This is a genomic window from Anaerobacillus arseniciselenatis (genome assembly GCF_001865995.1).
GTDB classification, from domain to species: Bacteria; Bacillota; Bacilli; order Bacillales; family Anaerobacillaceae; genus Anaerobacillus; species Anaerobacillus arseniciselenatis.
This window is the reverse complement of sequence record NZ_MLQQ01000018.1, coordinates 1-57,671: the sequence shown is the minus strand read 5'-3', so window position 1 is coordinate 57,671 and position 57,671 is coordinate 1. Positions and strand designations below refer to the sequence as shown.

Genomic DNA, 57,671 nt, shown 5'->3' with positions numbered 1-57,671 from the left:
CTACCATAAATTTCTGTTGTAAGTTATGTAACTGTTTAAAACTTTCTTCCCATTTTTCTGAAACAACTACTTCAAGTAACCAATTTTTATGTACTTCCTCTTTATTAATAATTAAACCATCGATAAGGGGAATTTCTTTTGGTTCGGTTTCATTGTCTAATAAAATTATTAATGAACACAATTTAAACGTTTTCATTGATTAACACCCCACCCCTAAATTAATTTGCTTATATCATAACATACTTAAAGTGGGTGTCCCATAGCAAAATAAAAGTAGAGAATAGCTTCCTAAAGAAAATCCACAGCGACGACCATTTCATCAGCACTTTCAAGTAGATGATGGTGTTAAGAAGCTCGCCTAGCACTGTGTGACGTATGGGGGGGAGTGCGCAGTAAAACAGGGGTTGATGTGCAAAATAGTGTAAGTGCGCTAATCGTGCGCTACATCAGCTAAAGGGAACGTAAGAATCTCTCGCGCGCCCGAACGAAGCGTCGCATTCGCCAAAAGGTAACGCACAACCTTCTCCCGTGCCCGAACGAAGCGTCACTTCACACAAAAGGTAACGCGAGACCTCCTCCCGTGCCCGAACGAAGCGTCACTTCACACAAAAGGTAACGCGAGACCTTCTCCCGTGCCCGAACAAAGCGTCACTTCACACAAAAGGTAACGCAAGATCTTCTCGCATGCCCGAACGAAGCGTCGCACTCGCCAAAAGGTAACGCAAGATCTTCTCGCATGCCCGTCCGACCTAAGGAACCCAACTACTGCACACTCCCCCATACTATGAACTAACTCAAAACTGAGCACCCCCACATTCTGTGTCGTCAAACAAACATAAGAATAGTGTTCAATATCGTCGTGCAATAATTCAAAACAAATAAACGCAAAAAACGCACAGATAACTAACTAACTGCGCGTTTTGCCACTATAAAATGTACGCATTCTCTCCCAAAAACTAACCTATTTTGAGGGAGTCCCCTTTTTTCAAGCCACCACTTAAATATTTATCGAACATTTCTTTCAAGAACATCTTCATTCACTTCATCAACAAATTCTCTAAGTTGCACATCGTAATCTTCATTTCGGCGTCCACTCCGAAACCCATCGTTTAAATATCGTACACGGTCAACGGCACGTCTATCTGTAATGACAATTGGTTCTTTATGAGGAAACTTATTCTGAACATACTGCTCAACCTCTTGTTTTAATGCGTGAGTATCTTGAGCTTCACTATCTACGGCAATCAACAGTTGATTTTGATAGTGAATCACTCTCGCGTCTCTTACCGTATCGATTGACAATAATTGTTGAGTAATCTGTTCAGTCATATTTTTATCATAGACCGCGCCTTGTTGGGTTAGCCCTTTCAAGTTAGGGTTAGTGGATCGATCTCTAATTTCAGCTTCAAACCTTGAAATTCGCCGGTTCATTTCATTTGGCGTACGATCAACAATTCCATTCATTCCTCGTCCTGGCCTCTCATCACGCGTAACCATGTTTGCAATCGGGTTTTGCCGATCACGTTGTTGATTCCATAAGCCAAACCCTTCGCCTCGATTGTCATGGGCGCGAAAATGTGCACCTGCATCATTTTCTAAACCAGGGTCGGTAGCGCGATAATTCATAATGCCACATCCATTTATATAAAAAATAATGATAAGTAATCCTATGCTTAAAAGAACTCCTCTTTTCACTGTTGTCACTCCTCATTTTATCATAGGCTAAGCTAATTTAACAATTTAATGAATTTCATAATTTAAAATGATCGCCATTAAGTATCTAAATGTAGTTGCGTAAAGTCGCTCACAACTACATTTATTTGATATGAGTAGGTTTAGGTCATTATGAAATTCACTCATTTGCTGTTATGATTAGAGTGAGTATTTTCAGTTATATTTACACAGTTAATATTTTCAAAAAGATGGTGGCGAAAATGAAGCAAACAATGAATGCATCACTGAACGAATATGCGGAAAAGTATGACCATTACCGTGTTCTCACAAAAGATAACCGTTTTTATGCAATCAACGACAAAGTAAAAACATATTGTTCGATCCAAATAATTAAATGCAGTACCCCAACCCCAACGTTCGAAATTGCGCAAAGCTACTTTGAATGGTTAAATCGCGTCTCAAAGTCGATCATTAAAACGACGTTTGAAAAAAATACGTACAAGCTTTATTTTCGCTTTTTTAAGAAACCACTACTTTCGCTGACAATCATTAAAAACAGTGAAACAGAAACGACCTTTGCTGTTTCAGGTGGAATGTTAGCAAAACAAAACCAAAAAGGTACCTTCACATTTAAAAAAGTGACCGAAAGTGACAAACATTACGTCATTGCCTTAGAGAAGTTTGAACCTAGTTTACCGTGGCTATTATACCGCCTAACACAAGCTCCCATTCATGAATTTGTGATGGAAAAATTCCAACAAGAAAAAAGGGTTGACCGAGTGAGGTCCCCCTATTAGCCTTATGAGAATTTAAAAACAGCGTAAGGTAAATTAAGGCTAACAAGACAAAGCATTAGACCACCCTTTCTAGCTTCATTTAAAGCACAAAAAAGAGAGTGGACAGTCACTCTCTTCCTAACTATAACATTTAGGGCTACATTACAAATTCGTAAATCGAATTTCTCCTCCGAGTACTTTACAATTTAAATTTCTTAATTTCCTCTTGTAAGCCTTGGGCTAATTTACTCAAATTATTAGCTGACGATTGAATTTCCTCCATTGATGAAAGCTGCTGCTCTGCTCCTGTTGCTACTGTATGGAAGCGATCAGACGTTTCTGTTGCGACATGGGACATGTCATCGACAGATGCACTTACTTGTTGTGAGCTTGCAGACATTTCTTCAGAAATTGCCGATACTTCTTGAATTTGAGTTGAAACATTTTGAATCGCTGTTAAGATTTTTTCAAAAGCATGACCGGTTTCTTCAACGACTACAATTCCTGCTTCTACTTCTTTCGTTCCATTATCCATTGTTTTCACGGCGACCGACGTATCTTCTTGAATTTCATGGATGACTGAAGATATTTTCGCTGCGGAACTACGGGATTCTTCGGCTAACTTTCGAACTTCATCTGCTACAACTGCAAACCCCTTACCATGTTCACCAGCACGAGCTGCCTCGATCGCCGCATTTAAAGCGAGTAAATTTGTTTGTTCAGAGATATCAGTAATCACTCCTAAAATATTCCCAATTTCATTAGAGCGTTCACCTAATCGACCTATTATCTTTGTCGCATCTTTCACAGCCACGCTAATTGAATTCATCTGTTCAATTACTCGTTGTAATGACTTGTTACCTTCTTCCGCTTCTTGGGTCGCATCTAAAGAACTTGAAGATACGATTGACGACGATTCAGCAATTTTTTGAATACCAGTTGTCATCTCTTCCATTGCACGAGCACTTTCTTTCGTTCCATTCACTGTTACTTCGGCACCTTTAGCAACCTCTTGAATAGTTGTTACAATTTGATTCGTCGCTACTGTCGTTTGTTCTGAGTTAGCGGTTAATTCTTCTGATGAAGCCGCTACTTGATCAGAAGTTTGGGACGTTTTACTAAGTAAACTTCTTAAGTTATCTGCCATTTCATTCGTCGAAGCTGTTAAACGACCAAGTTCATCATTTGTTTGAACATTAATCTTTTCACCCGTTAAATCACCTTTCGCCACTTGCTCAACACGATTCACAACAGCCACAATTGGTTGAATAATTTTTCTAGCAGTAAAAATAGCAACTCCAAGTGATAAACCGACTCCAACTACCGTTAAAATAATATTCATGAGTACGATCGTCTGCCCGTGTTGGCTCATTTCTCGCCCTTGTGCAATAATCTCTTCTTGACCAGAGCTTGCCAACCCTCGATAGCCAGACATTACATCTTCTGCTAACGGATCTACTTGGTGTCGAATACTAGCTACCGCTGTATCCCGACCGTTTGCTTCAAACATCGGAAAAATTCTTCCCGTAACTAATCGATCCCAAAGCTGACTGTTCTCAACTAATTCCTGTACCTCTTCACTGCCATTTAGTTGAACAAGTTGTTCTTCTAAGTTAATACTAATTTCGGTTAATTGAAGATAACGATCTTTGTAATCTGTATCCCCAATCAATATGTACCCTCTTACTAAAGCAAGTCTCTCTGCCATATTATGAGCAAGTTGATTGCTAATCGTTAAACTTTGTAAATCTTCTTGCACAATGCGTTCAACGTTACTATTAATTCGATTAACGTTAAATAAGCTGTAAGCTGACATAATGACCAATAATAATAGAATAATAGTAAAACCACTAAGTATCTTTCCTCTTAAGCTCCTCATAAATGACCCCTTATTAAATATTTTTGTGACGAATTATGTTGTTATGTGACTAATATATCATAAATATTACAAACAGTTCACTGTTTTGTCATAACTTTTCCTGATTTTATGAAATCATTGTTTAATTTCTATACAAGAAAAGCGCAAGCGCCTTGGTCAGCTTCGACAAGCGTTGGAGGGCCAGCAACGTTTTGCCTCCTCTTCGATTCTCCCTCGTGAATAGGCAAATCTTGATGGATCGAAACGCTCGAGAAGCTAGGCGCTGCTCCTGCGATTACTCGTCGCAAAACTTGCACCGTAGCAAATTCAGTGAAGTGTCTTGGAGCTAGACACCTTTCGTGTTAAAATGTTATCCACAAATAGTTTGTCTTTTTAGTTTCCTAAATAATAAAAAAAGCAGGCGATTTTTCCTTCTCATTGCAATAAAAGTCCATCGACTTTTAGAGACTAGTTCAGGAAAATCACCTACCTTTATACACCACACCATTTATGAATGCCTTCTCTCTATATTCTCACCGTTTCGTAAACGGTAGTAAAATAGCTTATAACCACTAAGGAAAACAACTCCAGCTAGGGAAATCATCGCTAAAAATAAATATAAGTGTTGTGCGCTTGATTGCTCGATAATTTGACCACCTAAACTTGAACCTATGATCCCTGATAATCCAAAGAAAAATGAATAAAAAAGAAGATGGCCTGTTGATTGTAATTGTTCAGGAACAATTTTCGTAACATAATGAAAAGCGCTTAAATAAAAAATCCCGAAAGTCAACCCGTGCATTACTTGTAAAGGTAAGACTAACATTGGATCAGCGATGACTGCCATTAAAAACCAACGAATACTATATAAAATAGCAGCAATAATAATGAACGTTAAGGCATGAAAGCGGCGAAACCATAGTGTGGAAGTGGCGAAAACTAAAGCTTCAGCCGAGACCCCAATAAACCAAGCCCAACCTATAAAAGATTCAACGCCTCCTCTTTCAACAATATATATACCTAAGAAGCTATCACTAGAGCGATGAGTAACTGTTATAAACATCATAATCACAAAAAACATCATTAGCTTTTTATTTTGGACTAATTTTAAAGCTTCTTTAAAATTTACCGGTTTTTGTGATGTTTTTATATCTTTTATTCTAATGCCGATAACTAGAGTAATGATTAGAAATAATATAAAAGGTAAATATATATATTGAATACCTATAGCCGTAAATAGAAAGCCACCGACAAGTGACATAACAGCAAACCCAATTGAACCCCACATTCTAATTGAGCCGAACGTAATAGAAAGTTGATTCGCTGTTTTCTGAGCAAGACTATCCCCAAGACCACCTACGGGAGCCATAAAAATAAAGAACACGAAAATAACTAAAGTGAGTAAACTAAAGTCAAGGTTTTGAAACAAAAAAACAGAAGAAAATATCGCACCTGAAAGGCAAACAATAATAACCTTTTTGGACGTTTTATATTTATCAGTCATATAACCCCAAAAAGGTTGGGCAATCATTGCAGCTAAAGGGCCAACTGCTAGCAAGAAACCAATTTGACTTCCCGTTAAGCCGCTCTCCTGGAAGTATACAGGTAAATAACTAATAATAATCGTCATTGCTGAAAAATAGAAAAATAAAAGTGCTTTAATATTAAGTGTCGAATACATATAGTTCTCCAATCATTAGTAGAGTTCTCAGTAGCGTTGTTGTTATTTTAATATAACAACCCTTCATGTTCAAAAAGAAATTCATAAGAGATGTCCAGAAATAAGTATAACTCGCTATTAATCGGATATGAAAAAGTACGGATAAACTCATTGGATTCTATATCACTATATAAATCAGACAAAATACCTCTTCGGTCATATTGCATTCTGACGATCGTTTCTAAAAAATAGGGGCGCCAACTCCAGTTTTTCCCTAAATATTCAGATTGACTATGCCAATCTTCATCTTTTTTTATGTAGTTAGCTGAATTCTGAAAACCATATTGGTCACAAATATAAAAACGAAAGCAAACATCATTTAAGTTAGTAGAAATTGCCGTAGCAACATCTTCTGATAAATATTTCTTATCCTTTTTAATTACTTGTTCGAGACGATTGTTTAGTTGTTCGGTAAAAACATACTGTTGAGTTAGCTTCTTTCTTTCATGATTAATAAATTGCTCAAACTCGTTGATGAGTTGCTGCTTACAACATTCAGGATCAACAAACTCGCCGCAAGGTTTTGCTAAATAAAAACCTTGATAATATCTACCGCCATTTTTCCAAGCAGCGTTTAATTTCGTTAAATCACCTATACCTTGGAACAATAAAGTAGCTCCGATTTTTCTCGCGAACATCGATAATGAATATAAAACATCGCGATGGTTCGGGGATAACAACCCACCCTTAATAAACTTTAAATCAACTTTTAAAATATCGGGTTCTAAAAGTGCAATACGATCTAAATTGCTCCCCCCCCGGCCTACATCATCAATAGCAACCTTTATCCCAAAGCTTTTAAGATATAAGATTAAATGATTTAACTGAGATAAGTCACCTTCATAGTCATGCTCTCTTATTTCTAAAACGATATTTTCAAATTTTAACCCTTTATCATTGTATAACTTGATTCTATTAATTAACTGCTCTCGATAATCATCTACATTTAAAAGAATATTTGCATTGCAATTAATAAATAAATCGGCTTCGACATTCATTTGACAATAGTAGTCAAAAGCCAACTGTTGTATATGTTCATCGACTTCAATGACATACTCTTCTGGAATATTATCATTGTGGAAAAAGTCACCTAATGTTTTCACTTCATTATTTATATTGATTCTCCCAAGCACTTCATAACCGATCACCGTCTGTTCTTCAGCACTTAAAATTGGTTGAAAGTGTGGGACAATATCATCTTTATTCATTAAAATCTCTAGTGCATCCATATCTCGATACCCCTATCTAAACTCTTCATTCTAGAAAACATTAATGATTATAACATTTAATTGGTACAAATGGTACGTACTTCCTTTTAACCTCTAAATACTAAAGAAGAAATTGCCATTAGAGGTCAATTTCTTCTTTTTTTGCTTGATAAAAACCAATTTTCAGCTCTTGTTTTTTTCGGACGGTCTGGGGATGTCGGATCATAAAACCAGTTATTTTTCACAGTTAAATAAACGAGAACAACGATGATTAATATAAGTAACCAATTCATCTGTCTCCCTCCATACGTATATTGTTACCAAAAACACCGTAATAAAGGGAGTTAAATTATTCATTTTTCACCAGTTAATCCTTAAATGGTATAAGGGTTATAGCCCCCCACCTCAACGCGTAGCGTAGGTGGGAACTTTTTAGAGGGGGGGACAAAAGTGTCTGACACCACGCGGATCCTACTAAATATAGACGTAAAAATTTATGAAATGTCTATATTCGGTGTCTAGCGGTGTCTGACACTTTGTTTTGTCCCACCCTTTCTCGATGTTTCAGCTTGCTGAAACGAGTTCGCTTAGTGGTCATAAATGACATTGGCAGCTGAACACGCAACAACATGTTTAAAGTTATGTTTTGTAGCAGTTTGTTCATTTAGATCATACTGCTCTTTCTTGTTTGCTACAATCGCTTCTTCATATTCCTTTTGCGCCGCTTGCTTTGCCTTAAATAACATCATTTGAACACGACTATAAATGTTTACCGCGCCATCACCTGTCGTTTCGATCGGTAAAAAAATCGCTTCTGGAAATTTTTCGGTAATATACGATTGAACCCCATCTGATACGCCAGACGAGGGCATGCAGCCAAATGGCTTTACCGAAATTGTCATATTGGCTTTCTTTTTCACTACATTCAATAAAAGTTTTCCTACTTCCATGTGACCTTCTCCGCCACGTATATGGTTATCATAATACTTATGGGCATACTTTGCTAACTCATCCATATTAGGCAACTCATAATAATGGAGACCTAACAACTTCGCGTAAAGTTGAAACAATACTCTTACGGAACGGTCTGCTAACGATAATTGAAATATCTTCTGCCGTGGTTTCTTTCCTTCTAATCCAAATTTGCCACGGTCGTATTGTTTTAAGTTGATCCGCCTATTGGTATCAAAACGACCTTCCCAGATTAAAAATAAAATCCAAGCGGTGACAGGTTGAACTTCAACTTCTGCACCTTCAGATTCTAAAAACTGTTGAAGTTTATAATTCCCGTCCCCTTCTGTCGTCATTGCCCAAAATTCACCGATGACACTTACTTTCGGTTTGATTTTCGTCCAATCAACTTTTATGTTTTGGAATTCTTTTTTACAGCTAAGTAATACCGGAATGAGTGACTTTTTATTTAGAAAAGCATCATAAAGCTTGTCTTTACAGCGCTTTAACGCTTGATTCGTTGCCCCTCGCTCGATTTCATACGGCCTTATACGATAACCAATAATATTCAAAATATCACTTATAAATACTGACTTTAAAACGGTCACGAAAAAAGTCGTGTTTAGTTCAAGAGCATTGTCTGCTCCCGTTGCTTGCTTTAAGCCACCTTGCTGTTGAAATAATAATACACGAAAACCTTCAAAACCAGCATCTCGAAGTGCCTTTCTGTATTCCGTAACATATGTGCCGAAGCGACAAGGGCCACAAGAGCCAGTCGTTACAAACACATAATTTTTAATGATTTCTTCCTTCGTTTTACCTTCGGTTTGTAACTGCTTTAAATATTTTATTAAATTTCCAACCGTAAAATAAGTAGGATTACATTGTCCGCGGTTCCCGAATTCTCTCCCCAGTTGTAGTGATGTAAGGTCTGGACAATTTAACGCCTTAATTTTGTACCCTAACCCACGAAGCGCTGCTTCAATAAGAGTATCGTGGGTCATCGTAAGTCCACCAAACAAAATCGTTGTTGTCTGCTTTTCTTTTTTTGAAAAATGCCGATACACTCGGTCATACCAATGTTTTTTTTCTTTTAATTGATCATCGTTTTGCTCAGGTGTTTTAGTTTGATTACTCATCGCATTTACCCCCTCCAAATCTAACTTGTTTCTTCGATAGAAGAGTAATCGAGCATCTCTTTTCGTTTCTCTTTTCTTTTTAATTCGTCCTCTATCTGTTCTTCTTTTAATTTTAAAGAATGGTGATACGTCTTGACCCGAATTTTTATTGACCCTGTAGGTTTATTGGCATCAATGTCATGAAGTGCTGAATACGGAACATTGGCAACACCTGTAATCGAATCAATAATCCCATACGTTGGAGCATCGTGACCACACTTAAAGCTAGATAAGTCTAAAAGAGCAACATTAGGGTGCCTAGCTGCAAACTTAGTCGCCCACACCTTTTGCGCACTATTGGAACTAAAGTTTTCAGGCCAAACATCGTTAATATCAAATGGACTAGCAATTTGATACGTTTTTAAATCTTCCTCAAAATATTTGGCAATCCATTTTTCATCTTTCGGGATGGAGCGCATCGATAAAATCGGATACCCTTTCACTTGGTATTCCTCAAGAACTCGATGGTTTAACCCTGGATCAGAGTGATATGGACGACCGATCATAAGTAATGCAAGACGGCCATCTTTTTCAACATTTTCAAGAATTTCTTTTCCTTTTTGCTCCATTTCTAAATCAAACTTTTTCATTGCTTGTAAACCTTGTTCAACGGCAAAACTATTCTCATCTTCCGTTATATTTAAATGTTCCCTAAGCGCCTCAAGTAGTTGTAGTTTCATAAAGTTTTTTTCTACAAACGTAACCGCTGGATCTAAGTACGTAATATTTTTCGTCTTAAAAAAATCTGTTTCTTTCGTGAACGCCGCTTTAATCACATTAGGTGAACCACTCACGATCGGGCAACTAGCCGTATCCATGACATTATCTAAATACGTAGGCAAATGAGTCACGCACGGAAAAAATATATAATCTAATTCGTGTTTTTCATGATGTTTCGTTAATAAATTATGAACGTGTGCTTGCGTTACTTTTGACGGATAACAAGGATCTACGGAACCGTATTTACCACCCTTCATCCATAAATCTTCACTAGTATAATCACTAAAAATAATATTTTTTGATTCTATACCGAGAGTCTCAAAGTATGTACGCCAAAATGGAGCTGTAGACCATATGCTCAATACTCTAGGTATACCGATTTTAATGTTACGTCTTTGTTCAGCAGATGCCTCGGAAGAACGTTGAAAACGCCGTTTAATCGGTACTTTTTTCGGCTCTAAAAATGGTAAAACTCTTCTTCTTTCTATCTTCACGTCTTCTATTAAATCGTCTTCTTCTGGCATTGGACTAGGTTCATAAAAACGCTCAAACATTTTCTTTGCTTCATATTCTACTAAATTTGGATATTGTTTTTTCAGCTCATTACGTTTTTTCGTAAGGGCAATCACTGCGTCTTTATCTTCGACGGTTCCTTTTTCACAGCTAAATCCTGATATATACCTTGCCGTCTCCCCTTCAGGAGTCACTGTATCGATGAATGTGCGGCTGCAGTGGTTTGGACAAAAATGACAAACCGTCGATTGATCATTTGTTGTTGTATACTCAATATTTAATGCCGTATTTAACCCGATAAATGACGTGTCACCTTTCCGTTTCACGACACGCAGGGCTTCCATCGCAGCACCAATTGCGCCGGCTTCACCAGTATGTGGATGAACAAAAACTTCTGCCTCAGGTACACGTTCTTTTATATAATCTACTTGTGCTTTGACAGCGGCCAAGTTATGCTGTGTTCCCCCTTGAAGAACAAATCGTTTCCCTAGCTCTGACATTCGTGGAATTTGCACCACGTATTGCCATATGTTTTTCGGTAAAACTTGTGCAAGACCAGCAAGAAGTTCTTCTTTTGAATAGCCTTCTTTTTGAAAATTAACTCGGTCCGTATCTAAAAATACTGCACATCCGTAAGAAAATTTCGGTGATAATTCAGCTTGAAAAGCACTATCTGCATAGTCATTGATCGGGATTCCGAATTGATCAGCCATTGCTTGTAAGAGCATCCCATTACCTGCCGAGCATTGATTAGATAATCGGAAATTGCGAATATCACCATTTTTTAAAAATAGTACTTTAATATCTTGTCCACCAACATCACAAATAACATCTATATCTCCACAAAAGTGGACTGCACTTTGCATGTGTGCCACGGTTTCCACGATATTAACGTCAGCGTATAATGTGCGTTCTAGCACGTCTGCCGCATAACCTGTAGCCCCGAAACCGACAACCTTTAACGTAGCTCCATCTACTTCTGCCTGTTTTTTCAAATCTTTTAACAGTTCTCTCGTATCTTGAATCGGGTTTCCTTTCGACAGTTGATATGCCTTAAATAAAACTTGACCATTTTCATCAATGAGAACAGCTTTTGAAGAAGTTGAACCTCCGTCTACTCCTAAAACGGCGCGAACGACTTCTCCTTTTTGAAATTGAGCTCGTTTAAATTCCGGTATTTGATACCGCTTTTTAAATTGTTCAAGTTCATCACTACTTTTAACCAGAGGCGGACCTGCTGTTTCACCAAGTTTTGCTTTTCGACCGTATAAAATATAGTCTTTAAGCGACTGTATGCCTTTAAAAACACCGACGTTTTTAGGTTCGTATAAGCCATATACCGCAGAGCCAAAAGCTGCATAATATTGTGAGTTGTTTGGCACATAGATTAGATCATCAATATCACAGTTAGGATATGGATAATTTCGTTCGTCCCAAACATCTTTAATTCGCTTCTTCCAACAATCTTGTAAAAAAGGTAAATACGTATTCGGGCCACCAAGAAGAATCACTTCATGTCTCAACGTATTCCCTCTACTTAAAACTGATAAGTTTTGCATGACAATGGCGTCCGCTAGCGAACACATAATTTCTTTCGATGGTATCCCTGTTTTCGTTAAGTTTACGATATCAGTTTCAGCGAATACACCACACTTTGCAGCGACGTTATGAAGCTTTGTATCATCAAAACGAAGTTCTGCTACTTCCTCTTCTTTCATTCCTACTTTAATCATGCATTTATCAATCGTTGCCCCTGTTCCAGAAGCGCATTTATCGTTCATTGATGTAATGGCGTGTTTTCCACCTGTTTTTTCATTTTCTTTAAAGATGATAATTTTTGCGTCTTGTCCACCTAATTCAACGACGCTACCTGCATTAGGATGAAGCTCTTCGACCGCCATCGTCACGGCATTCACTTCTTGGACAAACTTCGCCCCTAGAACTTCTGCTAACGGAAGCCCACCAGAACCCGTAATAAAAATGCGAACATCATCATTCATTTTAATATGAAACTCGTTAATGATTTCTTCTAAAAAAGTAAGGACGAATTCCGCCTGCTTCGTATGGTGTCTTTTATACTTTGACCATAAAATCTCCTTTGTTTGAGGGTCAATTACTGTTGCTTTAACAGTCGTCGATCCTACATCAACCCCGATCACGAATTGTTTTTGTGTCATTACTAATCTCCTCTATGTATGTAAAAATAATTTTGACTAAGTTCAAGAATTGATCATGAAAATATCATTTTCAACTCATAGTTTCCAAAATAGACGTATCCACAAACAGCTTTTCCATGCTCGTTATAAACTATTCATTGAAATCAGCAGAAAACAGAGCAGACCTACCTCTCCTCAAAAAAATGTAAAGTGTCATGACGATTGTCCATAACCAGTGTTTTCCAACTTTCAGTTTACCAAATAAACAACAAACTAACTAGCCAACTACATACAAAACTCGCATGACAGTACCACCGTCACCATCTAATATGGAAAAGGCGGTGGCCCTAACCAACTAACAACTAACCAACAAACCAACTTTCATACAAAAAGGCAAGGAGAACTGTCAGCATTCTCACCTGCCCTTTTCACTTAGTTTGTTATTGCTGAAACAATTTCTTTCCCTTTTTGGTTAAGGAGATCGCTATCAACTGCTTCTTCGTAATATTGTTCTAGTTTATTTTTGGCTTCTAATGCTTTTTGTAAAAGCTCTGTTCCTTCTTTCATCTGTTGTTTATATTGAACTTGTAATTCATCAAATTGTTGATCGTACTTAGCTTCAACCGATTGGTCCATACAAAGTTCGAACATGTCGATAACTTCATCAGATTTTCGCGTAGGATCAATGACATGCGGAGCTGTTCCGTCTAGTATGGCGACACTTAATGAAGGAATAATAATCATATCTAAACTATGAGGGTCAAGCCCACAAGGAAAATATTGTACCGTTAAGCCTAAGTTTTCACCATACTTAGCAATTTTTCTCATTACTGTACTTTTCCCACTACCGGAACGGCCTTTAATAATATACCTTTTATTTATATCACTCGTAATATTGTCAATATAATTAATCGCTCCTTTTGGCGTTGCTGCACCAAAAAACAGTTGCTCAACTATCGGCTTTTCACCGTCTATACTTACGTCATGAAATAGGTTAGCGGCCAATTGAGCTGTTACTTTATTTGCTTTATCAAAGTCCATTGCTGAAATATATAGTTCTTCCTTTTTTTTATGAATTTCAACGCCGTTTGCAAACCGAGCATAAGCCTCTTGGTGAAGTTTCTCAACTTCACTTTGTAACTGAATGATTAAATTTTTATTTTTTACGACAGTTGCTTTATTTAAAGACTCATCAAGGTCAAAAACTTGTTCGATAAAGTTAGCGTATTTGGCTTCGATACCATTTCTTGCTGTCCCATCAATAACAGCAATACCCTTTTCGGGAATAATCACCCCATCAAGGTTTTCTTCATCTGATGGATTATGAAGCCACTGAACTAAATGACCTTTTTGTTCGAAGTGTTTACTTATCTTTTTAAACAACTTCGTTTTTTCAGAACTCAAACTCCCTTTAACGACATATATTTTGTTAATACCATCTATCACATATTGAATAAGAGAAACATATCCCTTACTTGTGTTTCCATCTAAAAAATAATGCTTTGTAGTCACTTGAAACCCTCCTATGGCTAAAACATTGGTAACCAAATAGATTAGACAGTTACCTAGTTTTTATCATATGCAGCTACCTAACGAGAAGTGCTAAGCAATGCACGAAAAGCACTTAAGGCTCGTCTACGGTGCTTTCATTTACTCAAATCATAAGGGGTTTCTTGGTACACATAATAGTTAAGCCAATTAGAAAAAATTAAATTAGCATGAGCCCGCCATCGTAACCTAGGGCTTGAGGCAGGATCATCATTCTTAAAGTAGTTGATTGGATAACAAATATCTAACCCTTTTTCCAAGTCTCTTTCATATTCTGTTTTTAGCGTTGTTGCATCGTACTCAAAATGACCGGTAATAAAAATTTGTTTACCGTTTCTTGAGGCAACGATATTTACACCTGTTTCTGATGATTCTGATAAAATTTCTAAATCTGGTATTCTCTCAATATCTTCTCTTCTCACTTCTGTATATCTAGATTGCGGAACGATATATTCATCATCAAACCCACGTAATAAATTTACATTTCTAGTCGTAATTGTGTGCGGAAAAACCCCAAATATCTTTTCTTTTAAAACATATTTCGGCACTTCGTAATGGTGGTATAAACCAGCTTGAGCACCCCAACATATATGTAGTGTTGAAGTAACATTGGAAACGGACCAATCCATAATTTGTTTTAATTCGTTCCAATAATCTACATTTTCAAACGGGAGCTGTTCAATCGGTGCTCCAGTAATGATCATCCCATCAAACTTTCGCTCTTTGATCTCATCAATTGTTTGATAAAATGTGGTTAAATGATGCTGTGATGTATTTTTAGATTGATGCGTATCAGGGTGAATAAAGGCCACTTCTACTTGTAATGGTGTATTACCGAGCAAACGAAGTAATTGTGTTTCCGTTACTTCTTTTACTGGCATTAAATTTAAAATGACAATTTGTAACGGACGAATATCTTGACTAAAAGCTCTACTTTCATCCATGACGAAAATATTTTCATTAAGTAAAATTTCTTTTGCGGGTAATGCATCTGGAATTTTTATCGGCATTAAACGTCACTCCTCAACTCAGCTAACTCATTTTATATAATATGGATATGAAACATCGCCTAAAGGAAAAATAAAATTACTAACAGTTATGATGTAAAAATACAATAAACCCTTTTAAGTATTTAAGTTATCATGTTTTTATAAAATTCGCAATTATTTCTTTAGCGATATGACGAGGTAAAGGAGAGAAATATGAAAATTCGATTAGAAATTGTTTACCAACTGAAACAAGGGAAAAAACAATATGAATTAACGACAGATTTTCTTTCAATTCAAGAAGCATTATATTTAAGTGAAGACATTGAAAAGACAGGAAGAGTCACAAAAATTGATTATATTGATGAAACAGGGGCGACTTGGCTTCCTAAACAACTAAGAAAATATTTAGAAAGCTTAAAAGAAGAACCACACAATATCGTTGTTTACTTTGACGGTGGTTATAACGAAGAGCAACGTATGTCAGGTGTCGGAATTGTTATTTATTACGAACAAAATGAAAAATATTATCGATTACGTAAAAATCAACTTTTAGAACAACTCTCCTCGAATAATGAAGCCGAATTTGCTGCTTTATGGACGGCAATCGTCGAGTTAGAAACATTAGGAGTGCACCATTTGCCAATAACAATTAAAGGCGACTCTCTTGTTGTCATTAACCAAGCAAAAGGAGAATGGCCTTGCTATGAGGAAGAACATAACCGCTGGCTAGACCGTATTGAAGAAAAAACTGGCGAGCTAGGTTTGAACGTTAGTTACGAATCAATCAGCCGTGACAAAAATAAAGAAGCCGATCAGCTTGCTTCACAAGCTCTTTCTGAAACATTTATTGACGCAACGAGTGAAGTGAAGGGGTATAAATAATGAGGGGAAAAGCAATTTACTATTTCCATCTAATAGATGTTTGAAGAAATACCACCTCAATGAATTTCATAATTCATTATTCTCGCCACTAAGAGCAATATATAGTTGCGTCAAAACCATTCGCAAACTATATATTGCGTGATGTTGCTCATTTTTGGTAATTATTAAATTCACTCAAGTAATGTTTCAGTCTTAATGTGACCTTTCTTTCGGAATTCCACTTACAAAGGCACATTGAAGCTCTCAACGTAATCTTCAGAAATTCCATTGACGAAGGGTACATTGACAGCTTCAATGTGACGTTATCACAACGAATTTATTCGATCAATTAACCGAAGTGCTAACTGATTATCAACACGGGTTTCACCTAACGGCTGCGGAACTCTTCCGTAGTCTTCGTGGTGAAAATCAGAACCGCCAGTCCTTAATAAAGATAAGTCGAGTTTTGTTTCGATTTTCGTAGTTAATTTTTCATAATGTCTTTGCACTTCAAGATCGTGATCACGATGATATACTTCAACTCCGTGTAAAAGCCCCGTTTCAACCCATTCACTTATTTTTTCATCTAAGTTGTAATAAACAGGGTGAGCTAAAATCGCTACTCCTTTCGTTGCTTTAATCCAATTTAGCGCTTCTCGTGGAGTCATTTCTCGTTGTTTTTTTACATAACAAGGTTTCCCTTCACCTAAATATAGATCAAAAGCTTCCGCGACATCTTTAACGACTCCCATTCGAACTAATACTTTAGCAACGTGGGGTCTGCCTATACTACCACCTTCAGCTTCTTTAAGAATTTCTTGTTCATTTAATTGAATATTAAGCTCAGAAAACTTACTAACCATTTCTTGCATCCGCTTTTCTCTCATAATTTGTTGCTCTTTAAGCATTTCTAGAAGCGGTTTATCATCAATATCAATTCCATAACCTAAAATATGGACACCAACACCACTTTCCTTTGTAGAAAATTCAATACCAGGAATTACGGTTATTTGATGCTTTTTAGCTTCACTCGTCGCTTCCTTTACACCTGCTACTGTATCATGATCGGTAATCGCAATATATTGTAAGCCTACTTCCTTACATTTCAACACTAACTCTTTCGGTGAATAGCCACCATCAGACGCTGTCGTATGTAAATGCAAATCAGCATTTCGTGAAGTATTATTCATTCAACTCACCCCTCGTTTCACAAAAAATTAAGTTGTTACCCCACCACCGATGAAAACTTTTAAAATATAAACCCACTCCAAAACTATCTCAATATAGTAAGTTGATTTACAACTCAAAACTCAAAACTGAAAACTGAAAACTGAAAACTGAAAACTACCTCCACCAATCATCATAAATAGTAACAGCACCTTGACGCTTATGCTCTGTCACCCTATACTTTGCTTCAATTTTATCTTTTATAGCACTGGCAACTTGTTTTCCTTCTAAGTAATCATCAATATCATCATATGTAAAACCTAAAGCTACCTCATCAGGCAATCCGGGTTTATCATCTTCTAAATCGGCCGTTGGAACTTTTAAGTATAAATGTTCTGGGCAACCTAATTGTTTTAAGAGTTGCTTTCCTTGCCGTTTATTTAAACCGAATATCGGTAATATGTCACATGCACCATCGCCATGTTTGGTGAAAAAGCCAGTGATCGCTTCTGCAGCATGGTCTGTTCCAACAACTAAGCATTGATAGAAAGCCCCGATGTCATACTGTACCTTCATTCGCTCCCTTGCTTTCGAATTCCCTTTCATGAAGTCGCTCAACACATTCCCGCCAGTTGCCTCTGTAAAAGCATTCACTGATGCATCCACTGCATTTTTTATATTTACGGTCATTTGCTTTGTTGGGTTAATAAATGTTAAGGCATCTTGGGCGTCTTTTTCATCTTGTTGCGTTCCGTACGGAAGACGAACAGCAATAAAAAAGTACGGCTCTTCTCCTTTATTTTCTTTATTAAGTTCATCTACGGCCCTTTGACATAGCTTTCCAGCCAATGTCGAGTCCTGACCACCCGAAATTCCTAAAACATAACCACGCATCCCTGTTTTTATTAAATAGTCTTTAAGTAAATTTACACGATTTTTAATTTCTTCATCATTATTGATTTCTGGCTTTACTTTTAAAGTTGAGATGATCGTTTTTTGAATACTATCCACTTGTTAGAACCCCCAAAATTTTCATTAATAGCATTAGTTTAACATTTATTATAGCATCCCTCACTTTTTTAGCAAAAACAAACAAAAAAGAGGCTGTTCTCCCACAACTGTCAGAGATCATTAGCCCCGAAATGTAGACTAGTTTCATGTCTACATTTCGTAGTTTGGTCTTGGTGATCTGACACTTTTGGGACAGCCTCTTAAACTAGCTTAAACTTCGCCATTTTCACGTGCTTGCATTTCATCTTTAATTTCGGCTTGGAAATTATCAATACTTTGCTCACGGCGCTCATTTTTGGCTTCAATTGCTTCGCGTTCTTCTTTTTTCATATCTTCGTTTTGTAACGTTTTATGAGCTTCTTCTAAATTTTCAATCGTATTATTGACCATTTGTTCTAAACGCTCTACATTGTTATTTCGATTATCTGGTTTTGCCATTAAAAATCCTCCCTTGTCATAAGTTCTCGGTTATTTTTTTACGGGAGGAAAAGATTTATTCAGAAATTAATTGTTGTTTTTTTACTTTTTCATACGCTTCGTGCCATTCAGGTAATTTTCGTTTAATTGAAATCGGGCGGAAAGATTTTTTATCTACACATACGTGTTCACTCGTTCCCGTCACACATACCTTCCCAGCTTCATTGACGATCTCATAGCCATAAACTACTTTTACGCCCGTGTATTCCTCAACCCATGTCTTTACTTCGACAGTCTCCCCATAACGTGCTGGAAACTTATAATTAAGCTGAATATTTACAACCGGAGACATAATACCGTCTTTTTCCATCTCTGCATATTTAAAACCGATATCTTCAATGATTTTCGTTCGTCCAATTTCACACCATACGAGGTAGTTAGCATGATAAACAACCCCCATTTGATCTGTTTCTGCATAGCGAACATCTATTTTGGTACTAGAAATAAACATCGATCGTCCCCCTAATGATTTAACGACTTTTTAAAATCGTCTAGTGATAATTGTGTTAGTTGAGTCGTCGTTAACTCGTCAACGTCATTCATGATTCGAAACGAATGATGCTGTATTGCCTTATCTACGAGATCTTTTGCATAACGACCATTTCCTTGTGGATCCGTTTTCGCTATTTCTGTTAGTAAAAAGGTCTGAACTTCATCCCCCATCGAATAGCCGTAATTTTTCGCATTAAGATCAATCATCTCAACAAGTTCATTAATTTTATAGTTCTCAAAATGAAAATATTTTTTAAAGCGTGTTTCAAGTCCAGGATTACTTTGAATAAGTAAATCAATTTCCTTCGGATAACCTGCCAAAATAACGACTAAATGTTCATTATGTTTCGTCATTTCGTCAACGAGTGTATCAATCACTTCTTTGCCGAAGTCTCCTTGTTTTCCGATCAAAGAATAGGCTTCATCGATAAACAACACACCACCTAACGCTTCTCTTATCTTTTTTTTCGTTTTTAAAGCGGTTTGCCCAGTATAGCCTGCAACGAGGTCTCCTCTTCCAACAACAACGAGATGGCCCCGTTTCAATAAACCTAGTTCTTTTAATATATTTGCATAAATCTTTGCCACCGTCGTTTTACCTGTTCCAGGATTTCCAGTAAAAACCGAATGTAGCTGCAATGGAACTGCCGGTAAGTTTTTCTCGCGACGGATTTGTTGTACTTTTACAAAAGAAACGAGCGACATCACTTCTTTTTTAATTTCATCTAGACCAACTAATGAATTTAATTGCTCGACTCCATTCGTATTTTCTTCGTCTTGCTTATCCACTTGAACATCTTCCCGCTTAATCATCGTAAAGTCTTCATTGTGTAAAGGCTCATTTAACTGAATAAGAGACCCTTTTTGAAAAATCGCATCAAGAACAATGTTTTTCACTGTACGAGCATTTCCGAACGATGCATCGACTTGTTCTTTTTCAATCCGTTTCTGTAATTCAACGAGTGCCTCTTCAGAAAAAGTAAAATCATTATCAAGAGCGACATGTTCTGCTATTTGCATGAGCTCATCAACTGCATAGTCACGTAAATGAATATGGTTACTCTCAGGAAAACGACTTCTAAGACCCGGGTTTGCCAATAAAAACTGGCGCATCTCTTCAGGATAGCCTGCTAAAATGACCGCAAACTTCCCAGCATACTCACTATTTGTCATCGCTGAAACAAGCGTATCTATCGCAGTTTGACCGTAATCACTGCCGCTACTGTCTTCCCTTTTTAAACTGTACGCCTCATCAATAAATAGAACACCGCCAACGGCTTGCTTAATAATGTTCATCGTATTTTCTTCTGTTTGACCAACATAACCACCGACTAAGTGAGATCGGTCGACCTCAATCACTTCTTCACGAGGTAAAATCCCTAGTTCAAAATAAATTTTCGCAAGTAGTCTCGCTAACGTCGTTTTACCCGTTCCCGGATTTCCGGTTAAGATCATATTAAGGCTTAGCTCATCCTTTAATTGGTAGCCTTTTTCTTTACGAATTTTTTGGTAATTTAAATAATGATACAGCTTTTCTACACGGTCTTTTACTTCATTTAAGCCAATCATTTTGCTTAATTCGGTTAAAGCTTCTTTTTCATTTTCTTCTGCTTCAACTTGAGCTTGTCCAATCGTTTCTTGCCATTGTTTATGTAACTGTTCCATTTCAGCGATCGATTTTTTCACTTCAACGAGCTGCGCTTGTGAATAATAGATCCCTTTGACAGAGTCTGAATAAGCTTCGGTCGATTTGACAATTTTTCGAAGCACTTTCTTCAACCCATCTAGAGACTCTTTTAAAGTCTCAAATTTGATCATCATTTCGTCATCATATAAGCGTCTTGAAGCATTCACTAACGAGTCTACAATTTCTTCATACTTGGAGGCTCGCTCAAAAAAATCATTGGCAATTTTCAAATAATCAGCGGCGAGCTTTTTCTTCGCATTTCCGTGATCTGTTTCACGAATTTGCGGAAACTGCGTCGGAAGTAAAGGACCTTCTAACAGTTTAATATAAATTTTAATATAAGCTTCATTAATGATTCGGTCATGAGCATCTACTTCCATCGCTTTATCTAACCAGTCTAATGTAATTTGATCTAGTTTTTTTAGACGCATAAAACGAGCGTAAGCGATAAACGCATAAAGCTTTGCCTTTATTTTATTTGTTTTCGTAGTTGGCTCTTGTACTCCTTCAACAAATTGCAAATACCTAAGGAGCTGTCCTTCATTAAGCGTATCAATTTTTTCACTCCAAGAAGCAATTGTAGTTTCAATTTCTTCTATGCTCAAAGTTTTATTACCCATTTGACCACGTCCTAATTAAAAATCTTATATTATACAAAACGATCATGGCGGCATGCCAGCCGCTACCATCTAACATGTAAAATTCATGCTGGAACGGCCTAACCAACAAACCAACAATTTCACACAAAACACGCATGACGATTATACAACATCAACTTCTATGTACAATCAAGTTTTTTCCTTTCCAACTAACCAACAAACCAACTGGCCAACTACTTACAAAATAGTTTATCATTTTCACTGTGGATTTTAAACAAATTAAAAACTAGGCTGTTAGCCCACAAAGGGCTAAGCATAAGGCCTAGTTTTTAATGGCGGATCGTTTCTAAATATTTTTCAATTTCTTGTACATATTGATGTAATTCTGGTTCATTCATCTCGACACTTTTTACTTTAAAAGTGTTTGAAATTAAAAATAATTCATCTCTTAACCCTTCAACACGGAAGCCTTGATCAATATAATCCCTGACTCGCTTATAGTAAGCAATGATCTCTCCTGTTGACATATGTTCGTAATTCATATCCATTCTTATCAACTCCTTAAAACATGTTGTTAAAAATCTTAGCAAGTGTCATCCCTGTTCCCCTCTTGTACTATCAATCCAATCAATTTTATTTATATATGATAGTGGTAAAAAAGGATTATAATACTATTTATTCTATACTGTTTGAAAATGTGCTTCAATCTAATTCGTTCATCAAATTCTTCCACTTTTCGACTTTTTAGAAAATAAAGACAATTTACCAGTGTGCAAAAGAGACTGCCCCAAAATGATCAGATCACCAGAAAATGCACAAAATACAGACGTTTTTACATCCGTCTGTATTTAAGGTCTCATAGGTACTGACACTTTGTTACGGGACAGTCTCTTTCTATATGTCGAATTTTCTTTATACTAACTTCTTTTTTGGTTTCAAATTTTGGTTTTTCACTGACTTTTTATAATTACTTAGTGTAATTCCGAACAATACAAACACTGCACCGATAAGATGTGGGAGTGTGAATGCTTCTCCTAAAAACAAACTAGCCATCACAACTGCCGAAATCGGCATAAAATTGATAAAGATCGATGCTTTTGCTGCTCCTACTTGTTGAATTCCGTAATAATACATGATAAAAGAAACGACGGTAACAAAAACACTCATATGCCCAATAGCAAGCCATGTGTTCATTGAGCTTGAAGCGATATCAGTAAGGGAAGTTTCTCGTACGGCAAACGGTAGCAAAAAAAGTGTGCCAAACCCGACTGCATACGTTGTCGAGACAATCGAACTATATTTTTGCAAAACGACCCTACCGATGACACTATATAGCGCCCAGCAAATAACGGCTCCTAGTAAAATGAGGTCAATAGGTTCAAACGCCATCGCCACAAAAATGCCGAGATCACCGTTCGTAACAATAATTGATGCTCCTACTAAAGCAAGAATTAATCCAATGACTTGATTTTTAGTAATCTTCTCTTTTAAAAATAAAACCGATAAAATAATAATTAAAACCGGATTAGCAGCAATAAATAGTGAGCTCTTGATTACTGGCGCGTGCTTACTCGCTAGAAAAAAGAAGATATTGTATAAAGCAATTCCGGTTAAACCTAACATCGCAAATAAAAACCAATCTTTCTTTGTCGGTTTCGGAATGTTTCGCTCTTTATACCACATGAGTGGGAAAAGTAGCATTGCAGCACCAAAAAAGCGGAAGAAAGCGACCGTCGCTGGTTCAAAGCTCTCAACGGCAATTTTTCCAGCTATAAATGCACTTCCCCATGTACTTGTCGCAACTGCAAGCATGATATATATAAGCCATAATTTTTTTCGATCCACATTCATCGCCTACCTTACGTTGTATTTCACACAAAAATCATGATGATAAGCATCGTCACCACCTAATATGGAAAAGGCGATCGATCTCTTTCGCTGCGCTGTATATCCGTTCCGACTTTAGAGACTTGCTCAAGAGAGTAGATCGCCTTTTGTTATACGAAAATCTTCGTTAACCGAAATATACATGATTTTTGCGTGAAATACCAGAATTTTTTTAAAAGTAAGCTTAATGGCAAAATGCTTCAGTTTCCATAAACTGTCTCATGTATCCACCAATTTCTTCTCCATCTTGATTATAAAAAATAATTGGGTGTAATGCCTCCCACTGTTCATCTGAAGACGACAAATTGAAAAACGTGCGATTTTGAACATTAACATTACGACGCTCTCCTTCATATTGAATCTCTACAGAAAACACGTCGTCCGGCTCTTGAATGTGACCAAAAGTAACATACGTATATTGCTCATTTTGCTGCTTCCATGGGCCATCAGTAATTAAAAAGGTGCGTATCTTATGTTTAGAGTCTTTGATCGGAACCCCACCAATTGTTAGACGACTTTCACGAATTCTTTCATAACCTAAGTCGTTTTCATATAGAAGTTCTCCAATTAACTGCGAGTCATTAATTGTATAAATGACGTAAATAATCTCAGCGTAACGATTCCCTGTTTGGAAAATCGTAAGTTGATCATCTGTTGCATGCCCGACCATAATTGCTTCTTCAATTGAACTATAAACTCGACTTTCTGTTTCAAACACATTCTCAACTGTCACTAAAGACATAATCAACGAATAACTAGCTAGAAGAAAGATTAAACTAGTGAAGAAAGCTATTAAAATACGTTTACTTTTTAATACAACGTAAAAAATGAAAATAATAGTTAATAAAACAATAAAAACGAGGAACATAGTGAATGGTTGACTACTTATTAATACATTTGAATACGTCCCGACACTTCCATAAATCCATTCGAATAATGTAGAAGGCTCAACACGTTCGAGTGTAACAGAAACATTATGCGGCGGGGCCTCTTCCGTCATAAAGGCTGTAATCATAAATGTAAAAATTAAAAAAACACTTTCAAGTCTTAACCACTTTTTCGGTGTAAAACTCGGATTATTTTTCAATTTTCTTCTAATTAAAAAGCCATTAATAAATCCATAAATAATTACTAGTAGAAATAAAATGTGTTTTAGTAGTAATAATTGTCCGTATGATAACATTAAAGAATTTGCATAATCAGGAACAATCCCTTTCATTAAAAACATTCCTGAAACAGATAAAATCACCACACAAAAAACAGCTGTAGGTGTATACCATTTTAAAAATGAATCCCAATTAACCTCATCTTTTGCACTTATTCCAACCACTAAAAGAATTCCAGCCCATACACTAACACTGATAAAATGAATGCTGTGGCCTACAAGACCTAACGACGGTTGTAATGATGCAGAGTGACTAGCCTGTGAAACTATAACAACTATGACTATTGATAATAGTAGAGCAAAGTATCGAAACTTTCGTCCTTTGTCCCAAAAAAGGAGAATTACAATTAACAAAGCCCCTGAAATCAACGTCTGTATCCATACTTGACCTATATTAAACGTAAATAACACTTGTTTAACCGCATTTAATAAACTTAAATTTAAAATTCCAGAAAGATTAATTGCTAATGAAAAAACCGGAACACTTGTTAAGAATATGATCGCCAACACTACAGTAATAAAAGTGGTTTTATTTACGTATAGTGTTGGACGATATTTTTCCGGAACAACCATTAAAATTAAGCCACCAACAAGAAAAGCAAAAGCCGGATATAATAATGCATTACTAATTACAACCAACATTAGCGCTTCCTTTTAGAAACAACGAATAAAACAACAATGATCGCTATAAACAAAATTCCAATTAGGAGTATGTTTAAACTTTGGTCCTGATTGTTTTCGATTATTGATTGTTCTTCGGCAATTTCGTCGTTACGATCCTCATTTGTTTCTCGTTCTTCAACAACGTCCTCCCTTGTTTCATTGGCTTCTTCTTGTTCCGTAACTTTTTCTTTGGCTCCTTCTTCTACTTGAGGTAATATGATGGAAAATTCAATCGTTCCCTCTGTCGGATGACCATCGTCACCAATCACAAGCCAATTTAGTTTATAATCATCGGTCGCGAGTGGATCAACTAAAGTTGCTTCAATATATGGACTATCTACGATAAGTTCTTGAAGCGGTACTTCCTCGCCATTTGATCGAAAAATTTCAATGACACTACTCGATTCAATTCCAGCATCAAATGTTAAGCTAATGTCTTGAATGCTGTTTTCTATAACCTCACCATGACTCGGGTAAGATTGTTGCAAATAGGAATGAGCCTCCCCATAAGTACTTATTAAAAAAAAGAACATTAATATTCCCCAAAAACTAATAATAGATTTTTTCAACGAAAACACCTTCCTTAATACCGAGTTAACCACTTAGTTTTATTGTATTTATATCATAACAAAGTTGTTAATATAGTTAAAGCTAAAACTTCCAAAAAAATATATACCGCATTTGTTTATTATGCTTGCAGTAAAAACAATAATTTATTCGAAAATTAGCGCGAGCGCGACAAAGTAATAGGTATGTTTAATGAGGAATTGTGCAAAATGATCGGCGTGAGCAGTAGACTATGATGCGGAGTATGGGAAGAATGTGCAGTATTAATAAAGCTAAATGGTGTAAAACAAACAGCGAACTCTTTAGGGAGAAATATCATCCTTGGCCTATAAATTCCCCTCCAAAACATGGATTGAAACAAAACTGATTACTCTTCCTACATCAAATCCAGAGAAGAGTAATCGAAACGCCGGAATGATTTCTCTTCTCGAATCAAAACTAGAGAAGAGTAATCAAAACGCCGGAATGATTTCTCTTCTCGACTCAAATCCAGAGAAGAGTAATCAAAACGCCGGAATGATTTCTCTTCTCGACTCAAATCTAAAGATGAGTAATCAAAACACCAGAATGATTTCTCTTCTCGACTCAAATCCAGAGAAGAGTAATCAAAACGCCGGAATGATTCCTCTTCTCGAATCAAATCTAAAGATGAGTAATCAAAACACCAGAATGATTTCTCTTCTCGACTCAAATCCAGAGAAGAGTAATCAAAACGCCGGAATGATTTCTCTTCTCGACTCAAATCCAGAGAAGAGAAATCCAGTGTTAGAAAAGGCGCATTTCTACTGCACAGTCTCCCGTGCCCGAACAAGCGTCACATCACACAAAAGATAACGCGAGACCTTCTCGCGCGCCCGAACAAAGCGTCACATCAACTAAAAGGGAACGCGAGACCTTCTCCCGTGCCCGAACAAAGCGTCACATCAACCAAAAGGAAACGCGAGACCTTCTCCCGTGCCCGAACAAAGCGCTACTTCACACAAAAGGAAACGCGAGACCTTCTCGCGCGCCCGAACAAAGCGTCACATCAACCAAAAGGGAACGCGAGACCTTCTCCCGTGCCCGAGCAAAGCGTCACATCAACTAAAAGGGAACGCGAGACCTTCTCCCGTGCCCGAACGAAGCGTCACATCAACCAAAAGGGAACGCGAGACCTTCTCCCGTGCCCGAGCAAAGCGTCACATCAACTAAAAGGGAACGCGAGACCTTCTCCCGTGCCCGAACGAAGCGTCACACTCACCAAAAGGTAACGCTAGATCCTCTCGCATGCTTGACCCGATAAGGAACCCAACTACAGCACACTCTCCCCATAATGCATACTATCGAGCGAGTGCGAATTACTACGCGTCACCCCCATACTACGAAACAAAACAAAAAAACAGAGTACAAATCTTCCTCATTTGTACTCCAAATCATTTATATTATTTCAAATTTCTCCTACCATAAACGCTACCACTCTATAACCCATCATATTTTCCGAACTTCAAAATTACCTTCAATTAATAACCAGTTTTGTGGGAAAGGTAAACCAAGTTTCCAATAACTAATCCCACGTAAATCTAGCTCTTTTAATAAGTCAAACTTCGCTTGGATACTTCTAGCATCTTCAAACCATACTTTATGTTCATTTCCCTCATCGTCAAAATAATTAAAATGAGGCGCTTGATCTTCGTAATCGTACTCAATGGCTACATTTCTTTCCTTTGCTAACTCAATGGCCGCTTGGGGACTTAATGCGCGGGCATATTCGCCACCTGGTACAAATGGTAACGTCCAGTCATACCCATATAAGTTTTGCCCCATCATGATCTTATTACTTGGCATTTCTGTTAAAGCATACTCAAGCACTTCCCTTACAGGTCCAATCGGTGAAACGGCCATCGGTGGCCCTGCACTATAGCCCCATTCATACGTCATAATGACGACAAAGTCGACAATTTCACCATGTGCCCGGTAATCGTGAGCCTCGTACCAAGGACCAGGTTGATCAGCTCTCGTTTTCGGCGCTAATGCTGTTGAAATTAACAAACCTTCAGCATGAATTCGCTCTGCCGCCTTCCGTAAAAACTGATTGTAAGCTTCACGATCTTCTGGTCGTAAAAACTCTAAATCAAAATGAATATCACTATAACCGACTCGGCGCGCCTCTTCAATCACAGTATTTAGCAATACATCTTGCAGCGCTTCATCGTTTAATATAATTGCACCTACTTCATCACTAAATGCCCCTTCTTCTAAATTAGTGACGGTCATCATTAATGCCGCTTGACCTTCTCTAGCAATTTGCGGAAATTGTTCTAATGGCGGATTTCGCAATGTTCCATCTCTGGCAATTTCATAGCTAAACGGCGCTAAGTACGTTAAGTGGGGAACTGCTCGTCTTGCTGAAGCATGTAGGTCCTCACCCACTTCATCCCCTATTGGTTCTACATATGCATTTACTTCTTTTACAGGTTTTGGTGGCTCAGGAATGTACAACCTAAGTCCTACTGGTAAGGCCGCATCTGGTTGAATTTGATTTACTTGTGCTAACGTCATGTAGTTAATCCCAAACCGTTGTGCAATCGACCAAAGACTATCTCCCGGTTGAACCCAATAAAAACGTCCAATAATTGGTATAACAATAGTTTGCCCCTCAACAAGACGAGTTGGCTCTGGAATTTCATTAGCGTCTACAATGTCTTCTACTGTCGTTCCGTAAGCTTGTGCAATTCCGAAAAGATTTTCTCCCGGCTGTATTGTATGAATTTGCAACTGAAGACCTCCCTTAATTAAAATCTTATTTTTTTCACACAGCAACTATAAAGCTCTCACTTAACATACATATGAAGGAAAGTTTTAGTTATGTCTTTTTAAGCAAAACTCCACCGTTTTTACATCACTTTATGTTAAAATCATATAGGCCTTATTTTTTTATTTTAATTACAGGAGTTGTGACTATGAATAAAGGATTATTGTTCGTTTTTTACTTATTCATTGCAATTGCTATATATATTTATCAAGAACCACTTCTTACTTGGTTCCAGCAAACACAAGATATTTCTATTTATTTAACGATGGGGATCGGAACGCTTTTCGCTTTATTCCCGATCATTCCATTCCCAATTATTGGTGGGATCATCGGCGCAATGTACGGAACCTTTTTAGGAGGTTTTGTTACGTGGGTTGCTTCAACAGCAGCATCACTGATCATGTTTTTATTTATTCGCTTTGTGTTTCAAAACTGGGGATTAAAAATCATTCAGCGTTATAAAAAACTTGAGATGGTAACTGAAATGTTCGAGCGCAATGCTTTTATTACCATTTTAGTCACTAGATTAATACCTTTTATCCCATCGATTATCGTTAATGCTTATAGTGCTGTAAGTCGTGTATCATTTGTTAGTTACGCAGTCGCTTCAAGCCTAGGAAAAATTCCGGCGATGCTTTTATTTGCGGTATTAGGTCACTCACTCGTATCAACAAACCGAGAAGTTTTCTTTGTCGTTGCCATTTATGCAGCCATCATCTTAATGACGATTTATTTTTATAGTCGTTGGAAAAAATCATTTGCACTAAAGAACAATGAAAAGGCTGCACCATTAACGAAAAAAGCATAAACATCACTACACAAAAATGAGGCTATCCTAAAGTAAATTTTAGGACAGCCTCATTTTTTCACTTCAAAAAAATAAATTTTAGAGTTAATAAAGAAGCAAATTTTTACTAAAATGACTCCAATTAACGCACCGAACGTATTTAAAATAACGTCATCAATATTAGCGACTCGATACGTGAATAAAAATTGACTCGTTTCAATCGCAACGGAGATAAGCATGCCCAATATGGTCGTCACAATGATTGATTTTCTTAAAAATCTGACCGCAATTGGTGCTAAAAATCCGAACGGAATAAACAGAACGATATTACCTATCAAAATCTTTATCGGGTCAACAATCGTCGGGCTATAAACAGCAATTCGATAAATACTACGAAACGGAATTAAATTATAATTTCTGCCACCTGGTCCAACCGGCCCTAACGATGCACCGTAATTCCAAGCAAATAAGGTTACATAAATTAAAGCTAGTAAATAAGCGAAAAAAAGAAAAAGGAGTATCTTTTTATACTTTCGTTTTCTCGTATATTGTTGGTGATCTTTTAAATTGTTTTTCATTTCATATTGAGGTTGAATTTAGAACACTTCCTTAAAAACCATGTTTTACGGCTTGGCTCTCTAGTTCTCTTACGTAAAAGACAAACTACTTCTTATTCATTATTAACTGTAAATAATGAAATGACAAGTGTTTTTTCACAGGAATTTTTAGACAAACTTCGCTATACCCTCACCATCCCGTTTCGTAAAAGCCTAGTACTTCCTTTCCAACTTTCGACTAACCAACAAACCAACTCCACAAACTAACGAGCCACTAACCAACAAACTAACCAGCACAACTAACAACAGGTAAAAGCTGACAGACTGTGATAGCACCATTCGAACATACTATTAGTAACCATGTATTTTTAAAAGGAGTGACAGATTATGCATACAATGTGGAAGGGTTCGATTAGTTTTGGACTAGTACACATACCGATCAAACTATTTTCTGCAACAGAAAGTAAAGATGTCAAACTTAGAATGATTCATAAAGAATGTAACAGCCCGATTAAATATGAACGAACATGCCCTGTATGTGAAAAAGAAGTTGAAAACAACGAAATCGTTAAAGGGTACGAATACGAGCCAGGAAAATTTGTACTTTTAGATGGAGACGAACTAGATGCCATTGCCCAAGAGCAAAACAAAAGCGTCGAAATTATTGACTTTGTAAAATTAGAAGAAATTGACCCGATCTATTTTAACCGTTCTTATTTTATCGGTCCAAATGAAAATGGAGAAAAAGCGTATACGTTACTAAAACAAGCGATGGAAAAGTCCGGGAAAATCGGTATCGCCAAAATTACGATACGTTCAAAACAACATTTAGCCGTCGTTAGAGTATTTAAAAATGCATTAGTATTAGAAACGATTTATTTTCCAGATGAAGTTAGAAACGTTGATCAAGTCCCTGGTGTCCCGGAAAATGTTGAATTAAATAAAAAAGAAATGGAAACTGCGGTTCAATTGATCGAACAACTAACAACTACTTTTGAGCCTGAAAAATATACGGACGATTATCGTACAGCACTTATGGATTTAATCCAAGCTAAAATCTCAGGAAATGAAGTACAAACTGCAAAAGAAGCTCCAGAAACCAATATCGTGGACTTAATGGATGCACTTCAAGCAAGTATTGATCAAACGAAACCGAAAAAGCGTAAAACAACGAGAAAAAAGAAAGCGACTGGTTAACAAGTGAAATGGTTTAAACCTATGCTACCAACTTTAGTGACAGATTTACCTACAGGAAACGATTGGTGTTATGAAGTCAAATATGATGGCTTTCGGGCAACGATTTATATCGAGAAAAACGAAACTAAAATTATTAGTAGAAATTTGAATGAATTAAATCCACAGTTTCCAGAGATTGTACGGTACTTTCAAGAAAATACAGAAGTACAACGATTAACCCCAATTATTTTTGATGGAGAACTATGTATATTAGAAACAGAGAATAAAGCGAGCTTTGATAAAATTCAAAAAAGAGGTCGTCTAAAAAATAGTGATAAAATTAATCAAGCTAAAAACACACTTCCAGTGACGTTTTTAGCTTTCGATCTCTTAATGGTCAATGGAGAATCATTTACGAACAAACCGTTACAAGAACGACAAAAGCATTTAAATGAACTTTTTAACAAACTGAATATCGATTCAGCTCATTTTAACAAAGTAAAAACTTACACAGACGCTTCACTAACTTGGCAATTAGTTAAAAATGAAGATGGAGAAGGAATTGTCGCTAAGGAAATAAATAGTAAGTGGTTAGCTGGGAAGCGGTCTAAGCAGTGGTTAAAAATAAAAAATATGTTGATCGGCACTTTTTTCATCCTAGGCTACGATGAAAGCAACTCCTTTTTCCATATTGGTTGTATTGATGAAGATGAAGTTAAAATGATCGGCAAAGTTGGACAAGGATTTTCTAAGGAAGAAAAAGAATCGCTAATCTCGATTATTAAAAAAAATAGTACCGGAAAAAAACAAAGCATTTACGAAGTAGGTCCTAGTATATGTATCGAAGTAGAATTTTTAGAACTAAGCAAAAATGAACTTAGACATCCGAAATTTCGACGCTTTCGCTTAGACAAGCATTGGGAGGAATGTACGTGGGCACAAATACGAAGAGCCACACACAATTAAATATTGATGGTGAAAAAGTCGCAGTCAGTAATTTGGACAAAGTAATTTGGCCCCAAAAATCAATCACCAAATATGAATATTTAAAATTTCTAACGACTGTGGCTCCTTACATGGTCCCTTTTTTAAAAGATCGCTTACTTACCGTCATCCGGTTTCCAGACGGGGTAGAACAGGAATCTTTTTATCAAAAAAACTGTCCAGAATACGCACCCGAATATATTGAGACAAAATTACAAGGTGATATTAATTATATTATTTGTTCTAAACTCTCCTCGTTAATCTGGTTAGGAAACCAAGCAGCTGTTGAATTTCATATTCCATTTCAAACCGTTAATAACCATAACCCAAGTGAAATCGTCCTTGATTTAGACCCACCATCACAAAGTGAATTTTCGTTAGCTGTTGAAGCTTCATTAATATTAAAAGAAATATTCGATAAGTTACAGTTACATTCTTTTATTAAAACATCGGGGAATAAAGGGTTACAAATTTACCTTCCTTTAAACGAACAATTTTCGTATGATGAAACACGCATTTTTACAAGTTTTATCGCCCATTATTTAGAAACGAAATACCCGAAATCTTTTACGACAGAGCGTTTAAAGAAAAACCGTCATAAACGACTTTATGTTGATTTCTTACAACATGGTGAGGGAAAAACGATTATTGCTCCTTATTCATTACGTGGAAATGGGGAAGCATTAATGGCTACACCACTCCATTGGTCAGAAGTAAACGAGCGCCTTCATCCAAGTCAATTTCCGCTGGAGGAAGGCATCGCAAGAATTAACAACGGAATTTTACCGTTTGACAATTATTTTGAAGCAAAGAAAAAACAACCGTTTAAAAAAGTGTTAGAAATTATTATGCAATAAATATGTCGGCGGCTTTTCTTCGCTCCACTGTAAATTTCTAACGAATTATAGAGGCTCACTCAAGAAAAGCGACCGAGTATCCTAAATTATAGGTCGTTTAATTAAATAAATCATAAAAGGCTTACACGTGTATGGTTGCACGCGTAAGCCTACTTGTTTTAATTCAACTAATTCAATTATCGTCCACAAAAAAGGAATGTTACCCTTTTGGTGGAGCGTAATCTGGGGTTTCGTTTCCTTTAGTTCCCATTTTTTTCGCATTATTTTTGTCAGTTGCTCGTTGTTGTGTTCCAAGATGATTCGGTCTATATTTATCAAAAGCGTGTTTAGATTTAGCCATCAGCCTCATCCCCCTTCCATACTTTTAATATAAGCACTTTTTGCAACGGCTATGCTATGAAGCTGTTTCTCCAAGTGTAAAATATTAGAAGTTGATTATTATATATAAAAATCCCAGTGCTTCCTTTCCAACTAGTCAACTGACGACATTTTCTCAAAACCCTCATGGCAGCATGACTGCAGGTGCCATCTAACATGAAAAGTCGGGCGGGGCCCTATCCAACTAGCCACTAACCAACAAACCAACTTTCATACAAAAAAAGGCAAAGCCACCTAGGCCTCACCCATTTTCTTTTAGACGTTGATGATGTTTATCATCAATTCGCTCTTCAATTCTTTCTAATTCCTCTGCATCACTCAATAACATTTTTTTATTTTCCTTTACTAATTCTGAAAATGACATTTTCTTATATTTTCTCATCTTCATCAGTCCTCTTTAGATGTTTTTAAACAGTATTCTCTATAAGGACTCTATTTAAACATAAATTATTTGAAAATTTCTTTATTTAAATTTTCTACACGGTTGTTCATCGGACTGACATAAATTTGGCCACCCTCATCCATCGTCATTAAAAAACAGTCAGTATGATGTTTAAGACCAAAACGCTTAAGCTGTTCCTCTAACCAACCTTTCGTTCCAACCTTATCTAAGTTAGGCCATACGATCGCCCCATCTTGGACAAGAACCGTAGGATAACCTTTAGGTGGGGTTTGCTGAAGCATATCGTTCGGTGTTAACGATTGATATTGACTCTTTTTAATGACACTGATTTGTCCGTTTGATTCTAAAATTGCATAATCTACCTCAGAAATGTCGATCGCATCTTGCAATCGTAAGTCCATTAATAACGATTCGACCGTCATTTTCACTTTTTTTAACTCTTTATGTAGTATCATGCCATGCTCGATTAAGATAATCGGTTCGTCTTCAATTAAACGTCGAAATCGTGGAGTTTTTAAAGCGATAAAAGATAAAAATAAATGCAATCCAGCAATTAGTGCGGCTGCCGCTAATGGTCCACCAAGTGGAAGATCTCCACTAGATAAAGGTTCACCGACGACATCCCCGATAATAACACCGAAAAGAAAGTCAAGAGGATTAATCGCACCAATTGATCGTTGTCCAAGTACTTTTATCATTAAAAATATATAAACATACACGATCACGGCACGTATTAAATAACCGTATACGGGAAGATCCGTGGCTCCCGTCCAAAATTCAAACATTTACAACCATCCTTATAATTAAATATTTGACTCAAAAAGTGTCTATGGAGAACACTAATTGAGCCAACGTTTGTCTTTTAACATTAATTTTGGTTAAATTGCGGTTCTTGTTGAAGGATTAGTTGATACCGTCCTTCAAGTTGAACGACGATCCCTCTTTGTTGCTGTGCTAATTGACTATATAATTGTTTAGCCATTTGATTTTCAGTTTCCAAAGAAAACTGGGTTAGACTCGCTTCTACACTTTGAGCGGAGGCAATTGCTTGCTGCAATTGAGTTTGAACCGTCATCTTCTCTCCTCCATTTATTAATCATTTTTCATTTTTTCTGCTTCTATTTCTGAAAAAGTTGAAAGCTCTGAAGCATGGTTATTCTTTCCCATTTTCTTTTTATTATTATTTCTTTGTGCATTCGCATTTCCTTTTTTCTGTCTACCCAATTTGTACACCTCCTTTTTCAAATTTATCGTCACCATCTAACCAACATTCATCAATAGTATTTTCATCTCTTAATGAAAATATTTTAGTTTTAACGATTGAGTTAAAACGAGTGCATGTTAACAGGAGGTACTGCTAATCATAATATTTAGATATAAGAGGATGTTCAAAAAGTTCTATTATCATAGCTGTCGAATCTCTTCGGCTCTGATTACCCTCCTTTTTGAACACGCACTATAAGGAAGGATGGATGAGTAATGACAAAATTTACAAACTCGAAAATAAAGTTTTTATTACAGGAATTAAACGATTGGGTAGGTTCTGAAATAACGATCGAAAAAGAGGAAAGAAACGATTTAGATAAAAACACACTATCGTTAGAAAATGTAGAAATTGTAAAACAAGTAGAGAATGAGGATGACTATGTAGATCCTTATTCCATCGAGTTACAAGGAAAAGGAACCGTTATCCAAGACGGGCGAAAATCAACAAAGTTGCCATTAGACAGCTACGAATTACCACTTCATGAGCTTCACTCTGTTGAAGCATCTAGCGAACTTTTAACCGTCAAAACAGACCGAGCAACATATAAATTAAAAAAATAATACGAAAAGCATAAAGCGCTTGGAGCTAGACAGAAAAAAGCAGACACCAAGTATCTCTACTTGAATGTCTGCTTTTTAAATAGTAAGGTGTTTACGCATTTAATTAAGCGTTTTGCTTTTCTTCCGCTAATTTCGCGCGAAGTACCATTGGTAAAATACCACCATGGCGATAGTAATCAATTTCAACTTCACTATCAAAACGAGCGAGAACTTCAAAAGTCTTTTCTTCACCTGTTTCTTTATTTGTAGCAACTACTGTTACCATGTCTCTTGGCTTAATCTCATTAGTAACTTTAACGTTAATTTCTTCTTTACCAGTTAAACCTAAAGAATCTGCACTATCTCCTTCTTTAAATTGTAACGGTAATACACCCATTAACACGAGGTTACTACGGTGAATACGCTCAAAGCTTTCAGCAATTACAGTCTTAATGCCAAGTAAGTTTGTTCCTTTCGCTGCCCAGTCACGAGAACTTCCCATACCGTAATCTTTACCAGCTAAAACAACTAAACCAGTACCATCTTCTTTATACTTCATACAAGCATCGTACATCGCCATTACCTCGCCTGTTGGCCAGTAAGTTGTAAATCCACCTTCTGTACCAGGAGCGATTTGGTTTTTAATACGAATGTTTGCAAACGTTCCTCTCATCATTACTTCGTGGTTACCACGACGAGATCCGTAAGAGTTAAAGTCTACAGGCTCTAAACCTTTGGAGACTAAATACTTACCAGCCGGAGTATCTTTTCCAAACGAACCTGCAGGAGAAATATGGTCAGTTGTTACAGAATCTGCAAGCTTCGCAACTACTTTTAAGCCACTAAGTTCTTTAACCTCTTCTGGTTCAGGAGAAAGGTTCTCAAAGAATGGCGGGTTTTGAATATATGTTGATTCTGTGTCCCATGAATAAAGATTTTCTTCCGTCGTTTTAAGGTCGTTCCAGCGTTGATTTGCTTCAAATACTTGCTCGTATTCTTTCTTAAATAGCTCAGGCTCAACCGCTTCTGCCATCGCTGCTTTCACTTCCTCAGTCGTTGGCCATAAATCATTGAAGTACACATCGTTGCCGTCTTTATCTTTACCAAACGAATCATTTAAGAGGTCAAAGTTCACGTTACCAGCTAAAGCGTATGCTACTACTAATGGCGGTGAAGCTAAATAGTTCGCTTTTACTAATGCATGAATTCTTCCTTCAAAGTTACGGTTACCACTTAATACACTTGTTACCGTTAAATCGTTATCAGCAATCGCTTTTTCGATCTCTTCTGGAAGTGGTCCACTGTTACCGATACAAGTCATACAGCCATAACCAACTGTATTAAAGCCGATTTCATCTAAATAAGAATTTAATCCAGCTTTTTCTAAGTAGCCTGTAACAACCTTAGATCCAGGTGCTAAACTTGTTTTAACATACTCAGGTACTTTTAAGCCTTTTTCAACCGCTTTTTTCGCCACTAAGCCTGCGCCAAGCATAACGAATGGGTTCGAAGTATTTGTACAACTAGTGATGGCAGCGATCATCACTGCACCTGTTTTCAATGTTGAAGTTCCACCGTTCGGGTGCTCAACTGTAACTTCTTTCGCAATATCTTCGTCACTTAAATCGAAACCACTACTACCAGCTGGTGCTTTTAACGCCTTTTGCCACTCTGTTTTCATTTGTGAAAGTGGAATTAAATCTTGCGGGCGTTTAGGGCCTGATAAGTTTGGTTCAATTTCAGAAATATTAATTTCTACGACATCAGTGAAAACTGGATCTTCACTACCTGGCGTGTAGAATAAACTATTTGCTTTACAATACTCTTCGACAACTTTAATTTGCTCTTCACTTCTACCAGTTAGACGTAAGTAGTTAAGTGCTTCGTCATCGATTGGGAAGAAACCACAAGTTGCTCCATATTCAGGTGCCATATTTGAAACTGTAGCACGGTCTGCTAATGGCATTTCAGAAAGTCCCGGTCCGAAAAACTCAACAAACTTTCCTACTACCTTTTTCTCGCGAAGTACTTGCGTTACTTTTAATGCTAAGTCGGTTGCTGTAGCACCGTTCGGTAATGAACCAACTAACTTCACACCGATAACTTCTGGCACAGGGAAATATGAAGGCTGTTGAAGCATTCCTGCTTCTGCTTCGATTCCACCTACACCCCAACCTAAAATACCGAGGCCGTTAATCATCGTTGTATGTGAGTCAGTTCCCACTAATGAGTCAGGAAAAGCTTCAAATTCACCGTTATTTTCAACCGTTTGAACGACACTTGCTAAATATTCTAAGTTTACTTGGTGAACAATACCTGTTGCTGGTGGTACTGCACGAAAATTATCAAAAGATGTTTGCGCCCAGCTTAAAAACTTATAGCGCTCTTCATTTCTTGCAAATTCTAAATCCATATTTTTTGCTAGAGAATCGCTTGAACCAAACTCATCTACTTGTACGGAATGGTCAACAACAAGATCTACTGGAATTGCAGGGTTAATTTGATCTGGGTCTCCACCCATATCCGCCATTGCTTTACGTAAAGAAGCTAAGTCAACAACAGCTGGAACCCCTGTAAAGTCTTGTAAAATAACACGAGACGGCTTGAAAGGTACATCAATATCCTTTACCTCGCTCGTCCCCCATTTTGCTAGGTTTTCAACATGCTCTTCCTTAATTACCGAACCATCATATTGGCGTAAAACAGATTCTAGTAAAATTTTAATAGAGTACGGTAACTTGGAAACGTTTCCAACACCTGCATCTTGAATTGCTTGGAGCTTATAAAAGTTGTACTTTTTTCCGTTTACTTCAAAAGACGAACGTGCATTAAAAAGATTTTTTTGATTTGTCATATGTAAAACCCTCCTCTACTAATCTTATACCACATTTTCGCAATTGTCTAAATAGTTAATTCAAAAAAAGTTCAATTTTTTAAAAAATATTACCTTTTTAGAGTATAGCAAATTTTTAAAAATAAAGCATGATAAATCATTCACACATGTTGGTATTGCCAATTTACCAAAATCTTTTCTTATAGAAAAACATTATTTTAGAAAAAATACAACTAAAGAAATGGAGGTGGAGAAATTGGCAAAGCGTAAAGCAAATCATGTAAGACCAGGAATGAATGCAGCTAAAGCACAAGGTATTGGCACAGGTTATAACGAAGAGGTTTCAAACGAACCACTTACAGAAGAGCAGAAGCAATTTAACAAGAAGACAAAGAAACGCCAATAAGTGACAAGAAATGAGCAAAAAAACGAATTTTAAATTTTTCACCATAATTAATGAATTTCATAATTAATGATTCTCACCACTAAGATCAATATATAGTTGCGTCAAAACCATTCGCAAACTATATATTGCATGATGTTGCTCATTTTTGGTAATTATGAAATTCACTCTAATAAAGGGTGTCCCATAAAAGTGTAGTCACCATAAAGTCTAAATAAAGACGGCGGTTGAACCTGTACGTCTTTATTTAGTTTTAAATCGTGGTATGACACTTCCAGGACACCCTCATTGCGTTTAGCTTTCAAAAATTAAAATTGGGTTAAGTGTTCTTTTAGTTCGGCAATTTCCTCTTGATATTTTTGAAGTTCACGTCGTTGATGTTCAGATGCATTACGTAATGCTTTATCAATCACTTGTTCAGCTTCAGTAATTTCTTGTTGCGCTTTTTTTAAATGATGGCCAAAATCTTCATCATTCGGTTGTAAATCATTCATTGCTTGCTCTGCTTGAACAAACTGCTGTTGTGCTGCTTGAAATGCTTGTTGCTTGTTTTTAATGTATGGCAATACAAACTCCCCCTTTTAGGATTTATGAACGTGTTCCAAAACTGAGTCAATACACCGTTAGTCACAAAACATATACAGCTGTTTCTAAGTTTAATTTAACTGTGACGCATGGTGTAAGACTTATCGGACACCCTCATCCTTTATTAGTTTTTATAAACAGCAAAAAATCTATTCACGTTAATGAATAGATTTTCTTTCTCACTAAAATACTAACTATGCTACAAATAAATCTGAGGAGGATTCCCATGACTGAAAAAAATACGTATAAAGACCAACGTAAAAATTCCCCGAAAGGACACAACCCAGGTCAACCAGAGCCGCTAAGTGGTTCGAAAAAAGTCAAAAAGCAAAATCATGTTGGCCAAACTGACGGTGAAAGTTAAAATATTTAAAGCGCATCCTATGAAGAAACGGGCAGTTAGAGGAAATTCCTTGTGCCCGTTTTATTGATGTAGAGTGTGCCTAACAATTCTTTACATTTCAATATTTTTTAATGCTTCTACGATAATGACTAGCTCTTCATCTGTAATCGTTCGAAAGTCTAATAATACATGATCATCTTTTCTTCGCGAAATAATGGCTGGTTTATAAAGCCTTAATTTTTCAGAAAGCTGATTTACCGACAGTTTATAGGAAACGAGAGCAACCGCTTTTGTTGAGATTTCCTCTGTAGGCATCGTTCCACCTCCAATTTGAGACTGCTCATCAATTAACTTACAGGAATAGCCAATACATTCGGCTTCAACCATACCGATGAACTGTTTTGCTTTTAATTCAATATCCGTTTTTGTTGCTAATATGTCCCTTACAGTAGGTACCTCTTGTCGTGCCATTTCATCTTCATACGATTTTAACGTCCCTTCAAGAGCAGCGAGCGTCATTTTATCAACACGAAGAACTCGCGCTAATTGATGTTTCTTCAGTTTTTGGATAATTTCCTTTTTCCCAGCGATAATTCCTGCCTGCGGGCCACCGAGAAGCTTGTCTCCACTAAAAGAAACGACATCGACCCCCATGTTTAAAACTTTAGAAACAATCGGTTCATCACCCACACCGTGTTTGGTAAAATCAAATAAAGCGCCACTACCTAAGTCTTCGTAAAAAATAATATCCTCGTGTTTGTTTTTAAGTTCAACCAACTCTTCGGTTTCAACGGAAGCGGTAAACCCAACGGTTTTAAAGTTGCTCGTATGCACTTTTAAAATCATCGCCGTATCTTCCGTGATGGCGTTGTCATAGTCATATTTGTGGGTTTTATTTGTCGTACCAACCTCAACTAGCTTGGCACCACTTTCTTCCATAATCGAAGAAACGCGAAACGAACCGCCAATTTCAACAAGCTGGCCGCGAGAGACAATGACTTCCTTTTCACAAGCTAAAGCTCGTAAAATTAAATACACTGCAGCTGCATTATTGTTGACAACCATTGCTGCCTCTGCGCCAGTAATACGCTTTAATACATTTTCAATAATATCGTGTCTCGAGCCACGTTTCCCTTCCCCAATGTTAAACTCTAAGTTGGAATAGTTATGGGCGACTTGTACTACTTGTTCAATCGCTTTATCACTTAACTTTGCCCTACCTAAATTAGTATGTAAAATCGTTCCTGTCCCGTTAATGACACGCCTTAAATAATACGGCTCATAGTTATTTAATTTTTGAACAACATTGTTAAATACGATTTCAATAAACGTTTCTTTTGTTGGTACATTATTTAACTGTAAGCGATCCATCAGAATCTCGTTTCTTAGCTCATCAATTTGATTTTGAAGCATTTGTGTTAATTCGAGCTCAGACAACTCAAAATCACTACTATATTGCAAAAAACGTGGATCATTTTTTAAAATATGTATAGCCGGTAATTCACGCAAATAATGTTTCATCTTCCACTCCCCATAAGATCTACAGCTTAAACTGCTTATTATGTGTTGATTATACCTAAAATATTCCCAAAATCCTAACAGATAATGCAATGTTCAAGACAAACTTTTCCATAAATAATTTAGCGAAGAAAACACACAATAGTATTGAGAAATCGCTTAAATGCTTTTTCTCCCATCGAATTGATTTATTTAGGGTAAGGATTTGCTTTTCAATACCTCTAAGGGGTGATAACGGTTGCACAATGTAGCTGATTACTCATTGTTCTAAAATGAACAACTATGGAGGTGTCTCCGAAAAAAACAAATCGATAAGACCCCAGAAGAAAGTCATGTAGATGGTAAAAAAAGGTGGTCGGTTCGCCCGATCACCTTTTGATTGTTTTATTCACTTTAATGAATTTCATAATCCATTATTCTCGCCACTAAGATCAATATATAGTTGCGTTCAAAATCATTCGCAAACTATATATTGTGTGATGTGTCTCATTTTTGGTAATTATGAAATTCACTCACTTAAAATCAATTATTGTCCAGTTCCAAATGTTTCTCTTTCTTTCATTTCTTCGGCTTTTTCCTTGTACTCTAAATAAAGTCCAGCTAAATAGAGCGATACACCAATCCCAAAGCCAATTCCAAAGCCTTTGGCAAATTTCTTCTTCATGATTACCTCCCTCTCCAATTCATTTCTCTTTAAGAGGTTGTTCAAAAAGTCCGGTAATCATAGCTTTCGAATTTCTTCGTTGGCTCTGATTATCCTCCTCTTTGAACACGCTCTTTAATAAAGCCTGTCCACTTAATATTATACAAGAAAAAATAGGAATTTTGGTAGGATTTTTTTAATAATTTCAAAATTTAATAAACACAAAAAAGAAGTGCAGATTATATTAATTAATTCGCACTTCTCATACTTCAAATATTTTTCTGCAACTCAATAAAGTCGTACACAATGCTTTATTGTAAATTGCTTTATTTATTTAAATTGCTTTAACTTCGCAATAACCTCTTCATTATTGGGAAATTCTCCAGTTTGAAGTTTAGAATAAATCTTCTCGCCATTGACAATGACTTCAAAAGCGCCACCAGAACTTGGAACAAGATCTACATTGGCCACTTCTGTACGAAAGTTGTTAAATATTTCTTCTGCGAAACTCGCAGCTTTTGGTGCGTAGTTTCACATCATGCAAAATTGAACTTCAATATTCATAAAAAAACTCACTCCCCAGTAAAATTTGTTCCTATTTTATGATATTATTTGTCAAAAATCAAAGAATACGCTTATACTATTCGTTAGGAGGTGCTTTAACCGTGGAAAACAATCAAATAAAATTAACAACTATGACAGCAAAAGGTGGTTGAGGCTGTAAAATTGGTCCTGAAGACCTGGCACAAGTTTTGTGTCAATTACCTAAAAGAGCCTATGACCCTAATGTATTAGTAGGACATGAAACTTCAGATGACGCTGGAGTGTATCAATTAACGGATGATATTGCGATGATTCAAACAGTTGATTTTTTCACACCAATTGTTGATGATCCATATATGTTTGGTCAAATAGCTGCTGCAAATTCATTAAGTGACGTCTATGCAATGGGGGGCGTGCCAAAAACGGTTTTAAATATCGTTGGCTTTCCTATTAAAAAATTAAACCCAGATGTTTTAGCGCAAATTTTATGTGGGGCTTCAGACAAAGTCAATGAAACTGGTGCTGTTGTTATTGGTGGTCACTCGATTGATGACCAAGAACCTAAGTTTGGACTTTCAGTTACAGGAATTGTTCACCCGAAAAAAGTGTACAAAAACATCGGGGCAAAACCAGGGGATGTCCTCGTACTAACAAAGCCGATTGGTGTTGGAATCCAAACGACGGCGATCAAACGAGACAAACTAACAGAAGCGCAATTGAAGAAAGTAATGGAAACAATGGCCACTTTAAATGATAAAGCAAGCTCAGCCCTACAACACTTAAATCCTAATTCAGTCACAGATATCACCGGATTTGGTTTATTGGGCCATGCTTACGAAATGGCAAAAGGAAGCAATGTCACTTTCAAACTGAACTTTAGCGAAGTACCGGTATTAGATGGAACTACTGAGTTAGCTCAAGAAGGCATCGTTCCTGGTGGCTCTAAAGCAAACCACCGCTGGCTTGCTAACGATGTAGAATATGGAAGTGATATCGAAGAATTTGAACAGTGGATCTTATGTGATGCGATTACCTCAGGGGGACTTTTAGTTAGCTTACCGAAAGAAGAAGCTAGTGTTTATGTTGAAAACTTACATAAACTAGGAGTCGAAGAAGCAAAAGTTATCGGTGAAGTAGAAGAAAAGCAAGAAAGATTTATGTACGTAAACCGTTAGGAAAAACTATAAAACAGGCGACTCACACAATGTCAGTCGCCTCGTTTTAATAAAGTTCCTCATAAGTTAAAGAGGTGAATCTCATGAATTTAAAACGAATCAAGACCTTCATGATGGTACTGGACCATAAAAGCTTTTCAGCAGTGGCAAACACTCTAAACATTAGCCAGCCCGCTGTTAGTAAACAAATTAAGACATTAGAAACTGAGCTCGGTATTTCGTTATTAAACCGTGAAACGGTCGAACCAACAGAAGCAGGTCGACTTGTTTATCAAAAAGGAAAAAAGTTTCTCTATGACTGGGATGTATTAGTTGAAGAATGTCGTAGGCTACAAGGTGAACTTACCGGTGTCGTTCGTATCGGAGCAAGTACTGTCCCAGGAACATATATAGTTCCCACTTTATTACGAAAATTTTTAAACCTTCACCATAGTGTTGATATTCAATTGTCGATCCATGAGTCGGGTGAGATATCTGGCCTTTTAAAAGAAGGTACGATCGATATCGGATTCGTTGGAATCGAACCACTAGATCCAGATATCATCAATCATATGATTAAAAAAGAGCATTTCATTTTGATCGGCCCACCAGATAGTGAGGAAATTACCGATTTAAAAACACTAAAGGACTTGCCATTTATTTTCCGTAGTGAAAAGTCTGGGACGTGGCAAGGCGTAGAAAAAAGCTTAAAAAGTTTTGGAGTTTCCACAAACGACCTACGCTGTATGGCCAAAGTAAAAACAACTGAAGCCGTAATCAGCTTGGTCGAAGCAAATCTCGGATATTCTGTTGTATCAAGCATCGCTGCGACGCAAGCGATGAAGCAAGGGCGAATTAAAGTCGTTCATCAGTTGCCTTATGAACGAAGCTTTTATTTATCTTATTTACATTCTAAAAAGATACATCCTGCCATCGTCTCACTCGTATCACTCAGTCAAGAAGATGTTGTCGATGAATAAAAAATATGTGATCTCCTGAAGCGGTCGCTTTATTAAAGTAAAGTTACCGCTTCATTAAAAATAGAGCACGAATTACGCACACGAATTCGCACTCCATACTCCAAAGGTTTAATCCTTGTATTCTTTTCTCAAAAAATTTCTTAACAACAACAATCCCTGCTAGGCATTACTAGTCACCCAAAACTTTTTCATACAAGCTTACATAAGACTCAATCTCATGCTGCAACGAATGCGACTCTTTCACATATTTACTCGCATTTTTGCAAATGGCTACTCTTAAACTTTCGTCAGTTAACAACTGCTCGACACACTGATAAAATTCGTGAACATCATCAAATAAAAAACCTGTTTCACCGTGTTGAATAATGCTGCGGTTGCCACCGTTATTTCTGGCTATGACGGGCTTTCCGACATACATTGCTTCAAGTAATGCAGAAGATTGACCTTCCGATAAAGAGGTGTTAATAATCATATCACTGTTATTGTAAATGCTTGCCATCTCTTCAAGAGCGACTTCTTCATAGTATTGAATCCACGGGTACTTTTTCATAGCCTCACGAACCTCACGTAACACCTCGTCTTCTAATGGAGCCCCGATGATCGTAAACGTTAAATTTGGAAAGTTATCCTTTAGCTTAACTAGCGCTGGTAACACAAATAATACGTCTTTAACCGCTCTCAAACCTGCTGGCAAAACGATATTCAGACCTTCTTGTGGTAGTTCGACACTGTTTCCCCCAACTTCATCATCCGTCTCTGGAAACCAAACACTTTGCTTAATAATGTAAACTTTTTCTTCCAATCCACGATAAACACTACATAACTTTAGCTTCGCATCTTCACTGAAAACAGTGATTGCTGCGGCCCTCTTTAAAACAGTACCGATCTTCTTTGCATGCTCTTCTTTAAAAATATCAATATTAACGTCTGTACCACCTGATGTAATCACAAATGGCCGCTCAAACGTAACACTATTCTGCTCAAGCCAATCAGCAAAGCGCCTAAAATGAAGAACGTGAAGCAACTCACTTGAACTTAACACCTCACTAGACACTATTTCTTCATCATAAGCAACGACATTCGTTTTAACATCATTCGACTGTAACCCAGATACAATTCTTTTTGCCGTTGTCGCATTGCCACGCCCTTGGTGAAAATAAGGGGTTAAAAACAGAAGTGAAGCCTCAGTGCCATTCGTACCTCTTAGTTGTTTATCCATTGATCGTACTCTCGCTTCTTCCATTGTCTTTTCGAATCTTTTCTCACCGTTATATTTAAGCGATCTAGTAATTCCATAAACGGAACTAAATATTTACGAGATAAGTTTAGAACCGCTTTTGCATCTTGAAGCTCAAACTCATCTTCGGTGTTGTTCTGTAAATTTTCGACTGCAGCTTTGAAATGCTTTGCTAAAACTATATGCTTATCATCAAAAGCATACGCCTTGTTTGATCGTAATAAATAGTGCTTTAAATCTTCTTGGTATTGCGGGGGAAGCTGCGCCCTTCCAATAATGTGCTCCCACCCTTCTACTTGAATGCCACCTTGATCAAGCTCACCGACGACTTGTTCCATCCGTTTTGCCCACTTTTTAGGAAAATGAGGTTCAAAACTACTGAGCGCAACAAACTGTCCACGTTTGGATAATTTCTCATCTTGTACACTTTTCTCAAATGTAAACTCTAGCAACTTCATCGGGTAATTTTGCTTTAATGATTGTAGCACTTCTGCTTTATTTTTCCCTTCTCTTAACGGAAATTCATCATGAAATTCTGCTAAGTCTTGACTTAATAACTCAACAATCTCATTAAAAATCGGCGTTAAAACGAGCTCACCTTGTTCTGTTTCGATCAACTCATTCTTATCTTTAAGCTCTGAAATCGATTCCGTAAAAACTCCTTCTTGTAAATCGACATGCTTTTGTAACTCTTTTGCCGATAAAAATTTCTCTTCTTTTAATGTATCGGTGATCCTTTCAATTGGCGTACCTTCTCGTTTTCTTTCGAGCATTTCAACCGTCTTTTCACCGAATTTATACTTTTCACCGTTCGGATCAATGACAAATCCTCCACCAATCGTTTCGACTGGAGACGGTCTTCGTAAAATAAACCGATCGCCTCTTCTCGTTACAATCGGTTCATCCAAACGAAGCTGACAAAGAACTGTATCTCCATTGCCTTCTAATTCATTGCGATCAAAGAAAACAACTTTTCCGTAAACTTCTGCGGTTCCGAGGTGAAGTTTGATATAGCCACGTTGCTTTAACGGATACTTTAAATCTTTTAATGTTTGCAAGGAAACGTCAATCGTCGACGTTGTTGCGTAATGCTGAGTAGAAACGAGGACATCTCCGCGTTTTACGCCTTCTTTTGAGACCCCACCTAAGTTAATGGCAGCACGCTGACCAGCAAAGCCTCGTTCTTGTTTTTGGTGGTGCACTTGAAGTTGTCTCGCTCTCACCTTCGCGTTTTTCGGTAAAATTTCAAGTATATCCCCTTCTTGAATCGCTCCTTCGTAAATCGTTCCTCGAACGACGGTACCTTGCCCATGAACCGTAAACACTTGGTCAATCGGAAGACGGAACGCACCTTTCGCATCACGACTCGGAACGTCACTCAATTTTTCTTCAATAACATCTTTCAGTTGATCAATCCCTTTTTTTGACAAACTATCAACGAAAACAAATGGGGCATCTTCTAAAAACGTCCCTTCCACTTCTAAAGCAATATCCTCTTGAACGAGCTCTAACAATTCCTCGTCAACTCGGTCAATTTTTGTAACAACAACAATTCCGTTTTTGATCCCTAATAAAGATAAAATATCTAAATGCTCTTTCGTCTGAGGCATTACTCCTTCATCGGCACTAACGATGAGCATGACTAAATCAATTCCCGCCACACCGGCAATCATTTGTCGAATAAACTTCTCATGACCTGGAACGTCGATCACCGATACTTTCACATCACTTTTAAGCTTTAACGGTGCAAACCCTAATTCTATGGAAATGCTTCGTTCTTTTTCTTCTTTTAAGCGGTCTGTATCTATATTTGTTAACGCCTTAGTTAACGTTGTTTTTCCGTGATCGATATGTCCTGCCATGCCAATCGTATAAAAACGATCTCCCATATGTATACCAGCCTTTCCTAAAACTTTTATGTATGTATTAAGCTACTCCCTATATACTTTACTCTTATTAAGACTTTCGTTGCAAGGGAAATAGCATGACTTTTTTAAGAAAAGAATAAATAGACAATTCTCCTCTTTAATACATGGTCAAAGACTATCGACATCATTAAGAAAAGTCGTCACTTGTTTTATATACAAAACCCGCATGGCGGCCGTCCCTGCCGTCACCTTCTCACACGAAACGTAGGTCGAGGGCCCTAACCACTAACCAACAAACCAACTAACCACAAAAACAGCTAACGCACATGCTTTTTCACAACGAGTTGTCGGATCCGTTTGCCGTCCATTTTATGAACTGTAATGGTTAAATGGTGATAATGAAATTCTTCACCGACAGTCGGTATTTTTTCGATTCTTTCAACGACCCAGCCACCAAGCGAATGGTAAGAGCTATTAGGGATTGGAACATTCATTAGTCCGCAAAAATCAGTTAATGAAAAATCAGCGGATAATTGGTACGTATTTTCATCGATTTGATTGATTATACTGACTTTTTCGTCGTGTTCGTCCCAAATTTCACCGACGATCTCTTCTAAAATATCTTCCATCGTAATCAGTCCTTCCGTGCCACCAAACTCATCAATGACAATTGCCATATGAGTTTTATTTTTTTGCAGTTCCGGAAGTAGCGACGAAATTTTTAATGATTCAACAACAAACATCGGCTTTCTTAATAAGTCACGAACTTTAAACGTTTTGTTTTGGACAAGACAAGACAGAAATTCTCTTTCCGATAAAATGCCAATAATATTATCGGTCGTTTCTTCATAAACAGGCACTCTCGAAAAACGCTCTTGTAAAAACATATTTAAAATTTCCTCATGGTCATCATGGACTTCGACAGCGACCATATCAATTCTCGGTGTTAAAATTTCGCCAACGACAATTTCGTCAAAATCAAGCGCGCTATGAACGAGGTCCTTTTCCTTTTTATCAATCACGCCCTCTTCTTCACTAATATTGACCATAACTTTTAATTCTTCTTCAGTGACTAAAGGAACATATTCTTTAGAAGTAATCATTTTTGAAATTTGATTTTTCAAAGCAATAAAAACGGTCGTAATCGGTGCCAACATTTTCATCAAAAAAGATAGAATCCCAGAAATTTTTAAAGCGAACGATTCTGCGTTCTCTTTCGCATAAGATTTCGGTAAAATCTCACCAAAAATAAGCACTAATGTAGTCATCACCACCGTATTAATGATCATTCCGGTACCCGCACCAAAAATGTCGGTCGCAAGCTTCGCCGAAATTGTCGCAGCACCAATATTAACGACATTATTACCAACCAATATTGTCGACAGCCCTTTATCAAAATTCTCAGTTATCATTAACGCATTTTTACTACCTTTTCGCTTTTCATCTACATAATTTTTCAAGCGTATTTTATTCGCACTGGAAAACGCCGTCTCAGCTGATGAAAAAAACGCCGATAAAAATAAAAGAAGAATTAATAATACCGTAAAAAAATAAGGAAAAGCTTCCAAAATGATCACCACCTTGTTACAAAACGTAAATGAAATATAATGGTTTAGTGCTTTCTAGCTTAAGTTTCCCAATAACAGCACAATCATTTATAATTTGGGAAACACGTTTAAATAATTGTTAATAAGATGATGGATTGTTTTGCATTTATTCATTAGAAAAAGCGAGGAACGTACGTTCTTTTTTGTGTCAAAAGAAAAAGAAGGGATTTTCATCTTTCTTCATTTCCCTTCTTTCATAGAATTTCGATCTACTATATATCCTTTTCGTTGAAACATATTTAATACCCATTGACGTTCTTCTAGCTTTTGCATATTCACTTTACCGTTCATCCCCATCGCCCCAGAAATTTTTTTCCTCCTAAACAACTTCACAGTATCCTCTCCTCGTATTCTTTTTGATTTTGTAAAGGTTCTCTTTGTTGTTTCATCTTAGACTTTAGGTATTTACTCCATTTTGTTAATTGCCGAGAACTCTGATGATGAGTCAATTTTTAATGCTGAAAAACTTACTTTTTTAATACATATTCAAATGTTACAAACTTATGAACATTAGTAACAATTCTCAATATCCACTTTTTGCGATTTCACAGTTTTTATTTTATGAATATTTTAAAATATAGGACTATACAACGATAACTTGACCGATAGAGTTATAAGCTGTAAAATATATTAGTGCATGATGAAAGCTTGTACTTCCCTTAAAATATTGTTACTCTTTTTAAAATTATATGGGGCTGGTTGTGTAACTGGTGTTTGCCGAGGTCTTCAAAACCTTAGGGAGGCGCGTGCCGTCTTCGGTGGGTTCGATTCCCACACAGTCCCGCCAAACCCTTTTATATCAAGGGTTAGCAAGCTTCATCAATTGACTGCACAAGCTACATAAAATTTAAAATTAGAGGAATGGGTGCCCAAGAGGTGCCCATTCTTTTTAAAAGGCATCATCAAAAGCTTGAGCAGCACCATCTTGGAGTAAGGGATTTACATGACTATATAGATCGAGTGTAATGCTTACTTTCGTATGACCTAAACGTTCACTTACCACTTTTGGGTGAACATTGTTTTGAAGTAAAATCGTCGCATGACTGTGACGTAAATCGTGAAAACGACTATCCTGTAGGTTTGCTTCTTTGACCGCTTTTTTATAAGCCCTTGCCAAATCCCTTACATCTAAGTAATTTCCTTTTGTATTGAAAAAAACGAGATCGTTTGGATTAAAGGTCGGGCCTAATAAGGCTTTCTTTTTTTCATAATTTTCTTTATGACGTTTCAGAAATTCAATGAGGCGCTTTCCCATCGCGATTGCTCTATGCTGTCCATTTTTAGTAGCATTCTTGATCTTAACCCCTTCGCCTTTCTTATCATAGGCAGACTTGGTAATATACATTTTTCTTTTGTTAAAATCAATGTCTCCCCATGTTAATGCTCTTAACTCTCCTAATCGAGCACCTGTGTACGCTGCCCCCAAAAATATCGGATAATAGATCTCAGACCCTTTTGCACATTCAAGTAGTAATTCAAGTTCTCCCTTAGAATAGGTCGTGAAGGGGGCCTTATCCGGTTTTGGTGGTTTCGCTTTTCGTGCGACATTTTTCTTAACAAACTCCCAATCAAGAGCATCATTTAAAGCCTTACATAGTACTCGATGGTGGTGTAACACGGACTGTTTTGATAACTTTTCTGCATTCTCGCTATTTTCTTCACTATTCTCCGATTTTACCTTTGTTGAATAGTAATGCTGAATATCTCTCACTTTTAATTCATTTAATTGTAGGTGTCCAAGATCTGGTTTTAAATGGACTCGAATGATTCGTTCATAAGCTTTGAAAGTATTGTGAGCGGTGTTAGTTTCAGCATACGTTTTTAGCCAATAGTCGAGATAATTACCAACCGTCATCGTTTCAGCCTTATCTTCCGTAGCCAATTCCTTTTTTTGATGATCAGCAATGGCGATTGCCAAAGCATTTTTGGCTTCGGTTTTGTTTTTAAAACCTTTTCGTACTTGACGCTTTCTATTGCCTTTTGCATCTTTACCCGCCTCGACAATAAAGAGCCACTTTCCTGTTTTTTTATCTTGTTTGATATGTCCAGCCAATAATTATTAACCTCCTTTTTTTCGGCTGGGCACCAAACTCGCACCATTTACAGTATTGAAAATTTTCACATGCTTTAAACAAAAAATGGTATATAAGTTTAGGTGCCACAAATAAATTTATAAATAAACATTACAATTGTCCCTCGAACCATTTTTGAAAAGACTTTTTAGGAACTAGGATTCTGCTCCCTACTCGTACTACATGAAAACAACCTGAATGCACTAATTCATATGCCTGTCCACGACCTATGCCTAAAAACTCAGCAATATCTTTTACTGTTAAAACATCTTTTAGATTTTCAAATTTATTCATTCTCTTCCTTTCTAAATGTGAATATTTAATTCACACTTTGTACTTCGTTTAAATAAAATTTAAATTGATAATTTTTACCGAATAGGCTGTACCTACAGCATAAAGAGTCTATTTTTTTCAGTAATAAATTCCCTCGCTTATTTCACTCTATTACTCCATCACGGTTCTTTTCACTTATAAAACCAACACAAATAGCCAAAGTTATTTTGGTCTTTTATCTTTATGGTATCTCTTACTAGTTTCATCATTTTTCTCAACCTCACTTATTAATAATTCTTGTTCATCGTTCTCTTTGTTTAGTTCTTCTGCCCACTTTCTTAAAATTTCAAGCCCCTTATCTCTCATAAGCTTAATTTCCAATTCTTTATTTTTCGTCATAAAAAAAACCTCCTTATAATAAGGAGGCTCAACATTTTACCGTTGAATCATATGGTTCCACTTAATAAAGTGATGGGTTTTCTATATTCCATAGGTAAACAAATTGGTGTACTACTTTTATATTTACAAATAAAAGCATAGTTTTTTTGTGAGTCTATTACCGTATCCATATAGCCAATATCATAATTAAATTGCTGCAACAGTAATACTAAAGGAATAATTTCAGATGGCCTACATATAGGATTAAAAACCTCAATTATAAAACCACCTCGAAACCATTCCAAACGTAAGTAAAGAGGATGTTTAATACCACCATTAACTATGATCCCTATCACATCATGATGTAGCTTTTCGGAGTGATTTTCCAAAAAGTTCTTAAGGTCGAATAAACTCATTCTAGGAGTTTGTAAAAAATTAAAGTGATATATACTCCATTCCAAATCTGGTTTTTCTTCATTTAGCCATGAAAAAGGAACTCTTGCTAATATTGCAAAAAAAGCTACTACTTCTTTTGAAACTTTTTGATACTCTGTCATATCACGTATTTCCGGAGAACGTTTTTTTCTCTTTTTATCCTCGTTTTGCTGGCTTCTGCGAAGGTATCTACTAACTGTATCACTTGATATCCCATAAAGATCATATAATTGTTGTCTTGAAAAGCCAGTTGTTTCATCTTCTAAAAGAACTAATCTACGTCCTTTTAAGGATAAACTTAATAAGTATTTTGCATATAGTTCCATATCACTTCTCAAAAAGGTCAATTCCGGCCACTGTAACGATACTCTCCCATTTGCGTCCTTACGAGTATTAATATATTTTTCTTCGTTTATCTCCCCCTTTAAATATTTTTTAAGACCTAAGCTAATATCAGAATGTCTGTTAAGCAGTAATTCCAGTGTCTGTTGCATATTTATCACCAAAATTAGCGTACTTTAACAAAATTCTCATATCACCGTTCCACTTTTAAAAGTGCAACCTATTATCGTGGTTAAGTATTGATTTATGATTGTGCTTGTGTCGAGATAAATGGTTTAAAACATAATCTTGATTATAAATAATTACTTCATTTGTCAGGAAAATCTTTTTAATATGATTATGGTTTAACATATCCAACACCTCCTATATATAATTTCAATCACAAATCCTTTACCATGATAAAGGAAAGTTCGTATTATAAAAATAATACGAATAAAAAGTAAAAAAGTGGAAATTATATTATTAGTTCTTCTTTAAATATGTAAATATCAATAACATACCTTCTCAAAATTGTTATTAAAAATGCATCTTTAAAGAAGAAGCAGTCTTATAAAGTAATTAAAGAAACTGTTTTCATATTCCATTATAAAATAGAAAGTTTAAAAAAATTGTCAAAATAAGGAGAAAAAATATGGGTATTTTAGCGAAAGATCATTCAGTTCCTTTTGTAGAACAGGAATTTAAAGATACTTCTATTAAAGGAAAGTCTTTTGAAATTATGCAAAGACATAAACCACAGAGGACATGGAAAAGTTCTTTAGATTCAACAATGAGTTTATTTTTTAAATATTTAGAGGTTGAAAAAAGATATACTCTCAGCAGTATTGAAAGTTGGATACGAAAACTTAAATGCTTCACTAAGTTCATAACTAAAAATAAAAAAATAGAAAATGATTTTGAAAAAACTTTATCTGAACTAACCTTGAAAGAAATTATAAGTTATGAGGATTACCTTATTCAGAGACATAATAATGGAGAAATTCAGGAAAATACCATTTATAAGTATTTATTTGTCGTCCAATTGTTTGTCAATTTTCTTAGGAAGAATAAGAGGATTCTTTTTGATTATAGTGTACCGCCATCGTTAATAAACCAAGGTAAACGCACCAATGCATACTCTGCCACCCAAGACATAATTAAATTAGTGGAAACAACGGAACAATACAGTAATTTTAAAATTAGGGATTTGTGCATTTTACTTTTAATTATGGAATTAGGTTGCAGGCCAATTGAAGTTACGAGGCTTGATATAGATAGTATAAGACCTAGTGAATCCCTAATTACCCTATTTTGTGAGAAGTCAGGTCAAAGAACATTAAAAATAAGTAAAGATTTATCAAAGGTTTTCAAAAGATATTTAGAAATTAGAAATAACTTTAATCCAAATCATGATTCTGTTTTTATTAATTCATTTGGAGAACCTTTATCTCGTACAGGAGTTTCAAGCATGATCCTTAGATTTAATAAAAAGGCTTTTGGGAAAGCAAAGATTAATGCAATGGCTTTAAGACATACTTATGCAACAAATGCACTTGATAATCTAAATGACTTTGAAGAAGTATCAAAATCAATGGGACATTTACACAGGACATCTACTGAGTACTATGTTCATAAAAGTGTAAAAAGGTTACTTCAGAATTCTTTGCCATTCAATCCATTACAGCAATTGTCAAAAGGAGATGAAAGCCATGCACATTGAGGTGCGTCCTGGAATTGAACCGGAAGTTATTTGCGAACATTATGGAATAGAATTAAAAGATTTTATAAATTTATTGCAAGGTAATAGAAGAATTGAATCATCCAAAACTGCTATTGAGATAATAAATGAATTTAAAATAAAGATTGAAAAGGATTTAGAAAATGGAAGGAAAACGGACGATACTTTATATTATTACATTCATTTTTTTGAAAGATTTAAAAAATTTCTAAATAAAATTGATCCTAACTTTAGTTTACTTGATTTAAATGAAAATATCATGGATGACTTTTACAAGGAGACAATCGTTAAAAAAGGGAATATTTCTTTAGGGACTAAAAATACTTATCAGGCCATTGTTAATGCATTGATTAAATTTGCTTATACAAAAAAGTATATATCCGAGGATATAAGAAATCGTTTCGAAATGTATAAGGAGACAAAATTGCCTAGATATATACCAACAGAAGTGATTCAGGCTTTATTAAATAAATCGTTAGAAACTTCCTCTCCATTCTTTAATTACACTGTACTCTACTTCCTATTGGGGACCGGTTGTAGAATTAGTGAATTAGTTAATGTCAGAATTGGAGATTTTATGGTCGATGATAATGTAATTTTCATACGTAAAGGTAAGGGGAATAAGGAAAGATACATTCCTATGTACCCTGAAGTAAAAAAGGTGGTTATTGATTTTTTATCTAGAACTGGAATCAAGAAAATAAATTATTCTGATGAGCGCCACCTTTTTTCAAAAAGGATCTACGATAACAGGAAACCCGTTCTAGTAAGATCAATACAGAAAATGTTAGAAAACTTGCAAAAAACTCTGGGAATTGAAAATGAATACTCTCCTCACGCGTTTAGACATTCATTTTCAGTTCAATCTTTAAAGCAAGGAATGAGCATTAACATCCTTCAACAAGTATTAGGACACGAGCATATAGAAACAACATCAATCTATACCAAATTACACCCACATGACTTAAAAGATGAAGTTATGGGGAAGTATCCGTTTCCTTTTGAAAAGTTATTAAGGCATATGATTGGAGTTGAAGACTAAGATATGTGTAATCTTAATTTAAAAATAGAGGAATTTAAAAGGATTAGTAAATTAGCTGACTCTACAAAAATTAACTACTTAAGAGGTTTAAAGTCGTTTTGTAATTTCCTATCACAGAAATTGAATTGTAAAGTTGAAGAAATTAATTTAAGAGAAATTCATGTAATAAGATTAAATAGTGGCGATATTTATACACCAATAAATTCAACCTTATTAGATGAATTCCTTTATGAAAAAGCAAGCGCTGGAGTAAGTTATCATAAACTAAATTCACTGTCCAGTGCGTTGAAAAGCTTTTTCAAGTTTTTATATAGAAACGATAATTTTCCTGACGTTACTAGTAGTATGAGATTTGATTTGAAAAAATATAAGGATAGAAGGAAACCTATTCGTATTCTTAGTAAACATGAAACCTTGAGATTATTTCATAGTATCGTAACACATAGTGATAATATTTTTAATGAAGCTGTTCTTTTTAGTTTATTGTTCTCTACCGGAATGCGGATTTCTGAATTATTAGGCGTAAAAGTAAATGAGTTAGATTTAGAAAGCGATATGTTATTGTTAAAGAAAACGAAAACAAAGAAAGCTAGGGTTGTTGCTTTAAGAAATGGGTTTGGTGACGTACTAAAACACTATATAAAAATAAATATGCTTTCTGACTGTGACTACTTATTCAATAAGAACGGAAAAAAACTTTCTAATGGTGATGTAAGAAGTATCTTAAATATATACATACAAAAAGCTAATTTACCACATGTTACCATTCACAGTATTCGACACTCTTTTGCAACTTATATGATAGATGCAGGTGCAAGCATTTTCATAGTACAACAATTATTGGGTCATGAGTTTATCTCTTCGACCGAACACTATATAAACCCAAACTATACCAGAAATAAAAATATAACAATTCATGAGCATCAATATGTTTACAAGAAAGTAGAAGGAATAATTAATTCTGTTTGTAAAAATGAGTAAGAAAAACAAATCTTCTGAATTACTGTCTTTACATAGAGCCACTAACGGTACAACCATCCTTAAAAAAGAGCATCAGAGCCACAGCGGAGCTGCTTGCCATTCATTATAACGCATGATTCTTTGCATTTGGTGGAAAGGGATCGAGGCCCACCATCTAATGCTTAGAATCCGATTGCCAGTGCTATGATACTTAAACATGCGTGCGTATTTGGCATATTTATAACAGTCCTGCATTGGTCCCTCAACGGACAAAAGTTAAGTCATTGGTCGCGGGCAATAATATCTGCACTAATTTGTTCGTGGATCTCCTGTCCGCAATTGATTACAGCCACAAGGATGTACTGTCTCTGCCATGTTTTTTACCACCAGTTACACCACGAAATTTACCACTTGCACCAACACGTTTACCAACCAATAGAAAACGTCAAGGATTTTGAAGACTAAATGCCTAATGAGGAATTAGGCTTTTAGCTTCCGGAGTCACGCCAGAATGTAAAGTATATTTTCTGTTGCACAGTATCGTTGTACTGTGCAATAAATGACTTTTTTATTAGTTGATCTTCTTCAACATTAGTTCCAGGTTGTGGAGGATCCAAATTGTAATTCGCCAAAGAAAAACAACCCCGATCTTCAACTAACGCACGTCGTTACTTTAAGTGTATTAATTCACAAGGTTTCAACTGGCAAACCTATTTCGAATTTAATTCTTTCCTCTTAGTTCCTCAATTTCATTTTGAAGCTCTTTTATTTTTGTATCTTTTTTTCTATAACTGCTTTTCATCCAAAAGAAGATTAGTAATACTCCGCAAACTATACCAACTAAAATGAACAAAATAAGAATAATTAAAAACATTTCATTAGCCATAAACATTCCTCCTCTTTTTATAGGGCAACTCCCCAATTCTTCAATGGGTTTGCTATTTTCGATACTAAAATGTTTAACGGTTTTGTTTCTTTAACTTTATAAAGAAAGCGATCACCTTAGTTGATGATCACTATTTTTCAATTTTCTTATATTTAACCAAATACGGTTCAATAAAAAAGATAATTGCTACACTTACCAAAAATATAATAATATTAATACCGTTTGAAAAATAATCAATTTTTATCA

Annotated in this window: 55 protein-coding genes, 1 tRNA gene and 1 pseudogene (1 of these 57 running past the window's edge); 16 read left to right on the top strand and 41 right to left on the bottom strand. The window is 36.3% G+C overall.

All coding sequences use genetic code 11. The annotated features are described in order from the left end of the window. Both BKP35_RS09300 and BKP35_RS09295 read right to left on the bottom strand, forming a co-directional pair. Window positions 1–196: the 5' portion of a YwpF-like family protein gene (locus tag BKP35_RS09300; RefSeq protein WP_071313077.1), read on the bottom strand. Its footprint begins 281 nt before the window's first position; the window shows 196 of its 477 coding nt (coding positions 1–196); it begins with the start codon at window positions 194–196; its stop codon lies off the left edge, out of view. 809 nt (window positions 197–1,005) lie between these two features. Beyond that, window positions 1,006–1,695, bottom strand: a complete 690-nt coding sequence (locus tag BKP35_RS09295; protein WP_071313076.1) for a YhcN/YlaJ family sporulation lipoprotein — start codon at window positions 1,693–1,695, stop codon at window positions 1,006–1,008. 239 nt (window positions 1,696–1,934) lie between these two features. Between BKP35_RS09295 and BKP35_RS09290 the strand changes: the two genes are divergently transcribed. Next, window positions 1,935–2,471: a hypothetical protein gene (locus BKP35_RS09290; protein WP_071313075.1), complete on the top strand. Its 537-nt coding sequence runs from the start codon at window positions 1,935–1,937 to the stop codon at window positions 2,469–2,471. A 178-nt stretch (window positions 2,472–2,649) separates the two neighbouring features. On the opposite strand, the gene BKP35_RS09285 is transcribed toward BKP35_RS09290, so the two are convergent. From BKP35_RS09285 to metA, 8 genes are all read right to left on the bottom strand, one after another. Then, a complete protein-coding gene (locus BKP35_RS09285; protein ID WP_071313074.1) occupies window positions 2,650–4,329 on the bottom strand; it encodes a methyl-accepting chemotaxis protein in 1,680 nt (559 codons plus the stop codon). Between the two features lie 487 nt (window positions 4,330–4,816). Further along, complete coding sequence (locus BKP35_RS09280) at window positions 4,817–5,989, bottom strand: MFS transporter (RefSeq protein ID WP_071313073.1); 1,173 nt, start codon at window positions 5,987–5,989, stop codon at window positions 4,817–4,819. A 47-nt stretch (window positions 5,990–6,036) separates the two neighbouring features. Continuing rightward, window positions 6,037–7,257: an EAL domain-containing protein gene (locus BKP35_RS09275; RefSeq protein ID WP_071313072.1), complete on the bottom strand. Its 1,221-nt coding sequence runs from the start codon at window positions 7,255–7,257 to the stop codon at window positions 6,037–6,039. Between the two features lie 125 nt (window positions 7,258–7,382). Further along, window positions 7,383–7,529, bottom strand: a complete 147-nt coding sequence (locus tag BKP35_RS19505; RefSeq protein WP_169819187.1) for a hypothetical protein — start codon at window positions 7,527–7,529, stop codon at window positions 7,383–7,385. Between the two features lie 294 nt (window positions 7,530–7,823). Further along, complete coding sequence (locus BKP35_RS09270; protein ID WP_071313071.1) at window positions 7,824–9,326, bottom strand: 2-hydroxyglutaryl-CoA dehydratase; 1,503 nt, start codon at window positions 9,324–9,326, stop codon at window positions 7,824–7,826. 20 nt (window positions 9,327–9,346) lie between these two features. Then, on the bottom strand, window positions 9,347–12,775 hold the full coding sequence (locus BKP35_RS09265; RefSeq protein WP_071313070.1) for a BadF/BadG/BcrA/BcrD ATPase family protein: 3,429 nt from the start codon (window positions 12,773–12,775) through the stop codon (window positions 9,347–9,349). A gap of 411 nt (window positions 12,776–13,186) precedes the next feature. Beyond that, complete coding sequence (locus BKP35_RS09260) at window positions 13,187–14,266, bottom strand: hypothetical protein (protein ID WP_071313069.1); 1,080 nt, start codon at window positions 14,264–14,266, stop codon at window positions 13,187–13,189. A gap of 134 nt (window positions 14,267–14,400) precedes the next feature. Next, window positions 14,401–15,312 carry a homoserine O-acetyltransferase MetA gene (gene metA, locus BKP35_RS09255; RefSeq protein ID WP_071313068.1) on the bottom strand — a complete coding sequence of 304 codons (912 nt, stop codon included), beginning with the start codon at window positions 15,310–15,312 and terminating at the stop codon, window positions 14,401–14,403. Window positions 15,313–15,504: 192 nt separating this feature from the next. Here metA and BKP35_RS09250 point away from each other — a divergent pair, with 192 nt between their 5' ends. Continuing rightward, window positions 15,505–16,173, top strand: coding sequence for a reverse transcriptase-like protein (locus BKP35_RS09250; RefSeq protein WP_071313067.1), 669 nt, complete (start codon window positions 15,505–15,507; stop codon window positions 16,171–16,173). Between the two features lie 305 nt (window positions 16,174–16,478). Here BKP35_RS09250 and BKP35_RS09245 read toward each other — a convergent pair whose 3' ends face one another. The 9 genes from BKP35_RS09245 to BKP35_RS09205 all read right to left on the bottom strand — a co-directional run bounded on the left by BKP35_RS09245 (window position 16,479) and on the right by BKP35_RS09205 (window position 25,869). Next, window positions 16,479–17,342, bottom strand: coding sequence for a PHP domain-containing protein (locus BKP35_RS09245; protein ID WP_071313066.1), 864 nt, complete (start codon window positions 17,340–17,342; stop codon window positions 16,479–16,481). A gap of 154 nt (window positions 17,343–17,496) precedes the next feature. Further along, window positions 17,497–18,330, bottom strand: a complete 834-nt coding sequence (nadE, locus tag BKP35_RS09240) for an ammonia-dependent NAD(+) synthetase (RefSeq protein WP_071313065.1) — start codon at window positions 18,328–18,330, stop codon at window positions 17,497–17,499. 210 nt (window positions 18,331–18,540) lie between these two features. Further along, window positions 18,541–18,768, bottom strand: a complete 228-nt coding sequence (tlp, locus tag BKP35_RS09235; protein ID WP_071313064.1) for a small acid-soluble spore protein Tlp — start codon at window positions 18,766–18,768, stop codon at window positions 18,541–18,543. Between the two features lie 55 nt (window positions 18,769–18,823). After that, on the bottom strand, window positions 18,824–19,258 hold the full coding sequence (locus tag BKP35_RS09230; RefSeq protein ID WP_071313063.1) for an acyl-CoA thioesterase: 435 nt from the start codon (window positions 19,256–19,258) through the stop codon (window positions 18,824–18,826). Between the two features lie 11 nt (window positions 19,259–19,269). Continuing rightward, window positions 19,270–21,606 (bottom strand): AAA family ATPase, encoded by a 2,337-nt coding sequence (locus BKP35_RS09225; RefSeq protein WP_071313062.1) that lies wholly within the window; start codon window positions 21,604–21,606, stop codon window positions 19,270–19,272. 308 nt (window positions 21,607–21,914) lie between these two features. Beyond that, complete coding sequence (locus tag BKP35_RS09220) at window positions 21,915–22,133, bottom strand: hypothetical protein (RefSeq protein WP_071313061.1); 219 nt, start codon at window positions 22,131–22,133, stop codon at window positions 21,915–21,917. A 364-nt stretch (window positions 22,134–22,497) separates the two neighbouring features. After that, a complete protein-coding gene (locus tag BKP35_RS09215) occupies window positions 22,498–23,430 on the bottom strand; it encodes a DMT family transporter (RefSeq protein ID WP_245741927.1) in 933 nt (310 codons plus the stop codon). 226 nt (window positions 23,431–23,656) lie between these two features. Beyond that, window positions 23,657–25,279, bottom strand: a complete 1,623-nt coding sequence (locus BKP35_RS09210) for a copper resistance D family protein (RefSeq protein WP_071313059.1) — start codon at window positions 25,277–25,279, stop codon at window positions 23,657–23,659. Then, window positions 25,279–25,869: a copper resistance CopC family protein gene (locus tag BKP35_RS09205; protein ID WP_084031553.1), complete on the bottom strand. Its 591-nt coding sequence runs from the start codon at window positions 25,867–25,869 to the stop codon at window positions 25,279–25,281. The genes BKP35_RS09210 and BKP35_RS09205 overlap by 1 nt, the downstream gene beginning before the upstream one ends. A 319-nt stretch (window positions 25,870–26,188) precedes the next feature. Between BKP35_RS09205 and BKP35_RS09200 the strand changes: the two genes are divergently transcribed. Then, a complete protein-coding gene (locus tag BKP35_RS09200) occupies window positions 26,189–26,701 on the top strand; it encodes a hypothetical protein (RefSeq protein ID WP_071313057.1) in 513 nt (170 codons plus the stop codon). Window positions 26,702–27,334: 633 nt separating this feature from the next. Here the strand turns inward: BKP35_RS09200 and BKP35_RS09195 are convergent. Continuing rightward, entirely contained in the window at window positions 27,335–28,621 is a 1,287-nt protein-coding gene (locus tag BKP35_RS09195; protein WP_071313056.1) for a LysM peptidoglycan-binding domain-containing protein, read from the bottom strand. A gap of 185 nt (window positions 28,622–28,806) precedes the next feature. Between BKP35_RS09195 and BKP35_RS09190 the strand changes: the two genes are divergently transcribed. Further along, window positions 28,807–29,466, top strand: a complete 660-nt coding sequence (locus BKP35_RS09190; RefSeq protein ID WP_071313055.1) for a TVP38/TMEM64 family protein — start codon at window positions 28,807–28,809, stop codon at window positions 29,464–29,466. 50 nt (window positions 29,467–29,516) lie between these two features. Here BKP35_RS09190 and BKP35_RS09185 read toward each other — a convergent pair whose 3' ends face one another. Then, complete coding sequence (locus BKP35_RS09185) at window positions 29,517–30,023, bottom strand: VanZ family protein (RefSeq protein ID WP_071313054.1); 507 nt, start codon at window positions 30,021–30,023, stop codon at window positions 29,517–29,519. Between the two features lie 366 nt (window positions 30,024–30,389). Here BKP35_RS09185 and ku point away from each other — a divergent pair, with 366 nt between their 5' ends. From ku to ligD (BKP35_RS18910), 3 genes are read left to right on the top strand one after another with little or no spacing between them, the layout of a single operon-like run. Then, complete coding sequence (ku, locus tag BKP35_RS09180) at window positions 30,390–31,199, top strand: non-homologous end joining protein Ku (RefSeq protein ID WP_071313053.1); 810 nt, start codon at window positions 30,390–30,392, stop codon at window positions 31,197–31,199. Window positions 31,200–31,220: 21 nt separating this feature from the next. Then, window positions 31,221–32,144, top strand: a complete 924-nt coding sequence (gene ligD, locus BKP35_RS18915) for a non-homologous end-joining DNA ligase (protein WP_084031552.1) — start codon at window positions 31,221–31,223, stop codon at window positions 32,142–32,144. Next, window positions 32,111–33,019 carry a non-homologous end-joining DNA ligase gene (gene ligD, locus BKP35_RS18910; protein ID WP_169819186.1) on the top strand — a complete coding sequence of 303 codons (909 nt, stop codon included), beginning with the start codon at window positions 32,111–32,113 and terminating at the stop codon, window positions 33,017–33,019. The genes ligD (BKP35_RS18915) and ligD (BKP35_RS18910) overlap by 34 nt, the downstream gene beginning before the upstream one ends. A 199-nt stretch (window positions 33,020–33,218) precedes the next feature. On the opposite strand, the gene sspN is transcribed toward ligD (BKP35_RS18910), so the two are convergent. The 5 genes from sspN to BKP35_RS20085 form a co-directional block, all read right to left on the bottom strand. Beyond that, window positions 33,219–33,359: a small acid-soluble spore protein N gene (gene sspN, locus BKP35_RS09170; protein WP_071313052.1), complete on the bottom strand. Its 141-nt coding sequence runs from the start codon at window positions 33,357–33,359 to the stop codon at window positions 33,219–33,221. Between the two features lie 279 nt (window positions 33,360–33,638). Then, window positions 33,639–33,779: an FbpB family small basic protein gene (locus BKP35_RS18905; RefSeq protein ID WP_084031550.1), complete on the bottom strand. Its 141-nt coding sequence runs from the start codon at window positions 33,777–33,779 to the stop codon at window positions 33,639–33,641. Between the two features lie 65 nt (window positions 33,780–33,844). Continuing rightward, window positions 33,845–34,585, bottom strand: a complete 741-nt coding sequence (locus tag BKP35_RS09165; RefSeq protein ID WP_071313051.1) for a DUF421 domain-containing protein — start codon at window positions 34,583–34,585, stop codon at window positions 33,845–33,847. An 83-nt stretch (window positions 34,586–34,668) separates the two neighbouring features. Beyond that, a complete protein-coding gene (locus BKP35_RS09160) occupies window positions 34,669–34,875 on the bottom strand; it encodes a DUF1657 domain-containing protein (protein WP_071313050.1) in 207 nt (68 codons plus the stop codon). Between the two features lie 17 nt (window positions 34,876–34,892). Continuing rightward, on the bottom strand, window positions 34,893–35,024 hold the full coding sequence (locus BKP35_RS20085) for a hypothetical protein (RefSeq protein ID WP_281244206.1): 132 nt from the start codon (window positions 35,022–35,024) through the stop codon (window positions 34,893–34,895). Window positions 35,025–35,279: 255 nt separating this feature from the next. Here BKP35_RS20085 and ymzB point away from each other — a divergent pair, with 255 nt between their 5' ends. Next, window positions 35,280–35,627 (top strand): protein YmzB, encoded by a 348-nt coding sequence (gene ymzB, locus BKP35_RS09155; RefSeq protein WP_071313049.1) that lies wholly within the window; start codon window positions 35,280–35,282, stop codon window positions 35,625–35,627. A 103-nt stretch (window positions 35,628–35,730) separates the two neighbouring features. On the opposite strand, the gene acnA is transcribed toward ymzB, so the two are convergent. Continuing rightward, window positions 35,731–38,460 (bottom strand): aconitate hydratase AcnA, encoded by a 2,730-nt coding sequence (acnA, locus tag BKP35_RS09150; RefSeq protein ID WP_071313048.1) that lies wholly within the window; start codon window positions 38,458–38,460, stop codon window positions 35,731–35,733. 235 nt (window positions 38,461–38,695) lie between these two features. On the opposite strand from acnA, the gene sspO reads away from it, so the two are divergent. Further along, entirely contained in the window at window positions 38,696–38,845 is a 150-nt protein-coding gene (sspO, locus tag BKP35_RS09145; RefSeq protein ID WP_071313047.1) for a small acid-soluble spore protein O, read from the top strand. Window positions 38,846–39,150: 305 nt separating this feature from the next. Here sspO and BKP35_RS09140 read toward each other — a convergent pair whose 3' ends face one another. Beyond that, window positions 39,151–39,408: a hypothetical protein gene (locus BKP35_RS09140; RefSeq protein WP_071313046.1), complete on the bottom strand. Its 258-nt coding sequence runs from the start codon at window positions 39,406–39,408 to the stop codon at window positions 39,151–39,153. A gap of 245 nt (window positions 39,409–39,653) precedes the next feature. On the opposite strand from BKP35_RS09140, the gene BKP35_RS09135 reads away from it, so the two are divergent. Continuing rightward, the gene (locus tag BKP35_RS09135) at window positions 39,654–39,791 is read left to right on the top strand and encodes a small acid-soluble spore protein P (protein ID WP_071313045.1); all 138 of its coding nucleotides are present in this window, start codon (window positions 39,654–39,656) and stop codon (window positions 39,789–39,791) included. A 90-nt stretch (window positions 39,792–39,881) separates the two neighbouring features. On the opposite strand, the gene selA is transcribed toward BKP35_RS09135, so the two are convergent. The 3 genes and pseudogenes from selA to BKP35_RS18900 form a co-directional block, all read right to left on the bottom strand. Next, entirely contained in the window at window positions 39,882–41,291 is a 1,410-nt protein-coding gene (gene selA, locus BKP35_RS09130) for an L-seryl-tRNA(Sec) selenium transferase (RefSeq protein WP_071313044.1), read from the bottom strand. A 523-nt stretch (window positions 41,292–41,814) separates the two neighbouring features. Then, on the bottom strand, window positions 41,815–41,952 hold the full coding sequence (locus tag BKP35_RS19500; RefSeq protein WP_169819185.1) for a hypothetical protein: 138 nt from the start codon (window positions 41,950–41,952) through the stop codon (window positions 41,815–41,817). A gap of 309 nt (window positions 41,953–42,261) precedes the next feature. Beyond that, window positions 42,262–42,462: pseudogene (locus BKP35_RS18900) on the bottom strand (Rdx family protein); the annotation flags it as partial. Window positions 42,463–42,626: 164 nt separating this feature from the next. On the opposite strand from BKP35_RS18900, the gene selD reads away from it, so the two are divergent. Together selD and BKP35_RS09120 are read left to right on the top strand one after the other, a co-directional pair. Further along, window positions 42,627–43,649: a selenide, water dikinase SelD gene (gene selD, locus BKP35_RS09125; protein ID WP_245741939.1), complete on the top strand. Its 1,023-nt coding sequence runs from the start codon at window positions 42,627–42,629 to the stop codon at window positions 43,647–43,649. An 83-nt stretch (window positions 43,650–43,732) separates the two neighbouring features. Further along, the gene (locus tag BKP35_RS09120) at window positions 43,733–44,608 is read left to right on the top strand and encodes a selenium metabolism-associated LysR family transcriptional regulator (RefSeq protein ID WP_071313042.1); all 876 of its coding nucleotides are present in this window, start codon (window positions 43,733–43,735) and stop codon (window positions 44,606–44,608) included. A gap of 169 nt (window positions 44,609–44,777) precedes the next feature. Here BKP35_RS09120 and BKP35_RS09115 read toward each other — a convergent pair whose 3' ends face one another. The 4 genes from BKP35_RS09115 to BKP35_RS19495 form a co-directional block, all read right to left on the bottom strand. Beyond that, a complete protein-coding gene (locus BKP35_RS09115; protein WP_071313041.1) occupies window positions 44,778–45,827 on the bottom strand; it encodes a glycosyltransferase in 1,050 nt (349 codons plus the stop codon). Continuing rightward, window positions 45,812–47,734: a selenocysteine-specific translation elongation factor gene (gene selB, locus BKP35_RS09110; protein ID WP_071313040.1), complete on the bottom strand. Its 1,923-nt coding sequence runs from the start codon at window positions 47,732–47,734 to the stop codon at window positions 45,812–45,814. The genes BKP35_RS09115 and selB overlap by 16 nt, the downstream gene beginning before the upstream one ends. 296 nt (window positions 47,735–48,030) lie before the next feature. Beyond that, window positions 48,031–49,281 carry a hemolysin family protein gene (locus BKP35_RS09105; protein WP_071313039.1) on the bottom strand — a complete coding sequence of 417 codons (1,251 nt, stop codon included), beginning with the start codon at window positions 49,279–49,281 and terminating at the stop codon, window positions 48,031–48,033. A 219-nt stretch (window positions 49,282–49,500) separates the two neighbouring features. Then, complete coding sequence (locus BKP35_RS19495; RefSeq protein WP_169819184.1) at window positions 49,501–49,653, bottom strand: hypothetical protein; 153 nt, start codon at window positions 49,651–49,653, stop codon at window positions 49,501–49,503. 358 nt (window positions 49,654–50,011) lie between these two features. Between BKP35_RS19495 and BKP35_RS09100 the strand changes: the two genes are divergently transcribed. Then, window positions 50,012–50,107, top strand: a tRNA-Sec gene (locus tag BKP35_RS09100). A gap of 102 nt (window positions 50,108–50,209) precedes the next feature. Here the strand turns inward: BKP35_RS09100 and BKP35_RS09095 are convergent. The 4 genes from BKP35_RS09095 to BKP35_RS09085 all read right to left on the bottom strand — a co-directional run bounded on the left by BKP35_RS09095 (window position 50,210) and on the right by BKP35_RS09085 (window position 52,972). Beyond that, complete coding sequence (locus BKP35_RS09095; RefSeq protein WP_071313038.1) at window positions 50,210–51,373, bottom strand: tyrosine-type recombinase/integrase; 1,164 nt, start codon at window positions 51,371–51,373, stop codon at window positions 50,210–50,212. A 130-nt stretch (window positions 51,374–51,503) separates the two neighbouring features. Continuing rightward, window positions 51,504–51,686: a helix-turn-helix domain-containing protein gene (locus tag BKP35_RS09090; protein WP_071313037.1), complete on the bottom strand. Its 183-nt coding sequence runs from the start codon at window positions 51,684–51,686 to the stop codon at window positions 51,504–51,506. Between the two features lie 201 nt (window positions 51,687–51,887). Continuing rightward, entirely contained in the window at window positions 51,888–52,064 is a 177-nt protein-coding gene (locus BKP35_RS19490) for a hypothetical protein (protein WP_169819183.1), read from the bottom strand. A 47-nt stretch (window positions 52,065–52,111) separates the two neighbouring features. Continuing rightward, window positions 52,112–52,972 (bottom strand): hypothetical protein, encoded by an 861-nt coding sequence (locus BKP35_RS09085; protein ID WP_071313036.1) that lies wholly within the window; start codon window positions 52,970–52,972, stop codon window positions 52,112–52,114. Window positions 52,973–53,451: 479 nt separating this feature from the next. Between BKP35_RS09085 and BKP35_RS09080 the strand changes: the two genes are divergently transcribed. From BKP35_RS09080 to BKP35_RS09070, 3 genes are all read left to right on the top strand, one after another. Next, window positions 53,452–54,519 (top strand): tyrosine-type recombinase/integrase, encoded by a 1,068-nt coding sequence (locus BKP35_RS09080; protein WP_071313035.1) that lies wholly within the window; start codon window positions 53,452–53,454, stop codon window positions 54,517–54,519. Then, the gene (locus tag BKP35_RS09075; protein WP_071313034.1) at window positions 54,509–55,579 is read left to right on the top strand and encodes a tyrosine-type recombinase/integrase; all 1,071 of its coding nucleotides are present in this window, start codon (window positions 54,509–54,511) and stop codon (window positions 55,577–55,579) included. The genes BKP35_RS09080 and BKP35_RS09075 overlap by 11 nt, the downstream gene beginning before the upstream one ends. Before the next feature lie 120 nt (window positions 55,580–55,699). Next, the gene (locus BKP35_RS09070) at window positions 55,700–56,560 is read left to right on the top strand and encodes a tyrosine-type recombinase/integrase (RefSeq protein ID WP_245741924.1); all 861 of its coding nucleotides are present in this window, start codon (window positions 55,700–55,702) and stop codon (window positions 56,558–56,560) included. A gap of 467 nt (window positions 56,561–57,027) precedes the next feature. On the opposite strand, the gene BKP35_RS20080 is transcribed toward BKP35_RS09070, so the two are convergent. Next, window positions 57,028–57,156, bottom strand: coding sequence for a hypothetical protein (locus BKP35_RS20080; RefSeq protein WP_281244205.1), 129 nt, complete (start codon window positions 57,154–57,156; stop codon window positions 57,028–57,030). A gap of 104 nt (window positions 57,157–57,260) precedes the next feature. Further along, window positions 57,261–57,425, bottom strand: coding sequence for a lipopolysaccharide assembly protein LapA domain-containing protein (locus tag BKP35_RS19160; protein WP_169819182.1), 165 nt, complete (start codon window positions 57,423–57,425; stop codon window positions 57,261–57,263). Window positions 57,426–57,671: the final 246 nt, after the last annotated feature.

Coding starts and splice junctions, on each gene's coding strand:
- BKP35_RS09290 (WP_071313075.1), top strand. CDS start 1,935: ATGAAGCAAACAATGAATGCATCACTGAACGAATATGCGGAAAAGTAT.
- BKP35_RS09285 (WP_071313074.1), bottom strand. CDS start 4,329: ATGAGGAGCTTAAGAGGAAAGATACTTAGTGGTTTTACTATTATTCTA.
- BKP35_RS09280 (WP_071313073.1), bottom strand. CDS start 5,989: ATGTATTCGACACTTAATATTAAAGCACTTTTATTTTTCTATTTTTCA.
- BKP35_RS09275 (WP_071313072.1), bottom strand. CDS start 7,257: ATGGATGCACTAGAGATTTTAATGAATAAAGATGATATTGTCCCACAC.
- BKP35_RS19505 (WP_169819187.1), bottom strand. CDS start 7,529: ATGAATTGGTTACTTATATTAATCATCGTTGTTCTCGTTTATTTAACT.
- BKP35_RS09270 (WP_071313071.1), bottom strand. CDS start 9,326: ATGAGTAATCAAACTAAAACACCTGAGCAAAACGATGATCAATTAAAA.
- BKP35_RS09265 (WP_071313070.1), bottom strand. CDS start 12,775: ATGACACAAAAACAATTCGTGATCGGGGTTGATGTAGGATCGACGACT.
- metA (WP_071313068.1), bottom strand. CDS start 15,312: ATGCCGATAAAAATTCCAGATGCATTACCCGCAAAAGAAATTTTACTT.
- BKP35_RS09250 (WP_071313067.1), top strand. CDS start 15,505: ATGAAAATTCGATTAGAAATTGTTTACCAACTGAAACAAGGGAAAAAA.
- BKP35_RS09245 (WP_071313066.1), bottom strand. CDS start 17,342: ATGAATAATACTTCACGAAATGCTGATTTGCATTTACATACGACAGCG.
- tlp (WP_071313064.1), bottom strand. CDS start 18,768: ATGGCAAAACCAGATAATCGAAATAACAATGTAGAGCGTTTAGAACAA.
- BKP35_RS09230 (WP_071313063.1), bottom strand. CDS start 19,258: ATGTTTATTTCTAGTACCAAAATAGATGTTCGCTATGCAGAAACAGAT.
- BKP35_RS09225 (WP_071313062.1), bottom strand. CDS start 21,606: ATGGGTAATAAAACTTTGAGCATAGAAGAAATTGAAACTACAATTGCT.
- BKP35_RS09220 (WP_071313061.1), bottom strand. CDS start 22,133: ATGGATATGAATTACGAACATATGTCAACAGGAGAGATCATTGCTTAC.
- BKP35_RS09210 (WP_071313059.1), bottom strand. CDS start 25,279: ATGTTGGTTGTAATTAGTAATGCATTATTATATCCGGCTTTTGCTTTT.
- BKP35_RS09190 (WP_071313055.1), top strand. CDS start 28,807: ATGAATAAAGGATTATTGTTCGTTTTTTACTTATTCATTGCAATTGCT.
- BKP35_RS09185 (WP_071313054.1), bottom strand. CDS start 30,023: ATGAAAAACAATTTAAAAGATCACCAACAATATACGAGAAAACGAAAG.
- ku (WP_071313053.1), top strand. CDS start 30,390: ATGCATACAATGTGGAAGGGTTCGATTAGTTTTGGACTAGTACACATA.
- ligD (WP_084031552.1), top strand. CDS start 31,221: ATGCTACCAACTTTAGTGACAGATTTACCTACAGGAAACGATTGGTGT.
- sspN (WP_071313052.1), bottom strand. CDS start 33,359: ATGGCTAAATCTAAACACGCTTTTGATAAATATAGACCGAATCATCTT.
- BKP35_RS18905 (WP_084031550.1), bottom strand. CDS start 33,779: ATGAGAAAATATAAGAAAATGTCATTTTCAGAATTAGTAAAGGAAAAT.
- BKP35_RS09165 (WP_071313051.1), bottom strand. CDS start 34,585: ATGTTTGAATTTTGGACGGGAGCCACGGATCTTCCCGTATACGGTTAT.
- BKP35_RS09160 (WP_071313050.1), bottom strand. CDS start 34,875: ATGACGGTTCAAACTCAATTGCAGCAAGCAATTGCCTCCGCTCAAAGT.
- ymzB (WP_071313049.1), top strand. CDS start 35,280: ATGACAAAATTTACAAACTCGAAAATAAAGTTTTTATTACAGGAATTA.
- acnA (WP_071313048.1), bottom strand. CDS start 38,460: ATGACAAATCAAAAAAATCTTTTTAATGCACGTTCGTCTTTTGAAGTA.
- BKP35_RS09135 (WP_071313045.1), top strand. CDS start 39,654: ATGACTGAAAAAAATACGTATAAAGACCAACGTAAAAATTCCCCGAAA.
- selA (WP_071313044.1), bottom strand. CDS start 41,291: ATGAAACATTATTTGCGTGAATTACCGGCTATACATATTTTAAAAAAT.
- BKP35_RS19500 (WP_169819185.1), bottom strand. CDS start 41,952: ATGAAGAAGAAATTTGCCAAAGGCTTTGGAATTGGCTTTGGGATTGGT.
- BKP35_RS09120 (WP_071313042.1), top strand. CDS start 43,733: ATGAATTTAAAACGAATCAAGACCTTCATGATGGTACTGGACCATAAA.
- BKP35_RS09115 (WP_071313041.1), bottom strand. CDS start 45,827: ATGGATAAACAACTAAGAGGTACGAATGGCACTGAGGCTTCACTTCTG.
- selB (WP_071313040.1), bottom strand. CDS start 47,734: ATGGGAGATCGTTTTTATACGATTGGCATGGCAGGACATATCGATCAC.
- BKP35_RS09090 (WP_071313037.1), bottom strand. CDS start 51,686: ATGAATAAATTTGAAAATCTAAAAGATGTTTTAACAGTAAAAGATATT.
- BKP35_RS19490 (WP_169819183.1), bottom strand. CDS start 52,064: ATGACGAAAAATAAAGAATTGGAAATTAAGCTTATGAGAGATAAGGGG.
- BKP35_RS09085 (WP_071313036.1), bottom strand. CDS start 52,972: ATGCAACAGACACTGGAATTACTGCTTAACAGACATTCTGATATTAGC.
- BKP35_RS09080 (WP_071313035.1), top strand. CDS start 53,452: ATGGGTATTTTAGCGAAAGATCATTCAGTTCCTTTTGTAGAACAGGAA.
- BKP35_RS09075 (WP_071313034.1), top strand. CDS start 54,509: ATGCACATTGAGGTGCGTCCTGGAATTGAACCGGAAGTTATTTGCGAA.
- BKP35_RS19160 (WP_169819182.1), bottom strand. CDS start 57,425: ATGGCTAATGAAATGTTTTTAATTATTCTTATTTTGTTCATTTTAGTT.